The 56,926-nt window shown below is 65.6% G+C and carries 49 protein-coding genes (1 of these 49 cut by a window edge); 28 read left to right on the top strand and 21 right to left on the bottom strand.

What is annotated here, in order from left to right:
- Positions 1-389: 389 nt before the first annotated feature.
- A complete protein-coding gene (pobA, locus tag J5M67_RS19050) occupies positions 390-1,574 on the bottom strand; it encodes a 4-hydroxybenzoate 3-monooxygenase (protein ID WP_207886897.1) in 1,185 nt (394 codons plus the stop codon).
- 106 nt (positions 1,575-1,680) lie between these two features.
- Here pobA and J5M67_RS19045 point away from each other — a divergent pair, with 106 nt between their 5' ends.
- The 9 genes from J5M67_RS19045 (at position 1,681) to putA (ending at position 13,293) form a co-directional block, all read left to right on the top strand.
- Positions 1,681-2,562 (top strand): helix-turn-helix domain-containing protein, encoded by an 882-nt coding sequence (locus tag J5M67_RS19045; RefSeq protein WP_207886896.1) that lies wholly within the window; start codon positions 1,681-1,683, stop codon positions 2,560-2,562.
- 6 nt (positions 2,563-2,568) lie between these two features.
- Positions 2,569-3,498, top strand: a complete 930-nt coding sequence (gene pcaQ / locus J5M67_RS19040) for a pca operon transcription factor PcaQ (RefSeq protein WP_207886895.1) — start codon at positions 2,569-2,571, stop codon at positions 3,496-3,498.
- 117 nt (positions 3,499-3,615) lie between these two features.
- Positions 3,616-4,335, top strand: a complete 720-nt coding sequence (gene pcaH / locus J5M67_RS19035; protein WP_207886894.1) for a protocatechuate 3,4-dioxygenase subunit beta — start codon at positions 3,616-3,618, stop codon at positions 4,333-4,335.
- A gap of 12 nt (positions 4,336-4,347) precedes the next feature.
- On the top strand, positions 4,348-4,953 hold the full coding sequence (pcaG, locus tag J5M67_RS19030; protein WP_207886893.1) for a protocatechuate 3,4-dioxygenase subunit alpha: 606 nt from the start codon (positions 4,348-4,350) through the stop codon (positions 4,951-4,953).
- Positions 4,943-6,013, top strand: coding sequence for a cell division protein ZapE (gene zapE, locus J5M67_RS19025; RefSeq protein ID WP_243434749.1), 1,071 nt, complete (start codon positions 4,943-4,945; stop codon positions 6,011-6,013). The genes pcaG and zapE overlap by 11 nt, the downstream gene beginning before the upstream one ends.
- A 267-nt stretch (positions 6,014-6,280) precedes the next feature.
- The gene (locus J5M67_RS19020; RefSeq protein ID WP_207886891.1) at positions 6,281-7,123 is read left to right on the top strand and encodes an IclR family transcriptional regulator; all 843 of its coding nucleotides are present in this window, start codon (positions 6,281-6,283) and stop codon (positions 7,121-7,123) included.
- A 139-nt stretch (positions 7,124-7,262) separates the two neighbouring features.
- On the top strand, positions 7,263-8,435 hold the full coding sequence (gene ubiM, locus J5M67_RS19015; RefSeq protein WP_207886890.1) for a 5-demethoxyubiquinol-8 5-hydroxylase UbiM: 1,173 nt from the start codon (positions 7,263-7,265) through the stop codon (positions 8,433-8,435).
- 206 nt (positions 8,436-8,641) lie between these two features.
- Positions 8,642-8,962: a DUF2025 family protein gene (locus J5M67_RS19010; RefSeq protein ID WP_207886889.1), complete on the top strand. Its 321-nt coding sequence runs from the start codon at positions 8,642-8,644 to the stop codon at positions 8,960-8,962.
- A 392-nt stretch (positions 8,963-9,354) separates the two neighbouring features.
- Complete coding sequence (gene putA, locus J5M67_RS19005; RefSeq protein WP_207886888.1) at positions 9,355-13,293, top strand: trifunctional transcriptional regulator/proline dehydrogenase/L-glutamate gamma-semialdehyde dehydrogenase; 3,939 nt, start codon at positions 9,355-9,357, stop codon at positions 13,291-13,293.
- 398 nt (positions 13,294-13,691) lie between these two features.
- Here the strand turns inward: putA and ptrC are convergent, their stop codons facing one another.
- On the bottom strand, positions 13,692-13,883 hold the full coding sequence (gene ptrC / locus J5M67_RS19000) for a type III secretion system co-regulatory protein PtrC (RefSeq protein ID WP_207886887.1): 192 nt from the start codon (positions 13,881-13,883) through the stop codon (positions 13,692-13,694).
- Positions 13,884-14,087: 204 nt separating this feature from the next.
- Between ptrC and J5M67_RS18995 the strand changes: the two genes are divergently transcribed.
- On the top strand, positions 14,088-14,423 hold the full coding sequence (locus J5M67_RS18995; RefSeq protein ID WP_207886886.1) for a ribonuclease E inhibitor RraB: 336 nt from the start codon (positions 14,088-14,090) through the stop codon (positions 14,421-14,423).
- A 113-nt stretch (positions 14,424-14,536) separates the two neighbouring features.
- Here the strand turns inward: J5M67_RS18995 and J5M67_RS18990 are convergent, their stop codons facing one another.
- From J5M67_RS18990 to J5M67_RS18980, 3 genes are all read right to left on the bottom strand, one after another.
- The gene (locus J5M67_RS18990; RefSeq protein ID WP_368735942.1) at positions 14,537-15,268 is read right to left on the bottom strand and encodes a DUF2182 domain-containing protein; all 732 of its coding nucleotides are present in this window, start codon (positions 15,266-15,268) and stop codon (positions 14,537-14,539) included.
- A 68-nt stretch (positions 15,269-15,336) separates the two neighbouring features.
- A complete protein-coding gene (locus J5M67_RS18985) occupies positions 15,337-15,972 on the bottom strand; it encodes a DUF1326 domain-containing protein (protein WP_207886884.1) in 636 nt (211 codons plus the stop codon).
- A 209-nt stretch (positions 15,973-16,181) separates the two neighbouring features.
- A complete protein-coding gene (locus J5M67_RS18980; protein ID WP_207886883.1) occupies positions 16,182-16,841 on the bottom strand; it encodes a DsbA family oxidoreductase in 660 nt (219 codons plus the stop codon).
- A gap of 610 nt (positions 16,842-17,451) precedes the next feature.
- On the opposite strand from J5M67_RS18980, the gene fusA reads away from it, so the two are divergent.
- On the top strand, positions 17,452-19,560 hold the full coding sequence (gene fusA / locus J5M67_RS18975) for an elongation factor G (RefSeq protein WP_207886882.1): 2,109 nt from the start codon (positions 17,452-17,454) through the stop codon (positions 19,558-19,560).
- Between the two features lie 641 nt (positions 19,561-20,201).
- Here fusA and J5M67_RS18970 read toward each other — a convergent pair.
- Together J5M67_RS18970 and J5M67_RS18965 are read right to left on the bottom strand one after the other, a co-directional pair.
- Positions 20,202-20,990 (bottom strand): carbon-nitrogen hydrolase family protein, encoded by a 789-nt coding sequence (locus tag J5M67_RS18970; protein WP_207886881.1) that lies wholly within the window; start codon positions 20,988-20,990, stop codon positions 20,202-20,204.
- Between the two features lie 101 nt (positions 20,991-21,091).
- Positions 21,092-22,774: an NAD(P)/FAD-dependent oxidoreductase gene (locus J5M67_RS18965; protein ID WP_207886880.1), complete on the bottom strand. Its 1,683-nt coding sequence runs from the start codon at positions 22,772-22,774 to the stop codon at positions 21,092-21,094.
- Between the two features lie 245 nt (positions 22,775-23,019).
- Here J5M67_RS18965 and J5M67_RS18960 point away from each other — a divergent pair, with 245 nt between their 5' ends.
- The gene (locus J5M67_RS18960; protein WP_243434748.1) at positions 23,020-23,427 is read left to right on the top strand and encodes an Lrp/AsnC family transcriptional regulator; all 408 of its coding nucleotides are present in this window, start codon (positions 23,020-23,022) and stop codon (positions 23,425-23,427) included.
- A 185-nt stretch (positions 23,428-23,612) separates the two neighbouring features.
- Positions 23,613-24,047, top strand: coding sequence for a carboxymuconolactone decarboxylase family protein (locus J5M67_RS18955; RefSeq protein ID WP_207886878.1), 435 nt, complete (start codon positions 23,613-23,615; stop codon positions 24,045-24,047).
- A gap of 372 nt (positions 24,048-24,419) precedes the next feature.
- Here the strand turns inward: J5M67_RS18955 and J5M67_RS18950 are convergent, their stop codons facing one another.
- Entirely contained in the window at positions 24,420-25,514 is a 1,095-nt protein-coding gene (locus J5M67_RS18950) for a GNAT family N-acetyltransferase/peptidase C39 family protein (protein ID WP_207886877.1), read from the bottom strand.
- 153 nt (positions 25,515-25,667) lie between these two features.
- Here J5M67_RS18950 and J5M67_RS18945 point away from each other — a divergent pair, with 153 nt between their 5' ends.
- On the top strand, positions 25,668-27,158 hold the full coding sequence (locus J5M67_RS18945; protein ID WP_207886876.1) for a RimK family protein: 1,491 nt from the start codon (positions 25,668-25,670) through the stop codon (positions 27,156-27,158).
- A 131-nt stretch (positions 27,159-27,289) separates the two neighbouring features.
- Entirely contained in the window at positions 27,290-28,624 is a 1,335-nt protein-coding gene (locus J5M67_RS18940) for a sigma-54 dependent transcriptional regulator (RefSeq protein WP_207886875.1), read from the top strand.
- Between the two features lie 219 nt (positions 28,625-28,843).
- On the opposite strand, the gene J5M67_RS18935 is transcribed toward J5M67_RS18940, so the two are convergent.
- Positions 28,844-29,500: a hypothetical protein gene (locus J5M67_RS18935; protein ID WP_207886874.1), complete on the bottom strand. Its 657-nt coding sequence runs from the start codon at positions 29,498-29,500 to the stop codon at positions 28,844-28,846.
- A 615-nt stretch (positions 29,501-30,115) separates the two neighbouring features.
- On the opposite strand from J5M67_RS18935, the gene J5M67_RS18930 reads away from it, so the two are divergent.
- Together J5M67_RS18930 and J5M67_RS18925 are read left to right on the top strand one after the other, a co-directional pair.
- On the top strand, positions 30,116-30,946 hold the full coding sequence (locus tag J5M67_RS18930) for an undecaprenyl-diphosphate phosphatase (RefSeq protein ID WP_207886873.1): 831 nt from the start codon (positions 30,116-30,118) through the stop codon (positions 30,944-30,946).
- Positions 30,947-30,957: 11 nt separating this feature from the next.
- Positions 30,958-31,668 (top strand): DUF1294 domain-containing protein, encoded by a 711-nt coding sequence (locus J5M67_RS18925; RefSeq protein WP_207886872.1) that lies wholly within the window; start codon positions 30,958-30,960, stop codon positions 31,666-31,668.
- On the opposite strand, the gene J5M67_RS18920 is transcribed toward J5M67_RS18925, so the two are convergent.
- Positions 31,663-32,568, bottom strand: coding sequence for a LysR substrate-binding domain-containing protein (locus J5M67_RS18920; RefSeq protein WP_207886871.1), 906 nt, complete (start codon positions 32,566-32,568; stop codon positions 31,663-31,665). The two genes, J5M67_RS18925 and J5M67_RS18920, sit on opposite strands and share 6 nt — an antisense overlap.
- Before the next feature lie 134 nt (positions 32,569-32,702).
- Between J5M67_RS18920 and J5M67_RS18915 the strand changes: the two genes are divergently transcribed.
- Positions 32,703-33,311, top strand: coding sequence for an FMN-dependent NADH-azoreductase (locus J5M67_RS18915; RefSeq protein ID WP_207886870.1), 609 nt, complete (start codon positions 32,703-32,705; stop codon positions 33,309-33,311).
- 199 nt (positions 33,312-33,510) lie between these two features.
- Positions 33,511-34,524, top strand: a complete 1,014-nt coding sequence (locus J5M67_RS18910; protein ID WP_207886869.1) for a dienelactone hydrolase family protein — start codon at positions 33,511-33,513, stop codon at positions 34,522-34,524.
- A gap of 216 nt (positions 34,525-34,740) precedes the next feature.
- Here J5M67_RS18910 and J5M67_RS18905 read toward each other — a convergent pair whose 3' ends face one another.
- Positions 34,741-36,330, bottom strand: coding sequence for an ABC-F family ATPase (locus tag J5M67_RS18905; protein ID WP_207886868.1), 1,590 nt, complete (start codon positions 36,328-36,330; stop codon positions 34,741-34,743).
- A 239-nt stretch (positions 36,331-36,569) separates the two neighbouring features.
- Between J5M67_RS18905 and J5M67_RS18900 the strand changes: the two genes are divergently transcribed.
- The gene (locus J5M67_RS18900) at positions 36,570-37,520 is read left to right on the top strand and encodes a phospholipase D family protein (protein ID WP_207886867.1); all 951 of its coding nucleotides are present in this window, start codon (positions 36,570-36,572) and stop codon (positions 37,518-37,520) included.
- Positions 37,521-37,624: 104 nt separating this feature from the next.
- Here J5M67_RS18900 and J5M67_RS18895 read toward each other — a convergent pair whose 3' ends face one another.
- Positions 37,625-38,902: an OprD family porin gene (locus J5M67_RS18895; RefSeq protein WP_207886866.1), complete on the bottom strand. Its 1,278-nt coding sequence runs from the start codon at positions 38,900-38,902 to the stop codon at positions 37,625-37,627.
- Between the two features lie 374 nt (positions 38,903-39,276).
- Here J5M67_RS18895 and J5M67_RS18890 point away from each other — a divergent pair, with 374 nt between their 5' ends.
- Positions 39,277-40,926, top strand: a complete 1,650-nt coding sequence (locus J5M67_RS18890) for a phosphoethanolamine transferase (RefSeq protein ID WP_207886865.1) — start codon at positions 39,277-39,279, stop codon at positions 40,924-40,926.
- Here J5M67_RS18890 and J5M67_RS18885 read toward each other — a convergent pair.
- From J5M67_RS18885 to J5M67_RS18870, 4 genes are all read right to left on the bottom strand, one after another.
- The gene (locus J5M67_RS18885) at positions 40,923-42,104 is read right to left on the bottom strand and encodes an MFS transporter (protein WP_207886864.1); all 1,182 of its coding nucleotides are present in this window, start codon (positions 42,102-42,104) and stop codon (positions 40,923-40,925) included. The two genes, J5M67_RS18890 and J5M67_RS18885, sit on opposite strands and share 4 nt — an antisense overlap.
- Before the next feature lie 365 nt (positions 42,105-42,469).
- Positions 42,470-43,024: a putative glycolipid-binding domain-containing protein gene (locus J5M67_RS18880; protein WP_207886863.1), complete on the bottom strand. Its 555-nt coding sequence runs from the start codon at positions 43,022-43,024 to the stop codon at positions 42,470-42,472.
- The gene (locus J5M67_RS18875) at positions 43,021-43,386 is read right to left on the bottom strand and encodes an MmcQ/YjbR family DNA-binding protein (RefSeq protein WP_207886862.1); all 366 of its coding nucleotides are present in this window, start codon (positions 43,384-43,386) and stop codon (positions 43,021-43,023) included. The genes J5M67_RS18880 and J5M67_RS18875 overlap by 4 nt, the downstream gene beginning before the upstream one ends.
- Before the next feature lie 4 nt (positions 43,387-43,390).
- A complete protein-coding gene (locus J5M67_RS18870; RefSeq protein ID WP_207886861.1) occupies positions 43,391-43,669 on the bottom strand; it encodes a peptidylprolyl isomerase in 279 nt (92 codons plus the stop codon).
- Positions 43,670-43,855: 186 nt separating this feature from the next.
- Between J5M67_RS18870 and J5M67_RS18865 the strand changes: the two genes are divergently transcribed.
- Entirely contained in the window at positions 43,856-45,070 is a 1,215-nt protein-coding gene (locus tag J5M67_RS18865) for a PilT/PilU family type 4a pilus ATPase (protein ID WP_207886860.1), read from the top strand.
- A 324-nt stretch (positions 45,071-45,394) separates the two neighbouring features.
- On the opposite strand, the gene J5M67_RS18860 is transcribed toward J5M67_RS18865, so the two are convergent.
- Entirely contained in the window at positions 45,395-46,645 is a 1,251-nt protein-coding gene (locus tag J5M67_RS18860; RefSeq protein ID WP_207886859.1) for an OprD family porin, read from the bottom strand.
- A 496-nt stretch (positions 46,646-47,141) separates the two neighbouring features.
- On the opposite strand from J5M67_RS18860, the gene J5M67_RS18855 reads away from it, so the two are divergent.
- On the top strand, positions 47,142-48,026 hold the full coding sequence (locus tag J5M67_RS18855; RefSeq protein ID WP_207886858.1) for a DMT family transporter: 885 nt from the start codon (positions 47,142-47,144) through the stop codon (positions 48,024-48,026).
- 117 nt (positions 48,027-48,143) lie between these two features.
- Here the strand turns inward: J5M67_RS18855 and J5M67_RS18850 are convergent, their stop codons facing one another.
- The gene (locus J5M67_RS18850; RefSeq protein ID WP_207886857.1) at positions 48,144-48,962 is read right to left on the bottom strand and encodes a helix-turn-helix transcriptional regulator; all 819 of its coding nucleotides are present in this window, start codon (positions 48,960-48,962) and stop codon (positions 48,144-48,146) included.
- A gap of 168 nt (positions 48,963-49,130) precedes the next feature.
- Between J5M67_RS18850 and J5M67_RS18845 the strand changes: the two genes are divergently transcribed.
- Both J5M67_RS18845 and J5M67_RS18840 read left to right on the top strand, forming a co-directional pair.
- Positions 49,131-50,573, top strand: coding sequence for a sodium:alanine symporter family protein (locus J5M67_RS18845; protein WP_207886856.1), 1,443 nt, complete (start codon positions 49,131-49,133; stop codon positions 50,571-50,573).
- 86 nt (positions 50,574-50,659) lie between these two features.
- Positions 50,660-51,652, top strand: a complete 993-nt coding sequence (locus J5M67_RS18840; RefSeq protein WP_207886855.1) for an asparaginase — start codon at positions 50,660-50,662, stop codon at positions 51,650-51,652.
- A gap of 522 nt (positions 51,653-52,174) precedes the next feature.
- Here the strand turns inward: J5M67_RS18840 and J5M67_RS18835 are convergent.
- Positions 52,175-52,921 (bottom strand): anti-sigma factor, encoded by a 747-nt coding sequence (locus J5M67_RS18835; protein WP_207886854.1) that lies wholly within the window; start codon positions 52,919-52,921, stop codon positions 52,175-52,177.
- The gene (locus J5M67_RS18830; RefSeq protein ID WP_207886853.1) at positions 52,918-53,427 is read right to left on the bottom strand and encodes a sigma-70 family RNA polymerase sigma factor; all 510 of its coding nucleotides are present in this window, start codon (positions 53,425-53,427) and stop codon (positions 52,918-52,920) included. The genes J5M67_RS18835 and J5M67_RS18830 overlap by 4 nt, the downstream gene beginning before the upstream one ends.
- Positions 53,428-53,588: 161 nt before the next feature.
- On the opposite strand from J5M67_RS18830, the gene J5M67_RS18825 reads away from it, so the two are divergent.
- The 3 genes from J5M67_RS18825 to J5M67_RS18815 are packed head-to-tail and all read left to right on the top strand — an operon-like array spanning position 53,589 to position 55,434.
- Positions 53,589-54,635, top strand: a complete 1,047-nt coding sequence (locus J5M67_RS18825) for a catalase family peroxidase (protein ID WP_207886852.1) — start codon at positions 53,589-53,591, stop codon at positions 54,633-54,635.
- Entirely contained in the window at positions 54,635-55,195 is a 561-nt protein-coding gene (locus J5M67_RS18820) for a cytochrome b (RefSeq protein WP_207886851.1), read from the top strand. The genes J5M67_RS18825 and J5M67_RS18820 overlap by 1 nt, the downstream gene beginning before the upstream one ends.
- A complete protein-coding gene (locus J5M67_RS18815; RefSeq protein WP_207886850.1) occupies positions 55,192-55,434 on the top strand; it encodes a DUF2790 domain-containing protein in 243 nt (80 codons plus the stop codon). The genes J5M67_RS18820 and J5M67_RS18815 overlap by 4 nt, the downstream gene beginning before the upstream one ends.
- A gap of 268 nt (positions 55,435-55,702) precedes the next feature.
- Here J5M67_RS18815 and J5M67_RS18810 read toward each other — a convergent pair whose 3' ends face one another.
- A protein-coding gene (locus tag J5M67_RS18810) for an MFS transporter (RefSeq protein WP_207886849.1) crosses the window boundary here: on the bottom strand, positions 55,703-56,926 show its 3' portion. 48 nt of this gene lie beyond the right edge of the window; only the last 1,224 of its 1,272 coding nucleotides appear in the window; its start codon lies beyond the right edge, outside the window; the stop codon is at positions 55,703-55,705.

Below are 56,926 nucleotides of genomic sequence, written 5' to 3'. Positions count from 1 at the left end.
CCTGCCGTGGCCGCAGGCGTAGCGCCAGTGGGTACAGGCGCGGGGCGGTGCAGCGGTAGAGCGTGGCGAAGGCACGCAGGTCGCCGTCGCCGCTCTCGGCGAGCAGGTGGCTGAGGAAGTTTTCTTCGTCCTGGTCGATGCGGCCCTCCGGCGGTGACGCGGCGAGCGTGGCTGCGTGTGGATGGAGGGTAAGGATAGATGGTGGGGCGCGCGGTGCTTCCTGCCTCGGCTTTCCTTCATCCCGTCAATGGTTGTGCGCACTATTCAGACACGGCTCCGGGCTGCTCTTCGTAGGAGCGAGCTTGCTCGCGAACCGCATGGCAGCGGAGTGCCGGGCAAGCTCTGTTCGCGAGCAAGCTCGCTCCTACAATAAGGGTGGCGCTTCGCCGTCAGATCACATCCTCGAACGGCAACCCCACATAGTTCTCCGCAATGGTCGTGCGCCCGGCCTCGGAGCTGACGAAGTAGTCCAGCTCGGTCTCCAGCATGCGCCGGGTGAAGGCGTCGTTCTCGGGGAAGTGATGCAGCATCGAGGTCATCCACCAGGAGAAGCGCTCGGCCTTCCAGATGCGCCGCAGTGCGATGGGCGAGTATTGCTCCAGCAGCTCGGTCCGGCCTTCGCCGTAGACCTTCACCAGGATGCGGTACAGGGTGTTCACGTCGCTGGCGGCGAGGTTCAGGCCCTTGGCGCCAGTGGGCGGGACGATGTGGCCGGCGTCGCCGACCAGGAACAGGCGGCCGTAGTGCAGCGGCTCCACCACGAAGCTGCGCAGCGGGGCGATGCTCTTCTCCAGCGAGGGGCCGGTGATCAGCTGGCGCGCGGCGTCCTCGGGGATGCGGCGCTTGAGTTCGTCCCAGAAGCGCTCGTCGGACCAGTCTTCCACCTTCTCCTCCAGACCCACCTGCAGGTAGTAGCGGCTGCGGGTGGCGGAGCGCTGGCTGCACAGGCTGAAGCCGCGCTCGCTGCTGGCGTAGATCAGCTCGTGGTTGACCGGCGGGGTGTCGCTGAGCAGGCCGAGCCAGCCGAACGGGTAGACGCGTTCGAAGATGCTCAGGCGCTCGGTCGGAATGGTGCGCCGCGCCACGCCGTGGAAGCCGTCGCAGCCGGCGATGTAGTCGCAGTCCAGGCGCACTTGCTCGCCCTGGTGGGTGAAGGTGACGTAGGGCTTTTCGCTGGTGACGTCGTGCAGTTCCACGTCGGCCGCTTCGTACACGCTCAGGGCGCCGCTGGCGGCGCGGACCTGCATCAGGTCGCGGGTCACTTCGGTCTGGCCGTAGACCATCACCTGCTTGCCGCCGGTCAGGCCCTTGAGGTCGATGCGCTCGCGGCGGCCGTTGAGCACCAGTTCGAAACCGTCATGAACCAGCCCTTCGGCGTCCATGCGTTCGCCCGCGCCGGCTTCGCGCAGCAGGTCGGCGGTGGTCTGTTCGAGCACCCCGGCGCGGATGCGGCCGAGTACGTAGTCGGGAGTCTGGCGTTCGAGGATGACGGTGTCGATGCCAGCCTTGTGCAGCAGCTGGCCGAGCAGGAGGCCGGACGGGCCGGCGCCGATGATGGCGACCTGGGTTTTCATGAGGAAGGTCCTTTTGAATGGCCTGTTGTTTTTGTTACCTGCATTTTTTGTGGATCGGATTGGGCTTTGAAGGTAATTTCCAACAGTCTTCTTGGACTTTTCATGGATGTGTTCGGTGATCGAACAAGCGCGCTGCAATCCGGTTCCGGTATTTCGCCTGTATGGCGAGACCACCGCTTGGCCGACGCCGGACCTGATCCACTGCGAATCCATCGCCTCGCGCAGCCGCCTGCACGACTGGGAAATCCGCCCGCACCGCCACGGTGATCTGGTGCAGCTGCTGTATGTGCAGTCCGGCGCGGCGGAGCTGGAGGTGGAGGGGCAGGTGATGCCGGTCCGCGAGGCGTCGCTGCAGGTCACGCCGGCGCTGGCGGTGCACGGTTTCCGCTTCGCCGAGGATGTGCAGGGCTGGGTACTGAGCATGGGCCTGCCGCTGGCCGAACAGCTCGGCCGCCTGCTGGAAAGCACGGTGCTGGAGCAGCCGGCGTGCTTCGCCGTGGGCGAGGGCAAGCGCCATCTGGACGCGCTGTTCGAGTCCATCGACCGTGAGTACGCCGGGCACGCGCCGGGCCGCGACCTGATGCTGCAATCGCTGCTCAACATGCTGCTGGTCTGGCTCAGTCGCCGGTCGCTGGAGCAGACCCATGCCGAGGCCAGCCAGCAGGATCGCGGCATCGAGCATGTGCAGGCGTTTGCCCGCCTGCTGGAGCAGGACTTCCGCGAACACCGGCCCATCGAGCACTACGCGGCGAAGCTGGGTATCAGCGCCGCGCACCTCAATGCGCTGTGCCGGCGCCTGGCCGGGCAGTCGGCGTTGCAGATGATCCACCAGCGCCTGCTGCTGGAGGCCAAGCGCCATCTGGTGTACACGACCCTGACCGTGCAGCAGGTGTCGGACAGCCTGGGCTTCTCCGAGCCCGCTTACTTCTCCCGATTCTTCAAGCGCTACGCCGGGGTCTCGCCCCGTGCCTTCCGCGATAAGCGTTGAGCCGCCATGAATATTGATTCGCGTATCAAGTTCCGCCACCTGGTGTGTTTCCTCGAAGTGGCCCGGCAGGGCAGTCTGGCCCGCGCGGCGGATGTGCTCGCGGTGAGCCAGCCGGCCATCTCGAAGACGCTCAAGGAGCTGGAGGACCTGCTCGAAGCCAGCCTGTTCGAGCGCGGCAAGAGCGGCGCCAGCCTGACCGAGGCGGGCGTGGCCTTCCTGCGTTACGCCGGCCCCTGCGTGCAGGCGCTGCGCGACGGGGTGAACAGCCTGCGTGGCGGCGAGTACGCCTCCAGTACCGTGCGGCTGGGCGTGCTTTCCACCGTGGAAAGCCTGCTGATGCCGGAGGTGGTGCGGCGCCTGCACGAGCGCCATCCGGCGCTGGTGGTCAGCGTGGTCACCGGGCCGAGCGCACACCTGCTGTCGCAACTGCGAGTGGGCGAACTGGACCTGGTGGTCGGCCGCATGACCGAAAGCCCGCAGATCCAGGGCCTGGCCTTCGAGCACCTTTATAGCGAGTCCATGACCCTGGTGGCCCGCGCCGGCCATCCGCTGGTGGGCAGTCCGCTGCCGCCTTCGGCGCTGGACGACTGGCCCCTGGTGCTGCCGCTGGCCGGTACCACCATCCGCAAGTCCGCCGACAGCCTGCTGGTGCAGAGCGGCCTTGGCCAGCCGCGCCAGCGGCTGGAGACGCTCTCCACCGTGCTCAGCCGCCGTTATGTATTGACCAGCGACGCGCTGTGGATCGCCCCGCTGGATTCGGTGCGCCTGGACCTGCGCAACGGCGAGATGGTCGAACTGCCGCTGGACGTGCAGGAACCGGGCGGTTCGGTGGGCCTGTGCAGCAACTCGACGCTGCCGCTGTCCCTCGGCGCGCACTGGTGCCTGGAGGTGTTGCGCGAGGTGGGCGAGGCGTACCGCGAGGGGATTTATCCATAACCATTTGGTTATGGATTGCGGGCATCTTTTCAATTTTCGGCGCCGGGCGTGCGGGTGACACTCCGCCGCACTGCCTGATGCAACAGGCTCCTATAAATCCAACAACAGGAGACCGACATGTCCGACGCGGAACACAGCCGCTTCGTCATTCGTGACCGAAACTGGCACCCCAAAGCCCTCACGCCCGACTACAAGACCTCCATCGCCCGTTCCCCGCGCCAGGCGCTGGTGAGCATTCCGCAGTCGGTCTCCGAAACCAGCGGCCCTGACTTCTCGCACTTGAAGATGGGCGAGCACGACAACGACCTGCTGCTGAACTTCAACAACGGTGGCCTGCCGATCGGCGAGCGCATCCTGATTTCCGGCCGGGTCATGGACCAGTACGGCAAGCCCGTCCCGCATACCCTGGTGGAGATGTGGCAGGCCAACGCCGGTGGCCGCTACCGCCACAAGAATGACCGTTACCTGGCGCCGCTGGACCCGAACTTCGGCGGTGTCGGCCGCGCGCTGACCGACAGCGAAGGGCGTTACATCTTCCGCACCATCAAGCCCGGTCCGTATCCCTGGGGCAACGGCCCGAACGACTGGCGCCCGGCGCACGTGCACTTTTCCATCAGTGGCCCGTCGATCTCCACCCGCCTGATCACCCAGCTCTACTTCGAGGGTGATCCGCTGATCCCGATGTGCCCCATCGTCAAGTCCATCGCCAACCCGGACGCGGTGCAGACGCTGATCGCCAAGCTCGACATGAGCAACGCCAACCCCATGGACTGCCTGGCCTACCGCTTCGACATCGTGCTGCGTGGCCAACGCAAGACCCATTTCGAGAACAAGTGAGGAGGACCGACCATGCCTATCGAACTGCTGCCGGAAACCCCTTCGCAAACCGCCGGCCCCTACGTGCACATCGGCCTTGCCCTGGCCGCTGCCGGCAACCCGGCCCGTGACCAGGAAATCTGGAGCGAGATGGCCAAGCCCGGTGCGCCCGGCGAGCACATCCTGCTGGTCGGCCACGTCTATGACGGCAACGGCCACCTGATCCGCGATTCCTTCCTGGAGTTGTGGCAAGCCAACCATGAAGGTGTGTACGACAGCGCCTACGACCTGGAAAAGCCCTTCAATGGCTTCGGGCGCACGGCGACGACCTTCGACGCCGGCGAATGGCAGGTGCGCACCGTCAAGCCCGGCGTGGTGAAGAACGCCGCCGGCGTGCCCATGGCGCCGCACATCAACGTTTCGCTGTTCGCCCGCGGCATCAATATCCATCTGCAGACGCGCATCTACTTCGACGACGAGGCAGAAGCCAACGCGGCGGACCCGGTGCTCAACCGCATCGAGCAGCCCGAACGTCGGCAGACGCTGATCGCCAAGCGCTGCGAGGTGGACGGGAAGCTCGCTTACCGCTTTGATATCCGCGTCCAGGGTGATGCGGAAACGGTGTTCTTTGACTTTTGATACTGAAATATCCGCCGAAACGGTCGCCGACCGTGTTCGGCGGCACTTCGCCGCCGCGCTCGATGAGCGCGGCTATCGTGCGGACGAGGCCCAGCTGACGGCGGTGGATCACCTCGCCAGCTGGCTCGACGATTTTCTCGCCGGCCGTCACGGCTTCCTGCGCAAGCCGGTGGCGGGCGTCTACCTGTGGGGTGGTGTAGGGCGGGGCAAGAGCTTCGTCATGGACCACTTCTTCGCCGCCGCGCCGATCCAGGCCAAGCGCCGCGTGCACTTCCACGCCTTCTTGCAGGAATTGCAGGGGCGCATGCTGGCGATCACCGGCCAGTCCGATCCGCTGGTGCGCGTGGCCCGCGCCATCGCCGAGGAAACCCGGCTGCTGTGCTTCGACGAATTCCATGTGCACGACATCGGCGATGCCATGCTCCTGGGGCGCATGCTCAAGGTGCTGGTGGACGAGGGCGTGGGGCTGGTTTGTACCTCCAACTACGAGCCGGAAAACCTCTGCCCGAACCCGCTGTACCGCGAGCGCTTCCGCCCGGCCATCGAGCTGATCGAAAAGCGTTTCGACGTGGTGTCGGTGGACGCTGGCCAGGACTATCGCGAGCACAGCACGTCGCTGGAGGAGTGGGGCACTTATCTCTGGCCGGCGACGACGGAGGATATCGAGTTGATTGATTCGCGCTTGGGGTTGGCGGACGAGGCGCACTTCAATGAAACGCTCAGCGTCAATCACCACCCGCTGAAGATCCATGCCCATGACGACCGCTGCGCCTGGATGGACTTCAGCGAGATGTTCGAGCGCCCGCGTTCGGCCAGCGACTACCTGTGGCTGATCGAGCACTTCCCGCGCATGGCCGTCAGCGGTCTCGGCCCGTTGGCGGATTACCCGCCGGACGTGAGCATGCGTTTCCTCAACTTCATCGACATCGCCTATGACCGGCAGCTGCGGTTGCAACTGTTTGCCTCGGTTTCGCTGGAGGAATTGGCGGCCGGTGGGTGGGCGGTGGATTTCGCGCGGACCTTGAGCCGGCTGCGGCAGTTGAAGCTGGAGCCGCTTTAGGCGCGAGCGTCACCCGTGACGCCGATGTGGCTGTGGGACTCGCGGACAAGGTCCGCTCCTACGGGAGTGGCGGCACGCGCACGGCGCTGCTTTTCGTAGGAGCGGATCTTATCCGCGAAAGGTTTCGCCTGACGCCGATGCGCCCAGGAAGAATCAGGCGGCCGGCGTGTCATCCAAGCTCCGTTCGATAATCGGCCATTCCAGTTGCGATAATCGCTCAGCCGTATCGATAATCGCCCGGAGCCCGCCTGCCTGGAACCACAAGAAATGACCGACGCCCCCCGTGCCAGCCTGCCGCCCCTTGCGCCGCCGATCATCGCTTCGCCCGCCAAGCGCATCGAGGCGTTCACCGGCGATCCGAACTTCATGACCTCGCTGGCGCGCGGCTTGGCAGTGATCCATGCCTTTCAGGAGCGCAAGCGCCACCTGACCATCGCGCAGATCAGCCACCGTACCGAGATTCCCCGCGCCGCCGTGCGCCGCTGCCTGCATACGCTGATGAAGCTGGGCTACGTCACCTCCGACGGGCGCACCTATTCGCTGTTGCCCAAGGTGCTGACCCTCGGCCACGCCTACCTGTCGTCCACGCCGCTGGCGGTCACCGCCCAGCCGATCCTCGACCGCCTCAGCGAGCAGCTGCACGAGGCCTGCTCGATGGCGACCCTGGAAGGCGACGAAATCCTCTACATCGCCCGTTCAGCGACGCCGCAGCGCCTGATCTCCGTGGACCTCAGCGTCGGCAGCCGGTTGCCGGCCTACTGCACCTCCATGGGCCGCATCCTGCTCGCCGGCCTGGATGACCAGGCGCTGGAGGACTACCTGTCTCACGCCGACCTGCAGGTGAAGACCAGCCGCACCGTGCATACCCCGGAAATGCTCCGCGCGAGCATTGCCGAGATCCGCCAGCAGGGCTGGGTGATCATCGACCAGGAGCTGGAAGTCGGCCTGCGCTCCATCGCTGTGCCGCTGAAAGATTCCGCCGGCCAGGTGCTGGCGGCGCTGAACGTCGGCACCCACGCCGGGCGGGTGTCGCGCCAGGAACTGGAGACGCGTTTCCTGCCGGTGCTGCTGGAGGCCAGCCGCGAACTGGGCACCCGCCTGTTCCATTGAGCGGCGGCATGCCTCCTCGGAGGTATGCGCGGTGGCGCCGCAGGGGTGGCGCTGCGTCGTACTGATCCACGGCAACGAAAGCGCCGGGCGGCCAACCTAGACTCCGGGACCGCCCTCATCCCCGCCAAAGGAGTCACCCATGCACGTGGACATCGCCATCGTCGGCGCCGGCCCCGCCGGGCTGTGCCTGGCCCGCTCGCTGTCCGGCAACGGCCTGTCGGTCCAGCTGATCGAGCGCCAGCCGCTGGCGAATCTCGCTGAGCCGGCCGAGGACGGCCGCGAGATCGCCCTGACCCATGCCTCCCGCGCCGAACTGCAGCGCTTGGGCATGTGGTCACGCATCGATCCGCAGGAGATTTCGCCACTGCGTGATGCCCAGGTACTCAACGGTCCGTCGCTGTTCGCGCTACGCATCGAGGCGGGGCAGGCGGGGGCCGAGCAGTTGGGCTACTTCGTTTCCAACCAGGTGATTCGCCGCGTGGCTTTCGATGCGGTGCATGAGTGCCCGGACGTGTCGCTCGTCTGTGGCAGGGCGCTGCGCTCGCTGCAAATGGAGCGCGAGGGCGTGCGACTGACGCTGGACGACGACAGCATGGTCCATGCGCGTCTGCTGGTTGCCGCCGACAGCCGCTTCTCCGAGACGCGGCGGATGCTCGGCATCGGCGCGAGCATGGAGGATTTCGGCAAGACCATGATGGTCTGCCGCATGGCCCACGAGCGGCCGCACCACAACGTGGCCTGGGAGTGGTTCGGTTATGGCCAGACCCTGGCGCTGCTGCCGCTCAATGGCGACCGCTCCTCGGTGGTGCTGACCCTGCCGCAGCGCGAGATGGCGCCGTTGCTGGAGCTGGACGAAGCGGCCTTCGCCCATGAGATGGAGCGGCGTTTCGACCGTCGCCTGGGGGCGATGCAACTGCTTGGTCCGCGCCACAGCTACCCGTTGGTGGGCGTTTTCGCCGACCGCTTCGCCGGCCCGCGCAGCGCGTTGATCGGCGATGCCGCCGTCGGCATGCACCCGGTCACCGCCCATGGTTTCAACTTCGGTTTGCAGAGCCAGCGCCGCCTCGCTGCGGAAGTGCTGGCCACCCACCGACGCGGCGGCGACATCGGTGGTGCCTGGCCGCTGCGCCGTTACGCTACGGCTCACCGCCTGGCTACCTGGCCGCTGTACCAGGCCACGCGCCTGATCGTCGGCATGTACACCGATCCGCGTCCGCCGGTGCGCCTGCTGCGCAACGCCGGCCTGCGCCTGGCACAGGGCCTGCCGCCGCTGCGGCAGGTAATTGCGCGGCATCTGGCGCAGGGGGCGTGACGGAACGCCGGGCGTATGCCAAGCCCTGTAGGAGCGAGCTTGCTCGCGAACCGCCCAGCGCCGAAGTTCTCGGGAAAAACCGTTCGCGAGCAAGCTCGCTCCTACAAGAACCGGCCCTCATCGTGGGGCAGAAAGAACGATCCAGCCGCCATCAGAGCGGCCCCTCCTGCGTGCGCAATTCATAACAATCCGATCCAGGGGGAACCATGGCCATTACTTCCAGCGACATCTGCAAGGCCGCCGACGGTCTTTGCGGCTTTGTCGGTTTCAACCGCAAGACGGGCAAGTACATCGTGCGTTTCAGCGAGGACTCCTTCGGCATGGATGTGGTCGAGGACAGCATCCGGCCGGCCTGCGAGTTCGTCTGGACGCGGCGCGCCGGCGATGTCATGACTCTCAGTCGCGAGTGCCTGGAAATCCTCGCGGCGCAGAACATTAATGATCGCCTGAACCTCGGCGAGGCGCTGCTCACCTACCTGCGTCGTACCGATCTGCCGGAAATCGCAGCAGAACGGCGCCCGAAGTAAGCCAGTTCGCCGAGGCGGCCGGTTGCACCGGCCGGCCTCGTATCCCTCCTGGGTAGTCCCTTGCGGATCGTCCCGGCTCAGGGCTGTCCGCTCCCTCATCCCGCAAGCGCCTCAGCGAGCGCAACCCGCCGCACCCTGGCCTATGCTGTTCAGGTTCGTCTCGCGTTTAGGTGCAACCTGTCCACGTTGCGGGTTATACCTTTGTCTCGTCCGCCTGTCGGAGCGCCCCATCGGGTGATTGGCGCCAGAGCCCGACGCGCCTTGTTGGCGCATTGAATTTCCGGGTGTCGAGAAGGATGGGAAAGAGTGGTTGCACCTGGTTGCACCTTTGTGGGCGGCGGTTTAACCTTGCGCGGCTTTGCACGCTCCAAACTTTAACAATAGGACGACCCATGGCCACCACTACCCTCGGCGTGAAGCTCGACGACGCCACCCGTGAACGTCTCAAGCTCGCCGCCCAGCAGCTCGACCGCACCCCGCACTGGCTGATCAAGCAGGCGATCTTCACGTACCTGGAACAGGTCGAGGGTGGGCTGACTCCCGCCGAGCACTCCGGGCTGGCCGCCGCCGCAGGCGAAGAGTCCGTGGACTCGCTGAGCGAGCAGGGCCTGCAGGTCTTCCTTGATTTCGCCGAAAGCATCCTGCCGCAGTCGGTGCTGCGCGCCGCCATCACTTCGGCTTACCGCCGCCCGGAAACCGAGGCGCTGCCGATGCTGCTGGACCTGGCCCGCCTGCCGAAAGAGCAGGCTGATGCCGCCAACAAGATGGCCCTGGGCATCGCCGAGAAGCTGCGCAACCAGAAGAACGCCGGTGGCCGCCAGGGCCTGGTGCAGGGGCTGCTGCAGGAGTTCTCCCTGTCGTCCCAGGAGGGCGTGGCGCTGATGTGCCTGGCCGAAGCCCTGCTGCGTATCCCGGACAAGGCCACCCGTGACGCGCTGATCCGCGACAAGATCAGCAACGGCAACTGGAGCCAGCACCTGGGCCAGAGCCCGTCGATGTTCGTCAACGCGGCCTCCTGGGGTCTGCTGATCACCGGTAAGCTGGTGTCGACCCATACCGAGGCCGGCATGTCCTCGGCGCTCAACCGCATCATCGGCAAGTCCGGCGAGCCGCTGATCCGCAAGGGCGTGGACATGGCCATGCGCCTGATGGGCGAGCAGTTCGTCACCGGCGAGACCATCGCCGAGGCGCTGGCCAATGCCGCCACCATGGAATCCAAGGGCTTCCGCTATTCCTACGACATGCTCGGCGAAGCCGCGCTGACCGATGAGGACGCCAAGCGCTACCTGGCCTCCTACGAGCAGGCCATCCATGCCATCGGCAAGGCCTCCCACGGTCGTGGCATCTACGAAGGCCCGGGCATCTCGATCAAGCTCTCCGCGCTGCACCCGCGCTACAGCCGCGCCCAGTACGACCGCGTGATGGACGAGCTGTACCCGACCGTGCTCGGCCTGGTGAAGATGGCCCGCGACTACGACATCGGCATCAACATCGACGCCGAGGAAGCCGACCGCCTGGAAATCTCCCTCGACCTGCTGGAGCGCCTGTGCTTCGAGCCGTCGCTGGCCGGCTGGAACGGCATCGGCTTCGTCATCCAGGCCTACCAGAAGCGCTGCCCGTACGTGATCGACTACGTGATCGACCTGGCCAAGCGCAGCCGCCACCGCCTGATGATCCGTCTGGTGAAGGGCGCCTACTGGGACAGCGAGATCAAGATGGCTCAGGTCAACGGCCTGGAAGGCTATCCGGTCTATACCCGCAAGCCGTACACCGACGTTTCCTACCTGGCCTGCGCGCGCAAGCTGCTGGCCGTGCCGGAAGCCATCTACCCGCAGTTCGCCACCCACAACGCCCACTCGCTGTCGGCCATCTACAACCTCGCCGGACAGAACTACTACCCGGGCCAGTACGAGTTCCAGTGCCTGCACGGCATGGGCGAGCCGCTGTACGAGCAGGTGGTGGGCAAGGTCGCCGACGGCAAGTTCAACCGTCCGTGCCGCATCTACGCGCCGGTGGGCAGCCATGAAACCCTGCTGGCCTACCTGGTGCGCCGCCTGCTGGAAAATGGCGCCAACACCTCCTTCGTCAACCGCATCGCCGACCACAGCATCTCCCTCAAGGACCTGGTGCTGGACCCGGTGCTGCAGGTCGAGCAGATGGCCGCGCAGGAAGGCACCCTGGGCCTGCCGCACCCGCGCATTCCGCTGCCGCGCGAGCTGTACGGCGAGTCGCGCCTGAACTCCGCCGGCATCGACCTGGCCAACGAACACCGCCTGGGCTCGCTGTCCTCGGCGCTGCTGTCGAGCACCAACCAGGCCTACCTGGCCGCACCGATCCTCGGTCTGGTCGATGCCGCGCCGGGCGAGCCGCAGCCGGTACGCAACCCGGCCGACCTGCGCGACGTGGTGGGCCATGTGCGTGAAGCCAGCGAAGCCGACGTCAACAACGCCATCCTCGGCGCGCTGTCCAGCGCGCAGATCTGGCAGTCCACCCAGCCGGCCGAGCGCGGCGCCATCCTGCAACGCGCCGCCGACCTGATGGAAGCCGAGATCCAGTCGCTGATGGGCGTGCTGGTGCGCGAATCGGGCAAGACCTTCGCCAACGCCATCGCCGAAGTGCGCGAGGCGGTGGACTTCCTGCGCTACTACGGCGCCCAGGCCAGCACCCATTTCGCCAACGACAGCCACCGCCCGCTGGGCCCGGTGGTGTGCATCAGCCCGTGGAACTTCCCGCTGGCGATCTTCAGCGGCCAGGTGGCCGCCGCCCTGGCCGCCGGCAACACCGTGCTGGCCAAGCCGGCCGAGCAGACTCCGCTGATCGCCGCGCAAGCCGTGCGCATCCTGCTGGAAGCCGGCGTGCCGGCCGGCGCCGTGCAGCTGCTGCCGGGCCGTGGCGAAACCGTCGGTGCCCGTCTCGTCGGTGACGAGCGCGTGCGTGGCGTGATGTTCACCGGCTCCACCGAAGTGGCCGGCATCCTCCAGCGCAACATCGCCGGCCGCCTGGACGCCCAGGGCCGCACCATTCCGCTGATCGCCGAGACCGGCGGCCTCAACGCCATGATCGTCGACTCCTCGGCGCTGGCCGAGCAGGTGGTGGTGGACGTGGTCAACTCCGCCTTCGACAGCGCCGGCCAGCGCTGCTCGGCCCTGCGCGTACTGTGCGTGCAGGACGACGTGGCGGACCGCGTGATCGCCATGCTCAAGGGCGCCATGGCCGAGTACCGCGTCGGTGCGCCGGAGCGCCTGCACACCGACATCGGCCCGGTGATCGACGAGGAAGCCAAGGGCAACATCGACAAGCACATCCAGACCATGCGCGACAAAGGCCGCAAGGTGTTCCAGAGCGCCCGCGTGGACGCCGAGGAGATCAAGCGCGGCACCTTCGTCGTGCCGACCCTGATCGAGCTGGACAGCTTCAGCGAGCTCAAGCGTGAAATCTTCGGCCCGGTGCTGCACGTGGTGCGCTACCAGCGCGCCGAGCTGGACCAGCTGCTGCAGCAGATCAATGATTCCGGCTACGGCCTGACCCTCGGCGTGCACACCCGTATCGACGAGACCATCGCCCAGGTGGTGGAGAGCGCCCACGTCGGCAACCTCTACGTGAACCGCAACGTGGTCGGCGCCGTGGTCGGCGTGCAGCCGTTCGGCGGTGAGGGCCTGTCCGGCACCGGCCCGAAGGCGGGCGGCCCGCTGTACCTGTACCGTCTGTTGTCGACCCGTCCGCAGGACGCGGTGGCCAAACAGCTGCAGGGCGACGGCGCGCAGGCGATCGCTCGTCCGGCCGAGGCGAGCAAGGCGGTGGAGGCGCTGACCCAGTGGGCCGGCCAGAACGAGCCGGCGCTGGCTGCGCTGATCGCCGGCTATGCCGAGCTGTCGCAGAGCTACACCGTGCAGGTACTGACCGGCCCGACCGGCGAGCGCAACACCTACAGCCTGCTGCCGCGCGAACACGTGCTGTGCCTGGCCGAGGATCGCGCCGACCTGCTGGCGCAACTGGCCGCCGTGCTGTCCGTGGGCAGCCGTGCGCTGGTCCTGCAGGCGCAGAGCGAGCTGGTCACCAGCCTGCCGAAGGAGGTGCAGAAGCGCATCGACCTGATCGCCGACTGGGCGGCCACCGACAGCGCCTTCGACGCCATTCTGCATCACGGCGATTCCGATCAGCTGCGTGCCGTCTGCGAACAGGCCTCCAAGCGCAAGGGCGCCATCGTCGGCGTGACCGGGCTGAATCGTGGGGAGACCGACATTCCGCTGGAACGCCTGCTGATCGAGCGCGCCCTGAGCGTCAACACCGCTGCCGCCGGCGGCAACGCCAGCCTGATGACCATCGGCTGACGCATGCGCCGGGAGCGCGCCTGACCGGTGCGCTTCCGGCGGGTTTCCGGCCATCGATCGATGGCCTCCGGGCTGCCGGCCCTTCGGTGGAGCTATCCGCTCCGGGCAGTCCGTTTCCCTCGCGCAGTCGCGCACTCCGTATCGGGCCTGGCGCTCGGCACAACGGCGAAGCTACCCGCTTCGCCGTTTTCTTTTGCAGTCGGGAAGGCCCTCGCACAGGGCTTCATGTAGGAGCGGACTCTGTCCGCGATGGGTTTCCTGCTCATGCTGCGGGTAGCGAGGAGGGTTCGCGAGCAAGCTCGCTCCTACAGGTTTGTACTGATGCGCTCTTCGTAGGAGCGAGCTTGCTCGCGAACCGAGGGTGGTGGGGAAATGCAGGAACGGAGGCCGGGCTCGACTCAGGCCGCGGAACCCAGCGGCTCCCGACGGATCAGTTCACGCAACGCCCGGCGCTCGGCCGGCGGCGTTGCCGCGCGGTGCAGGGCGAGGCTGCCATCGGCTTCGGTCACCGCGATTTCCGTTTCGAACTGCAGTTGCAGCTCGTCCAGGGTGATGTAGGTGATGCGGTAGGCCTCGTCGACGCGGTTCATGATCGGCAACTCGATGTGGGAGGGCGCAGGCCCGATGGCGGAATAATCTCGCCGGGTGGGCTAGGGTTGAAGTGAATGGCAGTGATGGTGAACATCACGACGGGCGATGGTGCCGGCGAGATTTTCCGGCACTTGTCATGCAGGACGGGTATCCTTCTCGGGCGTGTCCAGACGGCCACGCTGACTTACAACTGGAGCAGTGACATGAGCCGCGACAAGCAGCTTTTCCCGGACGACGAAATCGGCGACGCCCTGTGGGCCCTGCAGGAGGACGGCGAGGACCTCTCCCTCGAACACGAGGTGGAGTTCGCGGTGATCTTCCCGGACGAACAATCGGCCCTGGACTTCGCCATCATGCTGCTGCAGAACGGGCAGAAAGTGGCTTACTCGGAATACGACGGCAATGACCAGCTGCCCTGGCAGGTCCTGGCCTACCCGGTGATGGAGCTCAGCCACGAGCACATCAGCGGCTACGCTGCGCTGCTGTCCGAGCACTCCGCCGACCTGGGCGGCCAGCTGGACGGCTGGTCGGCGCTCTGAGCGGCCGATGCTCGATGAAAAGCGGCCTCTTGCAGGCAGTGTGAAAGCGCACTGACTGCAGGCCACACCAACGCCCCGACAGGTTCGGGGCGTTGGCGTTTCTGGGGGCGCGACTAGCCGGCGTGCAGCAGCAGGAATCCCCACAGCACCAGCATCAGCCCTGACATGCGGCTGAGCCAGGCGCCGCCTGGCAGATACTTCTCCAGCAGGACGTAGGCCCCAATCAGGGCGACCCAGAGCAGGTTCATCAGTCCCACGACGAACAGCACCCCCATCAGCGCCCAGCAGCAACCCAGGCAATACAGCCCATGGGCCAGCCCCATGCGCCATGCGCCGGACGGGCCGGGCCGCCAATAAGCCAGCAGGAACTGCAGGGGAGACTGGCAATGACGCAGGCACGCGCGCTTGGCGGGCAGCAGCTGATAGATGCCGGCACCCAGCAGGAATGCCGCTCCCAGCCAGGGTTTCTGGCTGCGCATCTCCAGGCTGAGCAGGGCACGCTGGTCCAGCAGCCATTGCAGCAGCGTGGCGGCCAGGCTGAAGCCACCCCAGACCAGCAGGTAGGCGCCGCAGAAGAGCAGCAGCGCCAGGTTGCGCTGGTCGGCGGGGAGTCGCTGGTGAAGAGTGTGCTGATACAGCAGGAACATCGGCGTGGCGCTGGGGAGCATCATGCCGAGCATCATGATGCTCCACATGGCGAACATCAGCAGGGCGTCGCGGAATGTCCACGGCATCGGCATGCCTGCCATGGCCATCTCCAGCATGCCGCCGGGAGTGGCCATGCGCCGCGCGAGGCCCAGCAGGAATACCCACGCAACCAGGGTGAGGACAGATAGCAGCAGCACCAGCAATGCGGATTGCCGGCTCAGCCACCGGGATGCCGCGCGGGGGCCGGAGCTGGACTCCGACACCGTCAGCGCACCACGCCCTCTCCGGTGAATCGCAGGTGGGCGAAGTGCCCGTGACCGCGTTGCGAGCTGATCCTGATGCCGCCCTGCGTGTCGAAGCTGCCGCTGCCCATTTCCGCCTCGGTGAACTCGAAGCCATCCGGCAACGTCAGGCGGGCCCGTTGTGGCTCGCCGGTGACCGGGTTGCGAATGGGTTCGCCGGTGACCTCGAGCACATCCGGGATGCGGACTTGCGCGCTGCGTTCATCGACGTCGATCGTCATTTCGATAGGGACGAAGCGAGGCTCGAGGACTTCGGACAGGGTGGTGCTGAATACCTGGAACACCGTGGCGCCCGGCAAGCTTTCCGCGCCCGACAGGATGGTCAGCAGGGCGGCGCGTTGCTCCGGGGTGGCGCGCTCTTCGATGAAGACCTGGCAGCGGCCATTGCCTTCATGGATGGCGCCGGGCCAGGCAAAGGTGCCAACCCAGCAGAGCCCATCGAGTACCTGATCCTCGAAGTGCCCCTTGTCGATTCGCATGCTCACCACCGCTTCGCACTTGCCGTGGGTGGGTGGCGAACTGAATTGGCACGGGCAACCCCAGTTGCAGTTACAGGATGCAAACTCGACGCCTTCGAGGCGCCAGTCGGCCATGGCCATGGCGCACCTCCTCATCTAGTGAGCTGGAATGGGAACTGCCCTCATTAATAACGCTAGCAGACGCCCTGTGCGCCGAAGCGGCTGCCGACCAGGGGTGCAGGGGGAGGCCGCCCTCGGTTGCCTGTCATGCCGGCACTCGTTGGCGATGGCCGGACTGGCGGCCAGGGGAGGCTATCGTGGCGTTGCCGGAGGGCTCCGCGAGGCGGCTGTCACTCCGGCAGCGGCTGCTTGCGCGCCACCTGGCGCAGCGCCTGTTCGTAGTAGTCCACGCTCTGCGCGCCGGAGATCAGCTGGCGGCCATTGAGGATCACCGCCGGTACGGCGCGGATGCCGTGGTTGGTATAGAAGTCCTCTTCGGCTATCACTGCGTCGGCAAAGGCGTCGCTGTCGAGAACTTCCCGCGCCCGTACGGCGTCCAGGCCGACGCTGACGGCCACGTCCAGCAGCACTTCCGCATCGCTCGGGTCGCGCCCCTCGCCGAAGTAGGCGTGCAGCAGGGCCTGCTTGAGGGCGACGTCGCGATGCGATTCCGCTGCCCAGTGCAGCAGGCGGTGGGCGTCGAAGGTGTTGTAGATGCGGTTGCGCTTCTTCAGGTCGAAGTGCACGCCGACTTCCTCGCCCATGGCGCGCAGGTGCTCCTGGTTGCGGGCGATTTCCTCGGCGCTGCTGCCGTACTTGCGCTGCAGGTGCTCCACCAGGTCCTCGCCCTCGGCGGGCATGTCGGCGTTGAGCTCGAAGGGTTTGATGTGCAGTTCCACGGTCAGCTCATCGTCCACGCGGCGGATGGCCTCCAGCAAACCGTTCAGGCCAATGGCGCACCAGGGGCAGACCACGTCGGAGACGAAATCTATGGTGATGCTGTCGCTCATGGTGGCGATCTCCGGCAAATGGGCATGGTTCAAGGATGGACCCGGAAGGGGGTTCGAATCCAGTGGCGAGCCTTCAGGGCGGAGCTGTTGTTTAAGTCATTTCTCTAATGATTTTATAACTATATGATTTTTATAGAGTTAATTTTCTTGAGAAATAACTTTATCCAGAGTGGCGCTCCCAGGTGACTCTCGACGGCGGCAAAGGCCCATGGCCAGTGGCTCTTGAGGCTGCCGGGGTAACTGCGGCGGGCCGCACGATGGTTATGTAAAGAATTAAATTGTCTTAATAAATATATGATATTTAAGGATTATTTGTGTTTGATTCAATACGCCTCGCCCCGGGGCCTGCGCGGCGATCCCGGCATGTCCCGACGGGGCGATGTCCGCATGCATGGAGGAAGCGAATAGCCATCCTGATCACCGCATACACGCAGCCGGTCGGACGGTCGGGCTCGCCATGTCCTGTCACTGGAATTGCCACGAAGACGCGCTACCTTGAGCCTGTTGTGCGCAGAAATTTCTGACGCCGCACTTCCTTCCGCCGTCCCCGCGCAGGCAACGGACCCGCAGCTGCAGGCCCGGCAGTCAACCAGCAGATACGGAGCACGCCATGGCTCGCACCACGCCCATCGAGCTTTACCGCAATATCGGCATCGTCGCCCACGTCGACGCCGGCAAGACCACGACCACCGAGCGCATCCTTTTCTACACGGGTGTGAACCACAAGATGGGCGAGGTACACGACGGCGCGGCGACCATGGACTGGATGGTGCAGGAGCAGGAGCGCGGCATCACCATCACCTCTGCGGCCACCACGGCGTTCTGGCAGGGCTCCACCAAGCAGTACGACCACAAGTACCGCTTCAACATCATCGACACCCCCGGCCACGTGGACTTCACCATCGAGGTGGAGCGCTCCCTGCGCGTGCTCGACGGCGCGGTGGTGGTGTTCAGCGGCGCCGATGGCGTCGAGCCGCAGTCCGAGACGGTCTGGCGCCAGGCCAACAAGTACCACGTGCCGCGCTTGGCCTACGTGAACAAGATGGACCGCCAGGGCGCCGACTTCCTGCGCGTGGTCAATCAGATCAAGCAGCGCCTGGGGCACACCCCGGTGCCGATCCAGCTGGCCATCGGCGCCGAAGAGAACTTCGCCGGGCAGATCGACCTGGTGAAGATGAAGGCCATCGTCTGGAACGACGCCGACCAGGGCACCAGCTACACCGAGGAGCCGATCCCGGCCGAGCTGCAGGCGCTGGCGGAGGAGTGGCGCTCGCACATGGTCGAAGCCGCCGCCGAGGCCAACGAGGAACTGATGAACAAGTACCTCGAAGGCGAGGAGCTGACCATCGAGGAGATCAAGGCCGGCCTGCGCCAGCGTACCCTGGCCAACGAGATCGTCCCGGCGGTGCTGGGCTCATCCTTCAAGAACAAGGGCGTGCCGCTGGTGCTCGACGCGGTCATCGACTACCTGCCGGCGCCGTCGGAAATCCCGGCGATCAACGGCACCGATCCGGACGACGAAGAGAAGCACCTGGAGCGCCACGCCGACGACAGCGAGCCGTTCTCCGCGCTGGCCTTCAAGATCGCCACCGACCCCTTCGTCGGCACACTGACCTTCGCCCGCGTGTATTCCGGCGTGCTCAGCAGCGGTGATGCCGTGCTCAACTCGGTGAAGACCAGGAAGGAGCGCGTCGGGCGGATGGTGCAGATGCACGCCAACCAGCGCGAGGAGATCAAGGAGTGCCGCGCCGGCGACATCGCCGCGCTGATCGGCATGAAGGACGTCACCACCGGCGACACCCTGTGCGCCATCGACAAGCCGATCATCCTCGAACGCATGGACTTCCCCGATCCGGTGATCTCGGTGGCCGTGGAGCCCAAGACCAAGGCCGACCAGGAGAAGATGGGCATCGCCCTGTCCAAGCTGGCCCAGGAAGACCCCTCGTTCCGCGTGAAGACCGACGAGGAAACCGGGCAGACCATCATTTCCGGCATGGGCGAGCTGCACCTGGACATCATCGTCGACCGCATGCGCCGCGAGTTCAACGTCGAGGCCAACATCGGCAAGCCGCAGGTGGCCTACCGCGAGGCGATCCGCAAGAAGTGCGAGATCGAGGGCAAGTTCGTCCGCCAGTCCGGTGGGCGCGGCCAGTTCGGCCACTGCTGGATTCGCTTCGAGCCGGGCGAGGAAGGCAAGGACGGCCTGGAGTTCGTCAACGAGGTGGTGGGCGGCGTGATCCCTCGCGAGTTCATCCCGGCGATCCAGAAAGGCATCGAGGAACAGATGCAGAATGGCGTGCTCGCCGGCTACCCGCTGATCGGCCTGAAGGCCTCGGTGTTCGACGGCTCCTACCATGACGTGGACTCCAGCGAGATGGCGTTCAAGATCGCCGCTTCCATGGCCACCAAGCAGCTCTCGCAGAAGGGCGGCGCGGTGCTGCTGGAGCCGGTGATGAAGGTCGAGGTGGTGACGCCGGAGGATTACATGGGCGACGTGATGGGCGACTTGAACCGCCGGCGCGGGCTGATCCAGGGCATGGAAGACACCCCAGCGGGCAAGGTGATCCGCGCGGAAGTGCCGCTGGGCGAGATGTTCGGCTATGCCACGGACGTTCGATCCATGTCCCAGGGGCGGGCGAGCTATTCGATGGAGTTCACCAAGTACGCCGAGGCGCCGGCGAATATCGCCGAGGCGATCATCAAGAAGGCCAATGGGTGATGTTTCCCTGAACTGACAACGGCGCCTGCGGGCGCCGTTGTTCATTGTAGGGGGCGGCTGTCGTAGGAGCGGACTTTGTCCGCGATGCTTTGGGCTTTTGGGTTGGGTGTTTCTGCGCCGCTTCGGCGTGTGCTGAGAGATTTTGTTTCGCCCCCTCGGGCGAGTCCCTTTTGTCAAACGACACAAAAGGAACCAAAAGGTCTTGCCCCATCATCCGGGTCCCGCTTCGCGGGACTGCCCTCGCTCCATCGAAGTTTCAGGGGCACGCGTCGACGGGCCATCCCTGGCCCGACGACGCTCTCGCGGCATCCATGCCGCTCAACCCCTGAAACTCCGATTCCACTCGGCCTCCTGAAGGGGCGTTCCGGTGCGTGCGGATACTTTGCTGGAAGTCTTAAAGAGCCAAGGCCGGAGGGGATTCTGCTCTTCGTAGGAGCGGACCTTGTCCGCGAATCTTTCAGAGCGCAGGGAGTTTCCGGCGTACGCGGTTCACGCGGTGATCGGGTACAAAATCCTGCGGTTTCGGTACTGGAGGCGGGACTTCGCGGACAAGGTCTAGGCGCCCCGTCTCTCCTACGCGAGTACGCTATAGCCCGCGCGGATTACGCACAAAAAAGCCCGGCATTGCGCCGGGCTTTTCTTCAGCTGCGATACAGCACCGGCCGCCGCAGGTGCACATAGCTGTACCCCTCGCGCGCCATGGCGATGCGCTGCGGGTCCAGTTCGGCCACCAGCAGTTCTTCGCCGTGCTTGGCCTGGGTCATCACCTGGCCATCCGGCGCAACGATGCAGCTCAGGCCGCAGTATTCCAGTTCGCCTTCAGGGCCTGCGTAGTTGGCGTAGGCGAGGAATACCTGGTTCTCGTAGGCGCGGGTGGGCACCAGCACCTGAGCGACGAATTCGTAGGGGCGCATGTTGGCGGTGGGCACCAGCACCAGGTCGGCTCCGGCCATCGCCAGGCTGCGTACGTTTTCGGGGAATTCCACGTCGAAGCAGATCAGCAGGCCGATCTTCCAGCCGTCCAGTTCGAAGATCGTCGGCGGGGTGTCGGAGGCGCTGAACTGGGTGCGGTCGAGGTCGCCGTAGAGGTGGGTCTTGCGGTAGTTGGCGCGGCGTTCGCCCTGGCGGTCGATCAGCTGCACGCTGTTGAAGATGGCACCGCCGGCGTCACGTTCGGGGTAGCCGTAGAGAATGCCGATATTGTGCTGACGGGCGACCTCGGCGATGCGTGCGGCCGAGGGGCCGTCGCTGGCTTCGGCCAGTTCGGCGACGCGCTGGGCGCCGATGTTGTAGCCGCTGAGGAACATTTCCGGCAGGACCAGCAGGTCCGCGCCGCTCTGCACCGCCTGCCGGGCGGCCTGTTCGAGGCGGCGCAGGTTGCCGGCGACGTCGTCGGGGCCGGGTTGGCACTGGTATAGGGCCAGGTACATGGGGGGTCTCCTTCAAACGTGCAGGGCCGGGTCAGGCAGTGTGCACCCGATCCCGGCCCTGCGCGAGCCGCTGTTCAGTCAATGCAGGGGAGTGGCGGGGATCAGTCCGGCAGTTCCATTGGGCCGAGTTCGGCGAAGCGGTCGCCCGGGCCGGGGTTCTCCGGATGGGTAGCGCCGCCGAAGTGCTTCATGATGCCCCACACGGCGTTCAGCGAGGTCTGCACCGCGCCTTCCACCCAGGCCGGGGTCCAGGACACGTCGTCACCGGCGATGAAGATGCCGCGCTGCTCGGCGGGCATTTCGTCCTGCATGAAGTGCGCGTACATGCGCTGGTTGTAGCGGTAGTGGCCCGGCAGCGCGCCCTTGAAGGCGCCGAGGAAGTGCGGGTCGGCCTCCCAGGAAACTGTGATCGGGTTGCCGATGACGTGGCTGGCGATGTCGACCTTCGGGTAGACCTTCTTCAGCGCATCCAGAGCCAGTTGCACGCGCTTCTCCACCGGGTGCGGCAGCATCTTCATGGCGTCGCTCATCCAGGAGTAGGACAGGCAGATAACGCCCGGCTTGTCGTCGCCGTTGTCGAACAGGTAGGTGCCGCGGGTGAGGCGGTCGGTGAGGGTCATGCTCATCACGTCGCGGCCGGTTTCCGGGTCCTTGTCCTTCCAGAACGGGCGGTCGACCATCACGAAGGTCTTCGACGACTGCATGTAGCGGGTGCGGTCCAGGGCCATCCACATCTTCTGCGAGAACAGCGCTTCCTCGCACTCGATCTGGGTGGTCAGCAGCCAGGTCTGGCAGGTTGCCAGGACGGCCGCGTAGTGGCGGGTGTCGCCCCAGTAGTCGGTGACGGCGAAGGTGCCGTCCGCGGCGCGGGCGATCTTCTTCACGCCCGGACGCGGCGCGCCATTGTGCAGCGAGGCCAGGGAGGTGCCGGCCGGCCAGTGCGCGCACTTCTCCGGCACGTGGCTCCAGATGCCGCGCGGCACCTGCTCGACGCCGCCGACCACCAGGTGCTGGTGGTCGTCGCAGTTGGTCATCACCACGCGGAAGATTTCCAGCATGGAGTTGGGGAAGTCGGAATCCCAGCCGCCGGTGCCGAAGCCGACCTGGCCGAAGATTTCGCGGTGACGGTAGGAGAGGCGCGAGAAGGCTTTCGAGGTGGCGACGAAGTCGTAGAAGGTGCGGTCGTCCCACTTGGGCACCAGTTCGTCCCACAGGGCCTTCAGTTTGACGGTGTCGCGCTCGCGGATGGCGTCCTGGATCTCGGAGAAGCGTGCGCCGTCTTCCAGGGCGTCGGCCCAGGCCTGGGCGACTTCGCGGAAGATTTCCGGCAGGTCGTCGATCTTCTCGGCGTAGTGACTGGTGCCTTCCAGGTCGACCACGGTGCTGCCGGAGGCGGGCGTCAGCGGGTTGGGGAAGGGCTTGGTTTCCAGGCCGAGTTTGTCGACGTAGTGGTAGAAGGCGGTGCTGGACACCGGGAAGCGCATGCCGCCCAGCTCGGCGATGATGCCGTCGGCGCCTTCGAAGGTCTCCGAACGCAGGCGGCCGCCCATCTTCGAGGCTTCGTAGACCACGGGCTTCAAGCCCATCTTCATCAGCTCATAGGCCGCCACCAGGCCGGAAATGCCGGCGCCGACGATGGCCACTTCCTGGCCGTGCTTGTCGGCGGGGATGCTGCCCAGTCCGGCGGGGTGCTCGATCCAGTCGTCGAAGGCGAAGGGGAAGTCCGGGCCGAAAATGGTTACCGGCTTCTTGCCGGGGGTGTGGGGGTGGCGGTTCTTGTGCATTGGAGGCTCCCGTTTGTTCGGCGTGCCGGTTTTGATCAACCAGCTTGGCAAGGCTTTTCGCGGCCCGCAGAGGCCAGTCGATGGATGGCGCGCGGGCAAAGAAATGGCGAGCCGTGTGGGCTCGCCTTGGCGCCCACTATTACAAAGGGAGTCGTTGAAATGAATCCGTAAATCTGCAAAATGAGCAAAAGCTTTAACGCAGATTGATAGGTCTAATGAACAAAATAACGAAAAATGCGGATGCCATGCTGCTGAACCTGCTGCGCGCCAATGCCCGCGAGTCGATTTCCGAGCTGGCGCGCAAGCTGGGCGTGTCGCGTTCCACGGTGCAGAGCCGGATCGAACGGCTGGAGCAGCAGGGCATCATCAGCGGCTATTCGATCAAGGTGTCGGACAGCTACGCGCAGTCCCTGGTGCGCGCCCATGTGCTGGTGACGGCGCTGCCGAAGTTGTCGCACCAGGTGGCGCAGGCGCTGGAGAAGATCGCCGAGGTGAAGACCCTGCATTCGGTGAGCGGCAACTTCGACATGATCGTGATCGTCGAGGCGCTGTCCATCCGTGACCTCGACGCGGTGCTGGACCGCATTGGCGCGCTGGACGGGGTGGAGCGGACCATGTCGTCGATCATCCTGTCGACGCGGATCGATCGCTGAATCTGTGCCCTGCGGTAGGAGCGGGCCATGCCCGCGAATCGCGCGCATGGCGCGCTCCTACAAGCCTGCGGGGCGATTGGCCCCATTGGTCTGCCGGTATTGCCGGGAATTGGCTATTCGAAGTGCCGGCCGGTGGCGCTAACGTAGCGCCATTCCCGCAGCCCGCGGACCTACTGGAGAAGATCATGAGCGCACGCATCGATTGGCCGAAGAAATCCCCCGACGCCTACAAGGCCATGCTCGGCCTGGAACAGGCCCTGGAGAAGTCCGGCCTGGAGCTCCCGCTGCTGGAACTGGTGCGCCTGCGCGCGTCGCAACTCAACGGCTGTGCCTATTGCATGAACATGCATGCCAATGATGCGCGCAAGGCCGGCGAGACCGAGGCACGCCTGCAGACCCTGAGCGCCTGGCGCGAGACCCGCTTCTTCACCGACCGCGAGCGCGCCGCGCTGGCCTGGACGGAAAGCCTGACCCTGCTGGCCGAGAAGCATGCGCCGCAGGATCAGTTCGAAGCCCTGCGCGAGCATTTCAGCGAGGCGGAGATCGTCAACCTGACCCTGGCGATCGCCACCATCAATGCCTGGAACCGCTTTGGCGTGGGGATGGCGCTGGTGCCCTGAGCCAGGGCTGATGGAAGAGGGCGCCTGCGGGCGCCTTTTTCGTTCCGGGATATGAAGCTTTCGCAAGAGCGGACTCCGTCCGCGATCAGCGCGGCAGCCAGGTTCGTTCGCGAGCAAGCTCGCTCCTATACGTACGGCAGGTGCCGGTGCGCTTTTCGTAGGAGCGAGCTTGCTCGCGAACCGCACTGCACGGAGTCCGCTCCTACATTGTTTTTGGATGATTCCCCTTCGGGCCAGCGCAAGCGCTGTTCGCGATGGAGCCGCGTCCCGCGTTCGCGGGGAAGACGATTGCGGAGCACGGTGCATGACATCGTCACTCCCGCGAACGCGGGAGCCTAGAAGACAGTTGCTCCTACGTAGAGCAAACGTGCATCAGCGCTTGTAGAGCACCACCGCCGCGCGCAACTTGCTGCGGCCAAACCGGCTCATCTGTTCGAATTCCCCGTGGCTCACCGGGATGTGCTGGCAGTCCAGCGGCTCGCGGTGCTTGCTGTGGTCGACGTCCGGGTCGTGCAGGTAGACGAAGTCCTCGTCGCAGTCGGTGACCACCACCCAGTGCGGTGCCTTGGAGCGGGTCAGGCGGTAGCTGCTGATCAGCACCAGCGGCTGGCCGCCGGCTTCCAGCGCGCTGTCGATGTCCAGTTGCGTGACCAGCAGTTGCTCCACGTCGCTTTGTGCAAGCTCATTGGCGAAGTCGGCGTGCACCAGGCGCATCACCTCGCGTTTTTCCTCGCTGCGCACGCCATCGAGGAACAGCGGGCCGTCCTCCGTCAGTTGCAGCTGTACGCGGAAGCCCCGGCGCCATGCGGCCAGGGCCAGTCCCTGCGGGCTGCAGCCGCCGTGGCCGGTGGTCATGTAGATGGTGGTGGCCTCACGCCACAGGCGCAGTTCTTCGCGGCGCTCCAGCACACGCCCGGGCTCCAGCGCACCCATGGCCATCAGCAGGCAGGACGGGCCGCAGGTGAAGTCGGTGGTCTGGTGGTAGAAGGGTACGTGCCGGGGCGCCTGGCCGCTGATCTGGCGGATGCGTTTCTCGAAGCGCAGCGCTTCGCTGTGGTCCTCGTAGTAGTCGCGCACCGTGGCGAACGGGCGGTAGCCGTTGCGCTGGTAGAGGATGATCGCGCCGCGATTGTCCGGGCGGACTTCCAGGCGCATGTAGGCGCAGTCGTGTTCGATCGCCTCCGCTTCGGCGCGGTCCAGCAGCTTCTGTCCCAGGCCGATGCCCCGGGCGCGCTCGTCGAGGGCGATGGAGTAGAGGCGGGCCAGCGAGGTGCCCTGGTGGAACAGCACCAGCACGTAGCCCAGCAGATTACGGTCGGCCTCGGCCACGATCAGGGAGGCATTGGCGCGGGTGATCATCCACTGGAAATTGCGACGCGACAGGCGGTCGTACTCGAAGCAGCGGTTTTCCAGCTCGACCAGGGCGTTCAGATCGTCGGCGGTGGCGGCGCGAAGTTGCAGGTTCATACCGGTAAGGATTCGTTAACCTGAAAGGAGCACGTTGGTCCGGCGAAGGGTGCGAACGTACCGCCCGACCCCGCGGTCGAAGCAGCGTTCAGCGGAGTATTGTCCCGGACGCCAGGCGCGGCAAGCGCTATCCCGGAATGCCCTGGAGGTGTCGTGAGCAAGTTGTTCATCATCGTCGAGCGCAAGGAGGACTGGGCGTCCTATTACCCCAGTGAAGATGTGGTCAGCGCCCAGGAATACCTGGAAATGCCCATCGATGACGACAATGGCAAGCGCGTACAGGTGATCAACCTGTGTCGCAACTACAAGTACCTGGGTCATGGTTATTACTGCTCGCTGCTGGCCGAGGCGCGTGGGCACAAGGTGATTCCATCGGTGCGCAGCATCAGCGAGCTGGCGAAGAAATCCCTCTACAGCCTGGCCCTGGAAGACCTGGAAAAGACCCTCGACAAGGCGCTGGCCGACCATCCCTACGGCAACACCGACGGCTTCACCCTGACCCTGTACTTCGGCCGCACCGACATGGAGCCGCTGCAGGACCTGGCTCGCCAGCTGTTCGAGGCCTTTCCCTGTCCGCTGTTGCTGGTGGAGTTCCGCAAGAGCCGTGGCTGGCACATCGAGGGGGTGAAACCGGGCAACATCCACAAGCTGCGTGAGGACCAGGAAGACCTGTTCGCCTGCGCGCTGGACAGCTTTAGCCGGCAGATCTGGCGCAAGCCGCGCTCGCGCAAGCAGTACCGCTACGACCTGGCGATCCTCCACGACCCGGAGGAAGCCTTCCCGCCGTCGGATGCCAAGGCGCTGAAGAACTTCATTCGCGTCGGCCGCAGCCTTGGCATCGACGTCGAGCTGATCGAGAAGAAGGACTACTCGCGGCTGGCCGAGTACGACGCGCTGCTGATCCGCGAGACCACCAGCGTCAGCGACCACACCTACCGCTTCGCCAAGAAGGCCGAGAGCGAGGGCATGGTGGTGATGGACGACCCGGTGTCGATCCTGCGCTGCACCAACAAGGTCTACCTGGCGGACCTGCTGCGCAGTCACAAGCTGGGTATGCCGGCCACCGAGATCCTCTACAAGGACAATCCGCAGGAACTGGAGAAGGTCGGTGAGCGCCTGGGCTTCCCGCTGGTGCTGAAGATCCCCGACGGCAGCTTCTCCCGCGGGGTGATCAAGGTGACCAACCAGGACGAGCTGCTCAAGGCCAGCGCCGAGCTGTTCGAGCGCTCCGTGTTGCTGCTGGCCCAGGAGTTCTTCTACACCGAGTACGACTGGCGTATCGGCGTGCTCAACCAGAAGCCGATCTTCGCCTGCCAGTACTTCATGTCCAAGGGCCACTGGCAGATCTACGACCACAGCCCCGACGCCGAGGAGCTCAGCGGCGATTTCCGCACCATGGCGGTCCACGAGGCGCCGCGCAAGGTGGTGGAGCTGGCGGTGAAGACCGCCAACCTGATCGGCGATGGCCTGTACGGCGTGGACCTGAAACAGTCCGGCGATCGCGTGGTGGTGATCGAGGTGAACGACAACCCGAATATCGACTGCGGCGTGGAGGATGTGTACCTGGGCGATGACCTCTACAAGCTGGTGCTGGAAGAATTCATCCGCCGCCTGGAGCTCAAGCGGCGTGGTCGCGGCTGGTGAGATCGTTTCGGCATTGACCTTATAGAAAAATGGTCGATTGACACCGTCAAGATATTGCTAGCTTTACAATTTAGAGCGCCAAACGGCTGTTTTTTAAAGTTTTTCAAAAAAATGGCGCCAAGGAAGGGAGCATGCTTGAGGCGGCATCGAGTCTTCGACGCCTGCTGGTAGTCGATCCGTGCGATGACTGTCGGCGGCTGCTGCCCGGGCTCCGGGCAGCTGGATGGGAGGTGGACAGTTGCGAGCTGGACATGGCCGGCGAGCGCAACTGCGACGTCGGCTTGCTGCGTCTGCAGCCCGAGCATCTGGATCGTCCCGAATCGATCAAGGAACTCATCAGCCGCAGTGGCACCGAGTGGATCGCGGTGCTCAGTCCCGACATCCTGCCGATCCATGAGGTCGGCGATTTCGTCAGCGAGTGGTTCTTCGACTTCCATACCTTGCCGTTCGACGTGGCGCGGGTGCAGGTTACCCTCGGCCGCGCCTTCGGCATGGCGCGCCTGCGTGGGCGTGGCGGCGTGCACAGCGACGAAGGCCAGCACGAGTTGCTGGGCGAGAGCCGCGAGATACGCGACTTGCGCAAGCTGCTGGCGAAGTTCGCGCCCACCGAGTCCCCGGTGCTGATCCGGGGCGAGAGCGGCACTGGCAAGGAGCTGGTGGCGCGCACCCTGCATCGCCTGTCGCGGCGCGCGGTGCGGCCGTTCGTGGCGATCAATTGCGGCTCGATTCCGGAGAACCTGATCCAGTCGGAGCTGTTCGGTCATGAGAAGGGCGCGTTCACTGGCGCGCACCAGCGCAAGATCGGCCGCTTCGAGCAGGCCAATGGCGGCACGCTGTTCCTCGATGAGGTGGGCGACCTGCCGCTGGAGCTGCAGGCCAATCTGCTGCGGGTATTGCAGGAGAAACAGTTCGAGCGGGTCGGCGGCAGCCAGCCGATCGATGTCGACGTGCGGGTGCTGGCGGCGACCCATATCGACCTGGAGGCGGCGATCCGTGCCGGAACCTTTCGCGAAGACCTGTATTACCGCCTGAACGTCCTGCAGGTCTCGACTTCGCCGCTGCGCGAGCGCAATGGCGATATGGCGCTGCTGGCCAATCACTTTGCCCACCTGTACAGCGTCGAGACCGGCCGCCGGCCCCGGCGTTTTTCCGACGATGCCCTGGCGGCGATGGCGGAGCATGGCTGGCCCGGTAACGTGCGCGAACTGGCCAACCGGGTACGCCGGGGCCTGGTGCTCGCCGAGGGGCGGCAGATCGAGGCGCGCGACCTGGGCCTGGAGCGGCAGAAGGGCAAGGCCACTCACCAACCGCTGGTGACGCTGGAAGAGTACAAGCTCGGCGCCGAACGCCAGGCGATGTGCGATGCGTTGGCGCGGCATGGCGACAACCTCAGCGTGGCGGCGCGGATGCTGGGGATTTCCCGGCCAACCTTCTATCGGCTGTTGCACAAGCATCAGTTGCGATAGAGCCGGAAGCTGGGGCTGTAGAGGTATTTTCGACTCGGCCAATCTATTGATCGCTTGCGGGCGTATGGCTCTGTGTAGGAGCGAGCTTGCTCGCGAACCTCTCTACACCGTACCCGGCCCCTTCGCGAGCAAGCTCGCTCCTACAACTGCTCGTGGTGAAACAAGACGAAGGCCCCGGATTCGGGGCCTTCGTGTTCAGCTGAGGGATCTATTGCCGGCTCAAACGCGGGCTGGGCAGCCAGCGTCGATGGGCAGCCAGCGGGTATGCGGGGAGCCACCACTGGAGGTCATGCGGACGCTTGCGTTGTCGGTGGCGGAGCCGTTAAGGCGGCCCTGAGCGTACAGGGCCCGGCTGTCCGCATTGCCGGTTTCGTTGCCCCCGGAGCACAGCGGGTCGCTCCAGGTATTGGGATAGGTATCGCCATTGTGCAGGGAGATACCCGAGTTGCAACCGTCAGTAGCGAAGGTCATGCCGGCTGATGTGGTGCCGGTCTTGAGGGTGGCATTGTTGACGGTGATGTTGACGGCGATGTCGCCAGTGCCGGGCTGCATTGCGCTGCCAGCGGAGTAGGCGTGCTGACCGTAGAGAACGGATGCCGCCTTGTTGTTTTTCGAGGGGGGATCAATGCCCGCGCTGATGATCTCGCGGAAATGGCCAGTGGTAGGCAGCAGCGAGTTTTCCTGTCTCTCAAGTTGACTGGGCGAGGGCAGGCCGAGTGTGCTGCCGGCCTGCGGGTTATCACCGTCGGCCATCCGCTGGGCGCCGCCGAGGAGGTCATCCCAGGCCATGGCCGACGGCGGCAGCGCAGGCGCGGCGCAGAAGCCCGCCGCCCATAACAGGCAGGCGGCTACTGTCCTTGCGATTCTCCCCGGCATGCCAGTGACTCCCGGATGATGCGTCGATCGGTAGTGATACCGAGGTGAAGCAGTTGCTGTGCCGAAATCAGATTGCCTTGTAGAATCAGTGGCTTGGATAATTCGATCGGCGCTGCGGGGCAGTAGCTGTTGCGCTGTCCTTACATCGTCAATAGGGCAAATCCCGGCGATGGCTCTGGAATTGGGCCTGGATCATGGATGAATCAGCCTCTGTATCGCTGCTGAAACACAATGCAGCGCTAAGGTCGGCACTTCCCGGTCCGCCGGGTTTCACGTGGGGTCGGCCTGTTTCATTCGCTTAACAGTCGACCGCCCCCGGCGGCTTTCCAGAGCGGTTGCGTCATTGCACCATCCTGAGTCAGGCATTTATCGCGAGCCGGCGAACGCAATCCGCCTCGGATGGTCTGCTTCACGCGGGCGAGAGCCGCGTCGGTGCCGGTTGGTCAGTGACCGGATGAGAATTTTTCGTTAAATCCGTAGCAAGCCACGGGCAATGCATTAGCATGCCGACGCCTTGTCGTGAGGTTCCGGGCTTTGTGTCCCGACCTCATGGACCGGCGCAGTCGGAATACATCATTAAAAAGGCGAGCCATCGAGCCGCGCGGGGGAAGCAATATGGATTTTTGGAGTGCCTTCCAGGCATTCATTCTCGGGGTGGTCGAGGGGCTGACTGAGTTCCTGCCCATCTCCAGTACCGGCCACCAGATCATCGTGGCGGACATCATCGGTTTCGGCGGCGAGCGCGCCGAGGCCTTCAACATCATCATCCAGTTGGCCGCGATCCTGGCGGTGGTCTGGGAGTTCCGCCGCAAGATCCTCGACGTCGTCATCGGCCTGCCGACCCAGGCGCGGGCCCAGCGTTTCACCGTCAACCTGCTGATCGCTTTCGCCCCCGCCGTGGTATTGGGCGTGGCCTTCGCCGACAAGATCCACCACTACCTGTTCAACCCCATCACCGTCGCCGTGGCGCTGGTCATCGGTGGCGTGGTGATCCTCTGGGCCGAGGGCCGCGAGCACCGCATCCGCGCCGAAACAGTGGACGACATGACCTGGAAGGATGCCCTCAAGGTCGGCTGCGCCCAGTGCCTGGCGCTGGTGCCGGGCACCTCGCGCTCGGGCGCCACCATCATCGGCGGCCTGCTGTTCGGGCTGTCGCGCAAGGCCGCCACCGAGTTCTCCTTCTTCCTGGCGATGCCGACCATGGTCGGCGCAGCGGTTTACTCGGGGTACAAGTACCGCCACCTGTTCCAGCACGATGACCTGCCCGTGTTCGCCATAGGTTTCGTGACATCCTTCATCTTCGCCATGATCGCCGTGCGCAGCCTGCTGAAGTTCATCGCCAATCACAGCTACGCGGCGTTCGCCTGGTACCGCATCGCCTTCGGCCTGCTGATCCTGGCGACCTGGCAGTTCGGGCTGATCGATTGGAGCAGCGTCAAACCTTGAGTCTGGGGGCCATGGAAAAAAACGGCATCATCAGTCGCTGGGACGACGACAAGGGCTTCGGCTTCATCCGTCCGCAAGCAGGCGGCGAAGAGCTCTTCCTGCACATCTCCGCCTTCCGCGGCGATCGCCGTCCGCAGAGTGGCGATCAGGTGTGCTACGTCCCGGGCAGTGACAAGCAGGGCCGGCCGCGCGCGGAGCACGCACGCCTGGCCGGCCTGGCCATCGATACGCCCGATATCCGCCGCAAGCCGCGTGCGCCGGCGACCCGCGAGCGGGCACGCAGCGGACGGGAAGTGGCCTTCCCGACACCGCCCCGGCGTTCCATCGGCCGTGCCCTGGTGCTTCTGGCGGTATTGCTGGCGTTGCCGGCCACTGGCGCCGTGGTGTGGCTGAAGGACGGTTATTTCCCCTGGTTCCTGCTGCTCTATCCGCTGTTCAGCGTGCTGGCGTTCTTCGCCTACTGGCGGGACAAGCGCAGCGCCGAGCGGGACGCGTGGCGCACGCCCGAGCAGAGCCTGCACCTGCTGGAGCTGCTGGGCGGCTGGCCGGGTGCGTTGCTCGCCCAGCAAGTGTTCCGCCACAAGACCCGCAAGCTGTCGTTCCAGCTGGTGTTCTGGGCGATTGTCATGGTCCACCAGCTGTTCTGGATCGACTGGCTCAGCGGTGGGCGCCTGCTGGGTTGGCTCGGTGCGCTGACGGGGCTGGGGCAGGGCGCCTCATAACGGCGAGTCGTCCTTCGAGAACTCCTCAGCCAGATAGTCGAGTAATGCCCGCACCGCCGGCAGAACGCCGCGCCGGTGCGGATACACCGCCTGCAGGTTGGCCTCGGGCTCGTGCCACTCCGGCAGCACGCGCACCAGGCGGCCGTCCGCCAGTTCTTCGATGCAGTAGTAGTTCGGCAGCACTGTCACGCCCAGTCCGGCCAGGGCGACGTTCTTGCGCAGATTGAAGTCTTCCGCCGCCAGGCGGGCCTCCAGCGCCAGCTCGCAGACTTCCCCCTGCGGTCCGATCAGTTTCATGTGCACTTTGCGGTCGCTCTCGATCGCGCCGAGGACGGGCAGGCTGGCCAGGTCCTGCGGATGAGCCGGCTGCCGCCCCTGCAGCAGCGCGGGCGCCGCCACCAGTGCCGCCTTCGCCGGGCGCAGGCGGCGCGATACCAGGGACAGGTCTTCATCGCCCGGCGCGCGGACGCGCAGTGCCACGTCCACGCCCTCATTGAGCAGGTCGACGCGGCGGTTGGTCAGCAGCAGTTCCAGGTTCACCTGCGGGTAGGCGGCGAGGAATCCCGGCAGCATCTCGTTGAGCGAGGTTTCCGCCAGGGCGACCGGGCAGGACAGCTTCACCCGTCCGCGCGGCTCGGCGCTGAGCTGGGCGGCCACTTCGTCTGCCATTTCCGCTTCCACCAGCATCGCCTGGCAGTGCCGGTAATAGCGCTCGCCCAGGTCGGTGAGTGCCAGCTTGCGCGTGGTGCGCTGCAGCAGGCGCACGTTCAGGCGTGCCTCCAGTTCCGCCACGCGCCGCGACAGCCGCGACTTCGGCAGCCCCAGCAGGCGGCCGGCGGCGGCGAATCCTCCGCACTCCACCACCTTGGCGAAATAGAAGAGGTCATTGAGGTCCTGCATGGGATTGTCCTACTGGTGAGACGAATCATCACATTTTTGCCGACTTATCGATGATTGGCTACATGCGTAGTCTTGCCTCCAACGACGAATTACTCCCGCCAGCCACCTGGCTAACCCGTTTGGAGAACTCACACATGAAACTTCTGCACATCGATTCCAGCATCCTCGGTGACAACTCCGCTTCCCGTCAGCTCAGCGCCGAACTGGTCGCCGCCTGGGTCGCCGCCGAGCCGGGCGTTGAAGTGACCTACCGTGACCTGGCCGCCGACGCCATCAGCCACCTGTCGTCCGCCAGCCTGGTCGCCGCTGGCACCCCGGCTGAAATGCGCGACGCCGCGCAGAAGCACGAAGCTGCCCTGGGCGAAACCAGCATCGAAGAATTCCTGGCCGCCGACGCCATCGTCATCGGCGCCCCGATGTACAACTTCTCCGTTCCGAGCCAACTGAAGGCCTGGATCGACCGCATCGCGGTTGCCGGCAAGACCTTCCGCTACACCGAAAGCGGCCCGGTCGGCCTGGCCGGTGGCAAGAAGGTGATCATCGTTTCCACCGCCGGTGGCATCCATGCCGGCCAGCCGACCGGTGTCGCCCACGAGAACTACCTGCAGCTGGTGCTGAATTTCCTCGGCATCACCGATATCGAAGTGGTGCGCGCCGAAGGCCTGGCCTACGGTGACGAGCCCCGCCGCAACGCCATCGCCGGCGCCCAGGCGAGCATCGCCAGCCAGTTCGCTGCCGCCTGATCGGCGACGGACTGACGAAAAGCCCCGCATAGCGGGGCTTTTTCATTTCCGGGGCTGGCCGTTCATCTGCTGTCGCCGGCGAGTCCTGGCTGGCGCGTAGTATGCAAGGATTGTCCTTGGCGGCGCCCGAGCCCCCGCGCCTTGCGTGGTGGAGGTCCAATGGCGCCTGAACTGGCTGCGCATCGGGACGGATTGCACCATGGCGAGGCGTCTGTTGTGGATTCTGTTGCTCGTTACCTTCAGTAGCGGCGCCTGGGCGGCGTCGGGCTGGAATGTGGGCTTTCATCGCCTGCAGGTGAGCGATCCACTGGATCTTGCGCCGATGAAGGCCATCGCCTTCTACCCCACGCGCGCGCCGGAGCGGCCGCTGCATCTGGGCAACTTCATCCTCGATGTCGCCTACGAAGGCAAGACCGCCAATGGCCACTTCCCGATGCTGGTGATGTCCCACGGCAACTACGGCACACCGCTGGCGCACCGCGACCTGATCGAGGCGCTGGTGCGCAAGGGTTTCGTCGTGGTGGCGCTGCTGCACCCCGGCGACAACCTGCATGACCACAGTCGCCTGGGTGCCCTGAGCAATCTCTACGGCCGACCGCTGCAGGTCTCGGAAACCATCAGCGCGGCGCTGCTCGACTCCGAGGTGGCGGGCGTCGTCGATCCGCGCAAGATCGGCGTGATCGGCTATTCCGCCGGCGGCGAGACGGCGCTGATCCTTGCCGGCGCGCAGCCGCGTCTGGATCGCCTGATCAAGTACTGCCAGCGATACCCGGACGACGCCGACGCCTGCAGCGACAAGGGCAAGCTGCGCGCCGACCGCAGCGACCTGGTGCCGATGGCCGACCCGCGCGTCGGCGCCTTGCTGCTGCTGGCGCCCTTGAGCCTGATGTACGGCGCCCATGAGCTGGAGGACGTGCAGGTGCCGGTGCTGCTCTACACCGGCAACCAGGACCAGATCCTCAAGTGGCAGAAGAATGCCGGTGCCCTGGCGCGCAAGCTGCCGCAGCAGCCGGACCTGCGGGTACTCGATGGAGCGGGGCACTTCGTGTTCATGTCGCCCTGTTCCGATGAGGAGCTGGAGGCCACGCCGGACCTGTGCACCGACAACCAGGGGCTGGACCGCAAGGCCATCCACCGCGACCTCGCGGCATCGGCGGCGGAGTTCTTCGACGTCAGCCTGGGCAGCTCGACGATGCAGACGTTGGGGCGGTGACGGGCGCTGCGGCCGGACGGTCCTACGAGAACCGTTCAGCCACCTGCGGCAGCGTGGCATGGAGGTGAGATCCTGTAGGAGCGAGCTTGCTCGCGAACAGAGTTTCCGACCGCGCAGGCGTCATGCAGGTTCGCGAGCAAGCTCGCTCCTACGAAGATCAAGAGCACGCAGAAAAAAGCCCCGCACTGGCGGGGCTTTTTCATGGACGGCGTAGCGTCAGACGATCACGCCCTGGCTGCGCAGGTAGTCGTCGTAGGTGCCGCTGAAGTCGGTCACGCCGTTCTCCGACAGCTCGATGATGCGGGTGGCCAGGGAGGAGACGAACTCGCGGTCGTGGCTGACGAAGATCAGCGTACCCGGGTAGTTTTCCAGCGCGAGGTTGAGCGCCTCGATGGATTCCATGTCCAGGTGGTTGGTCGGTTCGTCCATCACCAGCACGTTGGGCTTCTTCAGGATCAGCTTGCCGAACAGCATGCGGCCCTGTTCACCACCGGAGATGACCTTCACCGATTTCTTGATGTCGTCGTTGGAGAACAGCATGCGGCCGAGGGTGCCGCGCACCAGCTGCTCGCCGCCCTGGGTCCACTGGGCCATCCAGTCGAACAGGTTGTAGTCCTCTTCGAAGTCCTCGGCGTGGTCCTGGGCGAAGTAGCCGATGTCGGCGCTGTCGGTCCACTTCACCTCACCGTGGGTGGGCGCCATTTCGCCGACCAGGGTGCGCAGCAGGGTGGTCTTGCCGATGCCGTTGGGGCCGATGATGGCGATGCGCTCGCCGGCTTCCACCTGCAGGCTCAGGTTCTTGAACAGCGCCACGCCGTCGAAGCCCTGGCTGACCTTCTCCAGCGTCACCGCCTGGCGGTGCAGCTTCTTGTACTGCTCGAAGCGGATGAAGGGGCTGACGCGGCTGGACGGCTTGACCTCTTCCAGCTGGATCTTGTCGATCTGGCGGGCGCGGCTGGTAGCCTGCTTGGCCTTGGAGGCGTTGGCTGAGAAGCGGCTGACGAAGGTCTGCAGCTCGGCGATCTGCGCCTTCTTCTTGGCGTTGTCCGACAGCAGGCGCTCGCGGGCCTGTTCGGCGGCGGTCATGTACTCGTCGTAGTTGCCCGGGAACAGGCGCAGCTCGCCGTAATCCAGGTCTGCCATGTGGGTGCAGACGCTGTTCAGGAAGTGGCGGTCGTGGGAAATGATGATCATGGTGCTGTTGCGCGCCGTGATGACGTTTTCCAGCCAGCGGATGGTGTTGATGTCCAGGTGGTTGGTCGGTTCGTCGAGCAGCAGCAGGTCCGGATCGGAGAACAGCGCCTGGGCCAGCAGGACGCGCAATTTCCAGCCCGGAGCGACGGCGCTCATCGGGCCGAAGTGCTGCTCCAGCGGAATGCCCAGGCCCAGCAGCAGCTCACCGGCGCGGGATTCGGCGGTGTAGCCGTCGAATTCGGCGAACTGCACTTCCAGTTCGGCCACGGCCATGCCGTCTTCCTCGCTCATCTCCGGCAGGGAGTAGATGCGATCGCGCTCGGCCTTGACCTTCCACAGCTCCTCGTGGCCCATGATCACGGTGTCGATCACGCTGAAGTCTTCATAGGCGAACTGATCCTGGCGCAGCTTGCCCAGGCGCACGCCGTTCTCCAGCATCACCTGGCCGCTGGAAGGCTCCAGCTCACCGCCGAGGATCTTCATGAAGGTCGACTTGCCGCAACCGTTGGCGCCGATCAGGCCGTAGCGGTTGCCGTTGCCGAACTTGACGGAAACGTTTTCGAACAACGGCTTGGCGCCGAACTGCATGGTGATATTGGCGGTGGAAATCAACTGGGTAACCCTTGGCTGAACATGGTGCGCGCCGGGCGCGGGCGTGCGGGGAGGGCGCGGCGGTCGAGTGGACCGAGGCGTGCCTGGCAAAGCCGCCTATTATGCCACAAAAGGCCGGTACCTTGCATGCCGTGCGGCTGAAGCGCCCATTCTGCGGGGGCAAGGGAGCAACGAGGCAGTTGAAACCCGCCATTGTCCTGCCTCAGAATTCGGGTGTTCAGAATTTCGGTGGGGGCTGTATGAAAATCCTTAACGCTCAAAACTCGCTCAAGCAGTACCTGGAGCAGGTCAGCGACAAACTGATCACCGTCGTCACGGCCTCCGCCAGTGAGACCGAGTCGCTGGTCGAGACGCTGGTGGAGAACGGCAACACCGTCGATCTGCTGGTCGGCACCATCAACGCCTTCACCTCGCCGGACTTCATCGACTTCTGCGTGCGCGACACCGATGCGAACGTGACCCTGCACGTCGACTTCCGCGCGCAGAACAGCGTGCACTGGAAGCTGATCCTGGTCGAACCGGACGTGGTGATCCTGGGCAGCGCCAACTTCACCGAGATCGGCCTGAGCCTGACCCGCGACACCTGCACCGTCATCCAGGATGCCGCGCTGTACGCCGACTACCTGGCGCGCGTGGCGGCGATCAAGGGAGCCGAGGGCGTGATGCTCGGGGAGGACAGCCCGGCGTTCGACGAGGCGCTGGAGGAGTACCGCCAGAGCCACCGCCGCATGCAGGCGAGCCTGGCGCGCGGCGCGCAGTACCTGGATGGCGAAAGCTGGCTGGGCGACGAGACCAACCAGAGCATTCCGCTGTTCATCTGGTACAGCGATCATTCCGATGACTCCGAGGAAAAGGCCGAGGCCTTCCTGCGGGCCAGCAGCGATGGCGTGGACTGGGATGACGTGCGTGAGTTCTTCACCTACGAATGCGCCGAAGGCGTGCTGCCCTACGAAGAGGGCGACATGGTGCTGACCGCGCGTTGCAACGGCACGAACATCGCGTTCTATACCTTCGACCGCATCCTCTATCGCAATGGCACCTACTACATCTACTCGTACCGCAAGAAGCGCTACACCCAGCCGTTCAAGCTGGAAGACGCCAAGGAGCGCCTGAAGGAAATGATTCCGGATTGGTACGAGGAAATGCGTACCTCGCTCAACCGCCACGACATCAACAGCGTGGTGCGCTGAGCCCCGCCGCTGGCGCCGCGCATGCGCAGCACCGCAGCCTGAAATGAAAACGCCCCGCGGCAGCGCTGCCACGGGGCGTTTTGCATCAAGCGTCGATCAGCACATCAGAAGACGTTGACCGGGTACTCGACGAAGACGCGGACTTCGTTGCCGTCGGTGTTGTACTGCCAGGCGTCGTTGGATACGCGCAGCCAGGAGCCGCGCAGCTTGACCGACAGGTCCTTGGCCGGGCCGCTCGGTACCACGTACTTCAGCTGGTTGAAGATTTCGCGCTCCTTGCCGTCGCTGGTCTCGTCGGTCTTGATGTTGTCGCCGTAGACGTAGGCCACGGTGTAGCTCAGGCCCGGTACGCCGTACTCGGAGAAGTCCAGGCTGTAGCTGCCCTGCCAGGAGCGCTCGTCCTCGCCGTTGAAGTCCGACCAGTAGGAGTTGGCCAGCCAGATGGTGGTGCCACCGTCGCCGATGTAGTCGCCGCTCTGGTAGCCGCCGTACAGGTAGCCGGTATCGCCGTTGTTGCGCTGGTGGGCGAGCATGAAGGTGTGCACGCCGATGTTGTACGAGGCCGACAGGCTCCAGATGGTGTTGTCGCGGTTGCCGCCGTTGAATTCCTCGGCCCAGTCCTTGTTCAGCTTGGTCTTGTAGCCGTTGAAGTCGAAGGTCAGGGACTCGCGGTCAGCCATCGGGATGACGTAGTTCAGGTTCATGTACTGCTTGCGGGCAACGTCTTCGTTGTCCTGGCCGTACAGGGCGCCGCTGAAGTTGTCGGTGAACTTGTAGCTGCCGCCGAACACGTCGATGCGCTTGAGGCCGCCGCTGTCGTGGCCTTCCGCGCTCTTCTGGACTTCCGAGGTGAAGCGGCCGACGTTCAGCTCCAGGCCTTCGATCTCCTTCGAGGTGACCAGGGTGCCGGAGAAGGTTTCCGGCAGCAGGCGGGAGTTGTCGTAGCTCAGCACCGGCAGGGCGGGCATCTGGTCGCCGTACTTGATCACGGTGTTGGAGACGCGGGCCTTCACCGCGCCACCGGCGCGGGCCAGGTCGCTGGCCGGGTTGCCGTCGCCGTCGACCTTGAAGAAGTCGATACCCGGAGCGCCGGCGCGCTTGCCGTTCTCGTCCAGGTTGATCGCGTACATGCCGAAGACATCGGCGCCGACGCCGACGGTGCCCTGGGTGAAGCCGGAGGTGAAGGTCGCGGTGGCGGCCTGGCCCCACTCGGACTTGTCGTCACGGCCGTGCTTGTAGTCGCGGTACATGTAGCCATTGCGGAAGAACAGGTCGAAGTGACCGTCCTCGACGAAGCCCTTGGCAGTGGACTGGTCGTCAGCCAGGGCCGCGGTGGACGCGAGAATGCCCAGCGCGAGCAGGCTGATGCGGTGGTGCAGCATGTTGTTTTCCTTGTGCTAATGGTGCAGCGCCGACAGGACGAAAAAGGCCTTCCGCCCCGATGTGTGTCATCAGGGAAGTGGCGTCCTGTGTTGGCTCGTTTTTGCGGGTTGTAGCCGGCCTCTGGCGGGCCGTAGCGGGCGCGATGATAGCAGAGGATCGAATCTTTTCGGACTTGATGTGCCCAGGGTTGACACTGTGGCGGGTCGTCGGGCGATCACCTGCCTTCCCGGTGTGATCGGCTTCCCACCTTTTTTGCAGTTTTTTTTCACGAAAGATTGACGGCTGCGTTCCTAGCATCTGCTTCGCTCGCCGGCCGGGGCGTTGAAGACCACGGTTTCCGGGCAATTCCCGCAGTTCCGGAATCCTTTCCCCGATGTTCAAGCTTCGTCCGCTCCGCCCCGAATGGGTCACCCTGCTCACCAGCGTCCTGTTGCTCGCCTGCTACAACCTGCCGCTCTGGCAGCATCTGCTCGAGATCACACCGGCGGGCTGGCCGGGGCGTCTGCTGGCCGGGGCGTTCGCGCTGCTGCTGGTCGTCTGTTTCAACCTGATCCTGACCCTGTTCGCCTTCCGTGGCCTGCTCAAGCCGGTGCTGACCGCCTTGCTGCTGCTCAGTGCCGGGGTGGCCTATTTCATGAACCAGTACGGCGTGCTGATCGATGTCGAGATGCTGCGCAACGTGCTGGAAACCGATCCGGCGGAAGTCCGCGATCTGCTCTCCTTCAAGCTGGCCGCCTACCTGTTGCTGCTCGGCGCACTGCCGGTGGTGCTGCTCTGGCGCCTGCCGATCGCCTACCGCAGCTGGCCCCGCGAGCTGCTGAGCAAGGCCTGCGTGGGCGTCGTGTCGATGCTGATGGTCGGCGGCATCGCCCTGGGCAACTACCAGGGGCTGTCATCGATGCTGCGCAATCACCATGAGCTGCGCATGCAGGTCACCCCGAGCAACACCGTTGGCGCGCTGTTCAGCCTGGCCAAGGGCAAGGCGACGGCAAGCCACGCGGCGCTGCGACCGACGGCCGCCGATGCCGAACGTGCGGCCAGCTGGCAGGCGCACGGGCGCAAGTCGCTGACGGTGCTGGTGGTCGGCGAGAGCGCGCGGGCCGAGAACTTCGCCCTCAACGGCTACCACCGCGACACCAACCCGCGACTGAGCGCGGAGCAGGGCGTGATCAACTTCAGCGACGTGCACTCCTGCGGCACCGAGACCGCCGTGTCGGTGCCCTGCATGTTCTCCGACCTGACCCGCCGGCACTACAGCGATGCCGAGGCCAAGAGCCAGGAAGGCCTGCTCGACGTGCTCAAGCGCGCCGGTTTCCAGGTGCTGTGGCGGGACAACCAATCCGGCTGCAAGGGCACTTGCGACCGCGTGGCCTTCGAGGACCTGAGCCACTCCAAGGACCCGGCCCTGTGCGGCGATGGCGAATGCCACGACGACATCCTGCTCAAGGATCTGCAGGCCTATATCGATGGGCTCGACCGCGACACCGTGCTGGTCCTGCACCAGATGGGCAGCCACGGCCCGGCCTACTACAAGCGCTACCCGAAGGACTTCGAGAAGTTCACCCCGGTGTGCCAGAGCAATGACCTCAGCGCCTGCTCGCGGGAAAGCATCGTCAACGGCTACGACAACACCGTGCTGTACACCGACCACGTGCTGGCCAGCCTGATCGACCTGCTGCGCAGCAACCAGTCGAAGCTGGACACGGCGATGATCTACATGGCCGACCACGGCGAATCGCTGGGTGAGTACAACCTGTTCCTGCACGGCACGCCCTACGTGCTCGCGCCGGACCAGCAGAAGCACGTCGGCATGCTGGCGTGGTTCTCCGAGGGCTACCAGCAGTCCTTCGCACTGGACAGCGCCTGCCTGCGCCAGCACGCCGCCCAGCCGCTGTCCCAGGACAACCTGTTCCACTCCATGCTCGGCCTGCTGGAGGTGCGCACCCGCACCTACAACGCTGGCCTGGACATGTTCGCCGGCTGCCGCGAACCCTCGGTGCGCCAGGCCCTGGCCTTCGACTAACGGGCGAAAGAGCGCTGGTACAGCACCAGGCTCAGGGCCAGCCCGCTGAGCGCCGCCAGTGCGGCGAAGAGGAAGATCGAGCCGAAGCCGAAGGCCCCGGCGATGGCGCCCGCCAGGGGCCCGGTGATGCCCAGCGACACGTCGATGAACAGCGAGTAGGCGCCCAGCGCGGCGCCACGGTTGGAGGCGGGCACGAGGCCGACGGCCTCCACGCCCAGGGCCGGGAATACCAGGGAGAACCCGAAGCCGCTCAGCGCCGCGCCCGCCAGCGCCAGCCAGGGCGAGGGTGCCAGCCACAACAGCAGCAGCCCGAGACTTTCCACCGACAGGCAGGCGATGGCGACGCGGAAGCCGCCGTGGCGGTTGATCGCCTGGGCGAACAGCAGGCGCGCGCCGATGAAGCAGCCGCCGAAGGCCGTCAGGCAATACACCGCGTCGCTCCAGCCACGGCTGCCGTAATACAGGGTGATGAAGGTGGCGATGGTGCCGAAGCCGATCGCGCCCAGCGCCAATCCCATGCCGTGGGGCGTCACTCGGCCGAGCACATGGTGGAAGGGCATCCGCTCGCCGTGCACCAGCGCTGCCGGCCGCTTCGGCCAGGCCAGCGCGAAGCCCAGCCCCGCCAGCAGGATGATGCTCACGCCCATGCTGGCCAGGCCCAGATGCTGCACCATCAGCACCCCGAGCGGCGCGCCGACGGCCAGCGCGCCATAGCTGGCGATGCCGTTCCAGGAGATCACCTTGGCGGTGTTGGGCGCGCCGACCCGGTCGATGCCCCAACTGATGGACGCACTGCCCACCAGGCTTTCCGAGGTGCCCAGCACCAGCCGCGCCAGCATCAGGATTGCCAGGCTGAGCCAGGGCGCGCCCTGGGTCGCCCAGGACGCGAGCATTAGCGCGCCGCTACCGGCACATCCGGCCATGCCGTAGAGCACCGCGCGCTTGGGGCCGAGGGTGTCGATTACCCGGCCGGCATAGGGGCGGGTGAGGAGGGTGGCCAGGTACTGGATACTGATCACCAGCCCCGCCAGCACCGAGCCGAAACCGAGGTCGGTGTGCACGTAGCCGGGTAGTACCGCCAGCGGGATGCCGATGGTCAGGTAGGCGAGGAAGGTGAAGAGAACGACGGAAACCACCTGCAGGGTGGTTGCGGCGCTGGAGCGGGATTCGGTGGACATGTGCAGGCTTGGATCGGAACGGCGGGTGGGTAAGACATGATGGACCCGCCCTGGCGTGTAGGAAAGCAAGCTAACGAACTACCTTGGGGCTTTTGTGGGGCATGCGCCGCCCGCCGTAGATGCTCTTGTAGGAGCGGACTCCGTCCGCGATCGACGCCGCTGCGGGGGCTATCGCGGACGGAGTCCGCTCCTACGGGGTCGCGTTGCCAAGGATGGGCAAGGGTGCAGGGGCTTGGGTGACTCGGCGTACAACCGCGAACGGTTGTACGCCCTACGTCGGGCTGTCCCCACGCGCGTCATCCCCGCGAACGCGGGGACCCAGTTATGTAGGCCGTATGAGGCATCGCGTTATACGCCGACTGAGCTCAGGTCCGCCGGAACAGCGTGGGGTAGTCGAGCACCAGCCCGTCTTCGTCCACCGTCAGCAGCGCCTGGAAATTCGTGCCTTCGAGGTTTTCGTAGAGGTAGTGCCGCGCATCCACCCGCGTATAGCCCTGGCGCATGCGCACGGGCTTGAGCTTCGGGGCTTCCAGATAGACCACCGCCAACTCCACGCGCTGACTGTCTTCCAGCTTCAGGCGGCGGATCGGGAAGGTATTGGTGAAGGGCGACGGCCAGATATCGATATCCAGGCAGCCATCCAGCTCGCCCAGCGTTTCGCCCCCTGCGGTGTGCCAGTGCCCCTCGCCATCGGTCAACAGGTGCAGCTGATGCAAGCCACGGCTACCTTCGACGGAAAAACGCGCCTCGCGCAGGCGCCAGTCGTCGTCCCACTTAAGCTCGTAGTCCAGCTGATAGGACGGCCCGTCACCCTCGTCGATGGCGCGCAACTGGCTCTGCGCGCAGCCGTCACCCAGTTGCAGCGACTCCCAGCTGGCGTTCGGCGCCTGCCAGATGCCTTCCCAGTTCAAGGTTTTCATGGTGTCTGGTCCAGCAACAGGCCCAGCCGCTGGCGCTTGGGCAGGCGGGCCACCACCAGTTGGTGCGAGCGGGTGAGCGCTTCGCGGAGTTCAGCTTCGCCCATGGGGTAGGGGCGCTGCATGGCGACCCAGAAGGCCCGCGCCAGGTAGGGCGCCGGGCGGATGCCGGGGCGGTCCACATAGCCCAGGAACAGCTCCGGACCGACCTTGAAGGCCAGGCCGCCGGCGCCTTCGTCGAGAAAGTCGAGGATGGCGAACATCTTGTTGCCGGCCACCGAGAACACACGGTTGCTGCCCCACTTGATGTCCTCGCGGGCACCCGGCAGTTGCAGGCAGAAACGGGCGATCTGTTGTGGCGTCATCGCTTCAATCCCGGAAGTAGACTTCGACCAGATGGTAGCCGAACTGGCTCTTCACCGGGCCATGCACCACGCCGACGGGTTTCTTGAAGATCACCTGGTCGATGCTGCGCACCATCTGCCCCGGGCGGACTTCCCCCAGGTCGCCGCCGCGCTTGGCGGAGGCACAGGTGGAATGCTTGCGCGCCAGCGCGGCGAAATCCTCGCCACGGGCCAGGCGCTGCTTGATCTGCTCGGCTTCGGCGGCGGTCTTGACCAGGATATGGCGGGCCATGGCGACGGGCATCGGTATTACCTCGGAAAGTCAGGCGGGATGGGCATTGTACGGGAGCGGTGACGTACGTCGCATTTTCCGGTGGGTGGCATTGTGCCTTACTTGGCTGCTGCCTAGAGTCGGCGGAAAATTCCGACACGTAGGCCGCTGAGGAATCTGCGGCGTCCGCCCCCCTCCTTGCGAACGGATGCAGTTCTTATGGATATCCAGTCGATGCTGAAAATCCTGGCCACCCAGGATGGTTCCGACCTCTACCTTTCCACCGGCGCGCCGCCTTGCGCCAAGTTCAACGGGGTTCTCAAGCCGCTGACCAACGAGCCGCTCAAGAGCGGCGACGTGGCGCGCATCGGCTACAGCCTGATGGACGAGGAACAGCGTGCCGATTTCGAGCGCGAGCTGGAGATGAACCTGGCCATTTCGGTGCAGGGCGTTGGCCGCTTCCGTGTCAACCTGTTCAAGCAGCGCAATGAAGTGTCCATCGTGGCGCGGAACATCAAGCTGGACATCCCACTGTTCGAGGACCTGAAGCTGCCGGAGGTGCTGCTCAAGGTGGTGATGGAGAAGCGCGGCCTGGTGCTCTTCGTCGGCGGCACCGGCTCGGGCAAGTCCACCTCCCTGGCGGCACTGATCGACCACCGCAACCGCAACAGCGGCGGGCATATCATCACCATCGAAGACCCCATCGAGTACGTGCACCGGCACCGCAAGTCGATCATCAACCAGCGCGAAGTGGGCGTGGACACCCGCAGCTTCCATGCCGCGCTGAAGAACACCCTGCGCCAGGCGCCGGACGTGATCCTGATCGGCGAGATCCGCGACCGCGAGACCATGGAACACGCCCTGGCCTTCGCCGACACCGGCCACCTGGCGATCTCCACCCTGCACGCCAACAACGCCAACCAGGCGCTGGACCGCATCATCAACTTCTTCCCCGAGGAGCGCCGGCCACAGCTGCTCAACGACCTGGGCAACAACCTCAAGGCCTTCGTTTCCCAGCGCCTGGTACGCACCCAGGACGGCAAGCGCCGCGCCGCGGTGGAGGTGCTGCTGGGCACGGCCACCATCAGCGACATCATCAAGCGCGGCGACTTCAGCATGATCAAGGAGATCATGGACAAGTCTCGTGCCCTGGGCATGCAGACCTTCGACCAGGCGCTGTTCGACCTGGCGGTGGAAGGGGCGATCAGCGAAGACGAGGCGGTGAAGAACGCCGACTCAGCGAACAACCTGCGCCTGAAGCTCAAGCTCTACAAGGACAACCCGGCCATGGTGACCAACTCTGCCGCGGCCTCCAGTCCGGCGCCGGCGCCCGCAGCCGCCGCGCCGGCTGCCGACTCTTCCAGTTGGGGCCTTGAGCTGGCGCTGGAAGAAATCGAGGCGGAAGACGCGGAAGACAAGCCGGCCGGGCAGTAAGCCGTATTCCGTTAAAAAGCCCCGGCATGCTGGGGCTTTTTCATGGCGGATGGGGCGCGGAGCGCTTTCGGAGGAGCGGACTTTGTCCGCGAAATCCATCGCGGCGGAATGCGATGCAGCAGGTAGATGCTAATGCCTGGCACGAACCTGTCGGGCGCCGGCCTTGCCGGTGGATCGCGGAGAAGCTCTGCTCCTACGCGAGTCGCAGTCCCGGTGCGGGTGTGGCGCCCATTGTAGGAGGGCGCCATGCGCCCGAATCGCGGGCATGGCCCGCTCCTACGGTTGCCGGGGGTAGCGTGGTGCTGCTCGCTCCTACACAAAGCCTCAGAGCAGCGACAGCGGATAGCTGATGATCAGCCGGTTCTCGTCGAAGCTGTTGGTCCGGCCCCAGTCACGACGCATGGTCGAGTTGCGCCACTTGACGTTCAGCGTCTTGAAGGTGCCGCTCTGCACCGTGTACGCCAGCTCGCTCTCGCGGCCCCATTCGCTGCCGTCGTCGGTGCTGGCGTTGTGCACGTCGTTGCCCTTGAGGTAGCGGTTCATCAGCGTCAGGCCGGGGATGCCGAAGGCGGCGAAGTCGTAGTCATGGCGTACCTGCCAGGAGCGCTCCTTCGCGTTGTCGTAGCTGGAGTTGAAACTGTCGTTGGCCAGGGTGCCGCCGCTGGTGCCGTTGACGCGGAACCACTCGTCCTCGCCCATGACCTTCTGCAGGCCGACATAGAAGGTGCTGGCACCGTATTTTGCCGAGAACAGCCCGGAGAAGGTGCGGTTGTCCAGGTCGCCGGCGCGGGCGCTGCCGTCCTCCTTGCCCCAGAAGTAGCCGATATTCGCACCGAGTACCCAATCGCCCACCGGCTGGCTGTGCTGCAGTTGCAGGTACTGCTGCTGGTAGATGTCCTTCAACTCGGCATTCCACAGGCCGACCAGGGTGCGGTCGCCGTTGAAGCGGTATTCGCCACCGACGAAGTTGAAGCGGTCGGAGGTGAAGGCGGGGCGGCTGAACAGCGACATGTCCTCCATGCTGGCATCGTTGCGCGGGCTGTTCTGGCGGAACTGGCCGCCGTAGAGGCTCAGGCCGTCGATCTCCTTCGAGGTCAACTGCGCGCCCTGGAAGGTCTGCGGCAGCGAGCGGCCGTCGTCGGAGCGCAGGATCGGCAGCACCACCATCCATTCCCCGGCCTTGAGTTCGGTCTTCGACACCTTCGCCTTGCCGGCCAACGCCAGGCGGCCGAAGTCGTCGGCGGGGCGGCCGTCGTCGTGCACCGGCAGCAGCTGGGTGCCGGCGGTGCCCTTGCCGCCGTCGAGCTTGACGCTGTACAGGCCCAGCACGTCCATCCCCAGGCCGACGGTGCCCTGGGTGTAGCCGGAGCGGGCGTCGAGGATGAAGTTCTGCGTCCATTCCTCGGCCTTGTTCTGGCGGGCGTCGCCGACGAAATTGCGGTTCATGTAGAAGTTGCGCAGCAGCAGGCTGGCCTTGGCGTCTTCGAGGAAGCCGCCTTCGTCGGCATGGGCCAGGACGGGCAGGGCGGGCAGCAGGCACGCGGTGACGGTGAGATGGGGCAAGTGGCGGATCATGGGTGTTCCCTCGGCATTCTTGTCGTTGTTCGCGGGCAAACGGGGGCCTCCGCACGGTTCGGCGGATAGGCGATGAAAACGATCAGCGGGCGTGGATCAGGCGATCAGCCGGGCGCGACAGGAGCGGAGGGCGGGGCGGTGAGGGCGATGCACGCGCGACGGCGTGCCAGGGAGAGCATGAGCATGTGAACGGACCTTTCTTATAGTTGTGGACGCCGCATCGAGGCGGCGGCTGGGGCCATAGTGGTTCCGCCCGGCGCGTCGCCGCAATTCGTCCGAGGCGTAACTGTTCGCTGTTCGAACAGGAATTAACCGTTTGGGACATTTCTTTCAGGGGATTACGCGTAGCATGCCGTTCAGCGCGCCGAGCTTCTGTCAGAACGCATGCACCATCGCCTTGCGGCGGGCCCGCGAGTCGCCGGCGTGGATTGTTTCCCCTGTGCTTCTTGGTAGGCTGGCGTGCCAGCCGTTTCCGCCCTTCGATCTCCGTGACCCGATGAGTACCAGCCAATCGCCGTTGTCCGGCGCCAACCAGCCCTTCAAGGGCATCCTGCTCATCGTCCAGGCGACTTTCCTGTTCTCCAGCCACGACGCGCTGTCGAAGTACCTGGCGAGCATCTACCCCATCGTCATGGTGGTCTGGGCGCGCTATGTAGTGCACACCCTCCTGATGGCGGGCATCTTCCTGCCGCGCGCCGGTTTTGCCGTGCTGCGCACCCGCCATCCGTTCCTCCAGGCGGCACGTGCGCTCTGCCTGCTGGGCACCAGCTTCCTGTTCACCACGGGGCTGCAGTACATCCCGCTGGCCGAGGCGACGTCGGTGAACTTCCTCGCGCCGCTGCTGGTGACGGCCCTGTCGGTGCCGCTGCTCGGCGAGCGGGTCAGCGCCGGCCAGTGGGCGGCGGTGCTGGTGGGATTCGCCGGCGTGCTGGTCATCGTCCACCCCGGTGGCGCATTGTTCACCCCGGCGGTGCTGCTGCCATTCGGCTCGGCGTTGTGCTTCAGCTTCTACCAGTTGCTGACCCGCAAGCTCAGCCAGGTCGACAGCCCGACCACCAGCAACTTCTTCGCCGGCCTGTGCAATACCCTGATCGTCAGCGCGCTGGTGCCGTTCTTCTGGCAATGGCCGGGGCTGGTGCATGGCCTGATGATGCTGGCCCTGGGTACCTGCGGGATGACCGCGCACCTGTTCCTGACCCAGGCCTTCAAGCACGCCGCGCCGGCGCTTTTGGCGCCGTTCAGTTACTGCCAGATCGTCTTCGCCGGATTGCTGGGCTTGGTGATCTTCGGCCATACGCCGGAGCCGTCGGCGCTGCTGGGCATCGCGGTGATCTGCGGTAGTGGGCTGGCTGCCGCCTGGTTGCAGAGCCGCAAGGGGTAGGGCGGGGCTCTACCTGTAGGACCGAGGGGGACGCCCGGTCCTTGCTCGCGAACGGGTTTCTGGCTGCTCCGGTGCTGGGCTGTTCGCGAGCAAGCTCGCTCCTACGAAAAGCCGTCTCTACTCGATCTCGAACAATCCATGGCGGATCGGCCCCACCGACAAGCGCTGGCGCACGTCGTCGTCGATGCGCGGATCGTCCGGCTGGTACAGCTTCACCTGGCGGTAGGCGGCGATCCGGTTGATCTCCGGCCCCAGGTATTCCCACACCACGCGGGTGCAGGCCGGGGTGCGGCGGTCGCCGCTGGAGACGCCGGTCTTCAACCCGTTGAGGCGGGTGATGCGGCTCTTGAAGCTGGGGATGAGGATGGTCTGGCTCATCTCGTTGACGGTGAGCGACTCGTAGTCCAGCAGGAACACCCGGTCCTGCAGCTGGAACGCCGCGCCCAGATAGCGGCAGCGCACCCAGTCCTCGGCCTGCACGTCGGTGCTGCTGGAGCGTTCCTGGCGTTCCTGGCGCTCGAAGAGGAAGTTGCCGCCTTCCTCGTAGAGGTGCACCAGCGACAGCAGGATCGAACCGGGCACCGACATGCAGTTGGAATACTCGAAGTAGTAGCCGCAGTAGCGCGACAGGTTGCCCGCGTGCTCGCGCAGCGGGCGGAGCATTTCCATCAGCGGGTCGTCGCGCTGCACGTTCGCCGGTGAGGTACTCCGCGCACCGATCAGGCGGGCGAACTGCTCGGGCGGCAATTGCAGCTCGTAGTCCTCGACGCCGAAGAAATCCCCAATTCTCTTGAGGTTGTACGCGGTGGGCTGGCTCTGCCCGCCGAGGTATTTGTTGAACTGCGCGCGATTGATCGCGAGCTTGCGGCAAACCTCCGAGATAGAACGGTAGTGAGCGCAAAGCAGCTTGAGATTGGGGCCAAGGTTTTCGGACATTTGTGCCAGGTCATGGTGATGCGACTGGCGCAATTATAGCGTCAGGTCGCATCAACTCGGAACAAGCCGCGAAATTGTTTCAACAGGCTTCGAGCGCAACCATGCGCCCCCAGTGAGCGGGCCAGCCCCAGGCCCGTGCTCCCACAATAACAATCGAGGCCCCAGCACATGCTCGACGCGATCAACGATTTCCTCTCCGGGAAAGTCCTCATCGTCCTCATCGTCGGACTCGGCGCGTATTTCACCATTCGCTCCCGTTTCGTCCAGTTCCGCCATTTCGGCCACATGTTCGGTGTGTTCAAGGAATCGATCCGCGGCCAGGCTGGCCAACTGAGCTCCTTCCAGGCCCTGATGCTGTCGCTCGCCGGCCGCGTGGGCGCCGGTAACATCGCCGGTGTCGGCATCGCCGTGACCCTGGGTGGTCCGGGCGCCGTGTTCTGGATGTGGGTCACCGCGCTGGTGGGCATGTCCAGCAGCTTCTTCGAGTGCACCCTGGCCCAGGTCTACAAGCGCAGCGACGGCGACGGCCTGTACCGTGGCGGCCCGGCCTACTACATCCAGCACGGCCTGAAGCTGCGCTGGATGGCGCTGACCTTCGCGGTCCTGCTGCTGGTCACCTACGGCTTCGCCTTCAACGGCCTGCAAGCCTTCACCGTGACCCACTCGCTGCAGAACGCCTTCCACATTCCGGTGCTGTACTCCGGCATCGGCCTGGCCGTGCTGCTGGCCATCGTGTTCTTCGGCGGCATCCAGCGCATCGCGGCGGTGTCCGACCTGCTGGTACCGGTCAAGACCCTGGCCTACATCGCCGTGACCCTCTACGTGATCGTCACCCAGATCGAGCTGGTGCCGGACATGCTGACCACCATCGTCAAGAGCGCCTTCGGCCTGGAACCGGCCTTCGCCGGTCTGCTGGGCAGCGCCATCGTGATGGGCGTGAAGCGTGGCGTGTTCGCCAACGAAGCGGGCCTGGGCAGTGCGCCGAACGTGGCCGCTGTCGCCGCCGTGCGTCACCCGGCGTCCCAGGGCGTGGTCCAGGCGTTCAGCGTGTTCCTCGACACCTTCGTCATCTGCACCTGCACCGCGCTGCTGATCCTGCTCTCGGGCTTCTACACCCCCGGCTTCGAAGGCGACGGCATCACCCTGACCCAGAACTCGCTGGCCGCCGTGGTGGGTGACTGGGGCCGCATCTTCGTCAGCGTCGCGCTGTCGCTGTTCGTGTTCACCTGCATCACCTACAACTACTACCTCGGCGAGAACGCCCTGCAGTTCATCGTCGGCCGTAGCCGCACCGCGCTGGTCGCCTTCCGCGTCCTGGTGCTGGGCCTGATCCTTTGGGGCTCGATGCAGAACCTGGGCACCGTGTTCGCCTTCGCCGACATCACCATGACCTGCCTGGCCTTCGTCAACCTGGTGGCCCTGGCGATGCTGATCAAGGTCGGCCTGCGCGTGATGCGCGACTACGACGAGCAGCGCGCCGCCGGCATCGAGCGCCCGGTGTTCGATACCAGCAAGTTCGCCGACCTGGACATCGACCACGATGCCTGGCGCGACGCCCACAAGGTCAACTCGACCGCTCCGGCCCACGGCAGCCTGCCCGCCCAGGGCTGATCCGCTGACCTTGGTCTGAAACGCGAGGCCGGGACTTTTCCCGGCCTCGCGGTTTATCCTGTGAACTTTCCTACAAGAGCACTGGCATGCGCCGCGTGAAGAACCTTTTCGTCCTCTATACCGGCGGCACCATCGGCATGCTGCAGACCGCCGAAGGTCTGGCGCCGGCTGGCGGTTTCGAAGCTCGCATGCGTGAACAGCTGCAAGGGCACGGCGAGATTCGCCTCGACTGGTCCTTTGCCGAACTGCAGCCGCTGCTCGACAGCGCCAACATGACCCAGGCCAACTGGCTGGCCATGCGCGACGCCATCGTCGAGGCGGTGGAGCAGGGCGGCCATGACGGCGTGCTGGTGCTGCACGGCACCGACACCCTGGCCTATAGCGCCGCCGCGCTGTCCTTCCTGCTGCTGGGCCTGGACGTGCCGGTGGTATTGACCGGCTCCATGCAGCCCATGGGCGTACCGGGCAGCGATGCGCCGGCCAACCTCCTGGGCAGCCTGAAGGCCCTGGAGGCCGGCGTCGAGCCGGGCGTCTGGCTCTACTTCAATGGCGAGCTGATGCACGGCGCCCGCGTCACCAAGCTGCGCAGCGAGGCCTTCGACGCCTTTGCGATGCTGCCGCGCGAGCGCCATGGCGAGCGCGCCGAATCGATTCCTGCCGCGCTGGATTACCGTCAACCGCGCCAGCCGGTGAATCTCGCCGTGCTGCCGCTGTTCCCCGGCCTGCGTGCCGAACACCTGCGCGCGCTGCTGGGCAGTGGCGTACAGGCGCTGTTACTGGAGTGCTATGGCAGCGGCACCGGTCCTTCGGACAACGAAGAGCTGCTCGGCGCACTGCGTGAAGCCCATGCGCGCGGCGTGGTGCTGGCAGCGATCAGCCAGTGTCCGCAGGGGCACGTGGCTTTCGATATCTATGCCGCCGGCAGTCGCCTGCGCGATGCGGGACTGGTTTCCGGTGGCGGCATGACCCGCGAAGCGGCGCTGGGCAAGCTGTTCAGCCTGCTGGGCAGCGGCCTGGCGCCGTCCGAGGTGGAACGCCTGTTCGCCCTTGACCTGTGCGGCGAGCGCGTCGACGGCTGAGCCTCGTCCACACCCCGCTCAGGGGTGGGTATGAACCTGTAGGAGCGAGCTTGCTCGCGAACGCATTGCACCGGACTGTCCGGCGTGACGCGGGGTTCGCGAGCAAGCTCGCTCCAACAAAATCGGCTAGCCCCTCGCTGATCCGACCGGTCAGACACCCGTAGGAGCGGACTTCGTCCGCGATGTTTCCGTGCTCGGTTTATCGCAGGCGTGGCCAGCTCCTACAGCAGTGCTTTCCGGCGAGCGTCGCGTCCGCGTTCGGGGTCCCGTAGGAGCGGGCCATGCCCGCGAAGGGCGGACAACGTCCGCTCCTGCACAATCAGCGAGCCCGCGCTGCCCTGACCGGCCAAACACCCGTTGGAGCGGACTCCGTCCGCGATGTTTCCATGCTCGGTTTATCGCAGGCATGGCCAGCTCCTACAGCAGTGCGTTCCGGCGAATGTCATGTCCAGCGTTCGGACTCGCGTAGGAGCGGGCCATGCCCGCGAACGGCGGACAACGTCCGCTCCTATCCAGCCCGCGCTAGAACCCCACCATCTCCCCCACAACCCGCGCTTGCGGATCGTCACTGCGGCTCACCACCGCATAGTTGTACCCGCCCTGGCTCCAGTAGCGCGTCAGCAGATCGCCGTCGGTGCGTTGCCCCTGCGGCAGCATCTCGTGGCGCGGGCCCGGCGGGCGGATGAAGAAGGTCAGGCGCCGGCCCTGGCCGTCCTCGTAGATCACCAGCGCCGCCGCGCCCTGTTCGGTGGCGAGCAGCCGCGCGCCGACGGTCTTCAGGCCGACCCGGTCCAGCGCCGGCGGTGGCGGGGCATCCTTCAGGTAGTGGGCCAGCCAGTTGCGCAGGTCGCCGCCATCGCGCAGATCCAGGCCGCTCTGACTGACATCGGCAAACAGCCGGTACGCCTGCACCGCGTCCTGCATCGGCACCGAGTTGCGCGCCAGGCTATCGCCCCGCATCTGCCAGCCGCCCAGCCCGCCAACGCCCAGCGCCACGAACAGCGCCGCCGCCGTGGCCAGTCGCGAGCGCCGACGCTGTTGGAGGGTGCGGCGAATCCGCGCCGGGTCGAGTTGTTCAGGCAACGCGCCACGCCCCTGGCCGGCAAAGGCCGCGCGCAGCTGCTGGGCATCCTGCCGCCAGCCTTCCACGCGCCGCGCGTCCTCGGGGTGGGCCGCCAGCCAGGCTTCCACCCACTGGCGGCGGGCCGGGTCCAACTGGTCGTCGAGATAGGCGTGCAGGTCGTGCTCGTCGGGAATGCGTTCGTTCATTTCAGTACCCGCAAAGAAGGAGTCGCCGTCTGCCCTTCGCTCAGCGCGCGCAGCGCCGTGCGGGCGCGCGACAGGCGGGACATGACGGTGCCCAGGGGAATATCCAGTGCTTCGGCCGCCTCGCGGTAGCTCAGGCCCTCGACGCTGACCAGCGTCAGCAGCGCACGCTGCTCGGCGGGCAGGCGCTCGAAGGCTTCCAGGGTCGAGCGGGCGCTGACGATCTCCTCGGGCGAGGCGCTCACCGCGCTGTCCGCGCCGAACAGGCTGAGGATGCGCGCGTAGCGTTTCGCGCGGCGCTGCCCATCGACGAAGTGCCGGTAGAGGATCGAGAACAGCCAGGCGCGCAGGTCGCCGTCCGCGCGCCGGCCGGTCCAGGCCGACAGCGCTTTCTCCAGGGTCGCCTGGACCAGGTCGTCGGCGCTGCTGGCGCTGCGGGTCAGCGACAGGGCGAAGCGCCGCAGCCGGGGCAGCAGTTCGCGCAGTGAGTGATCGTCCAGTGAATGCATCGCAACGTCGGTAGTGGTGGGTTCGAGCGGTAAGGACGAATGCCGTGGCGATCTATTCCCTCGGCGCGAAAAAATAAATCTTTCGCAGTTCTCGGGAATAACCCGGCAGGCGGTGCGTCGTACCCGCTCAACGCATTCAGCGTAAGCCCGAGGAATTGGAAATGACAGATACCCCGCCCACTGGTCCGAATATGCCCTTGCGCCTGGCCGCCATCGGCGCCGTGGTGCTGGGCACCGCCGCCGTCTTCGCCTACACGGCCGGCTGGCTCGACCCGCAGCGGCTGACCCCGGCCAAGGTCATCAATACCCTGGAAGCCAACGGCGGCGTCCACCCCGGCTACCGGCGCAACCACGCCAAGGGCCTGTGCGTGATCGGCCACTTCGAGAGCAACGGGGGCGCCGCCGCATTGTCGCGGGCCAGTGTCTTCGCACCGGGCCGTGTACCGGTGGTGGGGCGCCTGGCCATTCCCGGCGGCAACCCGGCGGCCAGCGACGGCGCCGCGCCGATCCGCAGCCTGGCCCTGCGCTTTTTACCGGCCGATGGACAAGAGTGGCGCACCGGTATGAACGCCATGCCGGTCTTCGTGGTGCGCGACGTCGCCAGCTTCTACGAGCTGCAGAAGGCGACCGCCCCGCAACCCGGCACCGGCAAGCCCGACCCGGAAAAGGCCGGCGCCTTCTTCAAGGCCCACCCGGAAACCCAGGCCTTCCGCGACTGGGCGAAGTCCTCGACACCGTCCTCCAGCTACGCCAACAGCGCCTACTACGGCCTCAACGCCTTCTACCTGGTGGACAGGGAAGGGCGCGAGCAGCCGGTGCGCTGGTCCGTGCAGCCCGTCGCTCCCTACGAGCCGCTGGCGGCGGACAAGCGCGGCGACGCCAACTTCCTCGCCGCCGAGCTGACCCAGCGCCTCGCCGCCGGCCCGTTGCGCTGGCGCCTGCAATTCACCCTCGGCGAACCCGGCGACAGCACCGCCGATGCCACCCAGGCCTGGCCGAAAGAGCGCCGCCAGGTGGACGCCGGCGAACTGGTGATCGAACGCCTGCAAGCGGAGATCGGCGGCGACTGCCGCGACGTCAACTACGACCCGCTGATCCTCCCCGACGGCATCCGCGCCTCCGACGACCCGCTGCTCAGCGCACGCTCGGCCGCCTACTCGGAATCCTTCAACCGCCGTACCCACGAGCAGGCCCAGGAGAACAACTGATGAAACCGACCTACTTCCCGCTCTCCCTGCGCATTCTCCACTGGCTGATGGCGCCGCTGGTGCTGGCCATGCTGCTGATCGGCCTGGGCATGGTCGCCAGCGTCTCCCCGCGTCACGCCATGCTGGTCGCGATCCACAAGCCGCTGGGTGCCGCGCTGCTGGTCCTCGTCCTGCTGCGCATCGTCGTGCGCCTGACCCACCGGGTCCCGCCGCTGCCCAACGACATGCCCGGCTGGCAACGCGGCGCCGCGCACCTCTCGCACCTGGCGCTCTACGGCCTGCTGCTCGCCCAGCCGCTGGTGGGCTGGACCATGCAATCCGCCGGCGGCTACCCGGTGGTGCTCTGGGGAGGTTTCGAGCTGCCCGCGCTGGTTTCGCCCTCGGTGGAACTGCACACCGTCCTTCGCGGCGCCCACAGCGTGATCGCCTATGCCTTGCTGCTCACCATCCTCCTGCACCTTGCCGCCGCGCTGTTCCATGGGCTCATCCGCCGCGATGCGGTGTTGCCCAGCATGACCGGCGCGCCCATGCCCAACGACCCCGCCGGAGAACGGCCATGAAAGTGCTGATTGCACTGGCTTGCTTCGCACTCACCGGAGCGGCGCTTGCCGCGCAGGACGTAGCGACGGCAGAGGATTACCACTACGGCCAGCAACTCGACATCCAGCGCGTGGTGCAACCGGCGGACCTGAGCTTCTGCGGTATCCGTGAAGTGGAGATGGTCTACGAGGACAGCGCCGGGCAACTGCATCGCCTGCGTTATCCGGCGTGGGGGCTGTTCTGCGGTAATGAGAAGTGAACGCTTGCCGGCAAGGATGAACGAGATGTCGGGGGCATTCTCGTGATTCGCTGCCGCCAGCGGGCAGCGCGCGGTACGGATCAAGCCGGCCGTACTCCGGCGGGGCTGGTAGCCGGTTCATCCGAGCCCCGTAGGGCGCATAACGCTCCGCGTTATACGCCGGTTAGCCTTTGCCTCAAGGCACTCCAAACCGGATAACGGCGCCGACGGTGATCCAGAGTGAATCGGCGTACAACCGCGAACGGTTGTACGCCCTACGCTGCAGACGTTACGCCAGCGCCTCCGCCACCGGAGCCGCCGCACGCTTGTTCACCATGCGTTGCAGCAGGCCGGAGACCAGCACGCCCACCACCGCCAGGATGCTCATCAGGCTGAACACGTAGGTGTAGCCCTGTTCGCCCGGATAATGGTCGAGCAGCGAGCCGTAGATGATGTAGGCGAACATGCCCGGCGCGTAGCCGATCAGGCAGCCGATGCCGAAGGCCGAGCCGGTGATGCGCGAGGGGATGCCCACTTCGCTCATCGGCGCCCAGAACACGCCGCGCATGGTGAACACCACCAGGGCGAAGGACAGGGTCGCGGCCATGCCGGCGTAGATGTAGCTCTCGCCACGGGGAATGCTGAGGATCACCAGCATCAGCGGCAGCAGCGCGACGAAGGCCCATTTCAGGTAGCGGCTCGGGCTCTTCAGGCGCTTGTCGGCAACGTAGCCGCCCAGCGGGCCGCCCAGCACCTTGAGGAAGTACTGGTTGATGATGCCGTAGGCGCCGACCAGGGCCACCGGCAGCTGGTACATGTCCTTCAGGTAGGGGATGAAGTAGGTTAGGCCGCAGTAGACGATGTAGACCATGAACACGTTCAGGCTGACCAGCCAGATGCCCGGCGTACGCACGGCTTCCAGCAGGCCGGAGAGACCCTGCGGCTCGGCCTTGGCCGCGGCGGCGCCATTGGCCTTGGGGGCTTCGCGCAGCAGGAAGAGGGTGATCACGCCGACCAGGATGTCGATCCCCGAGTAGAACAGGATCGCCGCCTTCAGGCCGGCCGCGCCGGAGCCCAGGGCAACGAACACGCCCAGGGCGGAGAAGGCCACCAGCGTATCGACCACCCCGCGGCCGCCTTCGAGGAAGCCGAACAGGCGGCTCTGCTCGTCGTCATTGCCCAGGTTGCGGATCGCCTTGAGCAGCGACGGCCAGAAGATGCAGTCGGCGCAGATCGCCAGCAGGCTGAAGACGATCAGCAACTGGCTGTAGCCGGGGAAGGTCGCCAGGTACACACCCAGCGCGCCCATGCCGATCAGGCCGACGGGGATCAGCCGGCGCGTTTCGAAGCGGTCGGCGAGGAAGCCGCCGACCACGAACAGCGCAGTGGCGACGATGGCGTTGACGCTGAGCAGGGTGCCGATCTGCGTGTGCGTCAGCCCCATGTGTTCCTGCATGGGGATGTAGAAGGCGTCCTTGAGGTTGGCGAGCTTGTAGATGGTACCGCCGCCCAG

Origin of the sequence: Pseudomonas sp. 30_B (genome assembly GCF_017491605.1) — a bacterium.
In the GTDB taxonomy this organism is placed as follows: Bacteria; Pseudomonadota; Gammaproteobacteria; order Pseudomonadales; family Pseudomonadaceae; genus Pseudomonas.
Note: the sequence above shows the minus strand (reverse complement) of the source record. Positions and strands in the feature narration are given on the sequence as shown.

Coding starts and splice junctions, on each gene's coding strand:
- J5M67_RS18870 (WP_207886861.1), bottom strand. CDS start 43,669: ATGCCCGTCGCCATGGCCCGCCATATCCTGGTCAAGACCGCCGCCGAA.
- J5M67_RS18950 (WP_207886877.1), bottom strand. CDS start 25,514: ATGAACCTGCAACTTCGCGCCGCCACCGCCGACGATCTGAACGCCCTG.
- ptrC (WP_207886887.1), bottom strand. CDS start 13,883: ATGAACCGCGTCGACGAGGCCTACCGCATCACCTACATCACCCTGGAC.
- pcaG (WP_207886893.1), top strand. CDS start 4,348: ATGCCTATCGAACTGCTGCCGGAAACCCCTTCGCAAACCGCCGGCCCC.
- J5M67_RS18840 (WP_207886855.1), top strand. CDS start 50,660: ATGCGCCGCGTGAAGAACCTTTTCGTCCTCTATACCGGCGGCACCATC.
- J5M67_RS18985 (WP_207886884.1), bottom strand. CDS start 15,972: ATGGCCATGGCCGACTGGCGCCTCGAAGGCGTCGAGTTTGCATCCTGT.
- J5M67_RS19045 (WP_207886896.1), top strand. CDS start 1,681: ATGTGTTCGGTGATCGAACAAGCGCGCTGCAATCCGGTTCCGGTATTT.
- ubiM (WP_207886890.1), top strand. CDS start 7,263: ATGCACGTGGACATCGCCATCGTCGGCGCCGGCCCCGCCGGGCTGTGC.
- J5M67_RS18835 (WP_207886854.1), bottom strand. CDS start 52,921: ATGAACGAACGCATTCCCGACGAGCACGACCTGCACGCCTATCTCGAC.
- J5M67_RS18820 (WP_207886851.1), top strand. CDS start 54,635: ATGAAACCGACCTACTTCCCGCTCTCCCTGCGCATTCTCCACTGGCTG.
- J5M67_RS18965 (WP_207886880.1), bottom strand. CDS start 22,774: ATGCACAAGAACCGCCACCCCCACACCCCCGGCAAGAAGCCGGTAACC.
- J5M67_RS18860 (WP_207886859.1), bottom strand. CDS start 46,645: ATGATCCGCCACTTGCCCCATCTCACCGTCACCGCGTGCCTGCTGCCC.
- J5M67_RS18910 (WP_207886869.1), top strand. CDS start 33,511: ATGGCGAGGCGTCTGTTGTGGATTCTGTTGCTCGTTACCTTCAGTAGC.
- J5M67_RS18920 (WP_207886871.1), bottom strand. CDS start 32,568: ATGCAGGACCTCAATGACCTCTTCTATTTCGCCAAGGTGGTGGAGTGC.
- J5M67_RS18940 (WP_207886875.1), top strand. CDS start 27,290: ATGCTTGAGGCGGCATCGAGTCTTCGACGCCTGCTGGTAGTCGATCCG.
- J5M67_RS18865 (WP_207886860.1), top strand. CDS start 43,856: ATGGATATCCAGTCGATGCTGAAAATCCTGGCCACCCAGGATGGTTCC.
- J5M67_RS18890 (WP_207886865.1), top strand. CDS start 39,277: ATGTTCAAGCTTCGTCCGCTCCGCCCCGAATGGGTCACCCTGCTCACC.
- pcaH (WP_207886894.1), top strand. CDS start 3,616: ATGTCCGACGCGGAACACAGCCGCTTCGTCATTCGTGACCGAAACTGG.
- pcaQ (WP_207886895.1), top strand. CDS start 2,569: ATGAATATTGATTCGCGTATCAAGTTCCGCCACCTGGTGTGTTTCCTC.
- J5M67_RS18880 (WP_207886863.1), bottom strand. CDS start 43,024: ATGAAAACCTTGAACTGGGAAGGCATCTGGCAGGCGCCGAACGCCAGC.
- J5M67_RS18995 (WP_207886886.1), top strand. CDS start 14,088: ATGAGCCGCGACAAGCAGCTTTTCCCGGACGACGAAATCGGCGACGCC.
- J5M67_RS18970 (WP_207886881.1), bottom strand. CDS start 20,990: ATGTACCTGGCCCTATACCAGTGCCAACCCGGCCCCGACGACGTCGCC.
- J5M67_RS18925 (WP_207886872.1), top strand. CDS start 30,958: ATGGAAAAAAACGGCATCATCAGTCGCTGGGACGACGACAAGGGCTTC.
- pobA (WP_207886897.1), bottom strand. CDS start 1,574: ATGAAAACCCAGGTCGCCATCATCGGCGCCGGCCCGTCCGGCCTCCTG.
- J5M67_RS18895 (WP_207886866.1), bottom strand. CDS start 38,902: ATGCTGCACCACCGCATCAGCCTGCTCGCGCTGGGCATTCTCGCGTCC.
- J5M67_RS18850 (WP_207886857.1), bottom strand. CDS start 48,962: ATGTCCGAAAACCTTGGCCCCAATCTCAAGCTGCTTTGCGCTCACTAC.
- J5M67_RS18815 (WP_207886850.1), top strand. CDS start 55,192: ATGAAAGTGCTGATTGCACTGGCTTGCTTCGCACTCACCGGAGCGGCG.
- J5M67_RS18825 (WP_207886852.1), top strand. CDS start 53,589: ATGACAGATACCCCGCCCACTGGTCCGAATATGCCCTTGCGCCTGGCC.
- J5M67_RS18875 (WP_207886862.1), bottom strand. CDS start 43,386: ATGACGCCACAACAGATCGCCCGTTTCTGCCTGCAACTGCCGGGTGCC.
- J5M67_RS18885 (WP_207886864.1), bottom strand. CDS start 42,104: ATGTCCACCGAATCCCGCTCCAGCGCCGCAACCACCCTGCAGGTGGTT.
- J5M67_RS19020 (WP_207886891.1), top strand. CDS start 6,281: ATGACCGACGCCCCCCGTGCCAGCCTGCCGCCCCTTGCGCCGCCGATC.
- fusA (WP_207886882.1), top strand. CDS start 17,452: ATGGCTCGCACCACGCCCATCGAGCTTTACCGCAATATCGGCATCGTC.
- J5M67_RS18955 (WP_207886878.1), top strand. CDS start 23,613: ATGAGCGCACGCATCGATTGGCCGAAGAAATCCCCCGACGCCTACAAG.
- J5M67_RS18915 (WP_207886870.1), top strand. CDS start 32,703: ATGAAACTTCTGCACATCGATTCCAGCATCCTCGGTGACAACTCCGCT.
- J5M67_RS18900 (WP_207886867.1), top strand. CDS start 36,570: ATGAAAATCCTTAACGCTCAAAACTCGCTCAAGCAGTACCTGGAGCAG.
- J5M67_RS18935 (WP_207886874.1), bottom strand. CDS start 29,500: ATGCCGGGGAGAATCGCAAGGACAGTAGCCGCCTGCCTGTTATGGGCG.
- J5M67_RS18960 (WP_243434748.1), top strand. CDS start 23,020: ATGCTGCTGAACCTGCTGCGCGCCAATGCCCGCGAGTCGATTTCCGAG.
- J5M67_RS18930 (WP_207886873.1), top strand. CDS start 30,116: ATGGATTTTTGGAGTGCCTTCCAGGCATTCATTCTCGGGGTGGTCGAG.
- J5M67_RS18855 (WP_207886858.1), top strand. CDS start 47,142: ATGAGTACCAGCCAATCGCCGTTGTCCGGCGCCAACCAGCCCTTCAAG.
- J5M67_RS19010 (WP_207886889.1), top strand. CDS start 8,642: ATGGCCATTACTTCCAGCGACATCTGCAAGGCCGCCGACGGTCTTTGC.
- J5M67_RS18980 (WP_207886883.1), bottom strand. CDS start 16,841: ATGAGCGACAGCATCACCATAGATTTCGTCTCCGACGTGGTCTGCCCC.
- J5M67_RS18845 (WP_207886856.1), top strand. CDS start 49,131: ATGCTCGACGCGATCAACGATTTCCTCTCCGGGAAAGTCCTCATCGTC.
- J5M67_RS18830 (WP_207886853.1), bottom strand. CDS start 53,427: ATGCATTCACTGGACGATCACTCACTGCGCGAACTGCTGCCCCGGCTG.
- putA (WP_207886888.1), top strand. CDS start 9,355: ATGGCCACCACTACCCTCGGCGTGAAGCTCGACGACGCCACCCGTGAA.